A 57,179-nucleotide genomic window follows, 5' to 3' on the forward strand; every position below is an offset into this window, starting at 1 on the left:
GCCGGCGACTCATACGCCGGCCCGCCGGCCAGCTCGGCCGTCACGGCATTCAGCGACTTCACCTTATTGGCAAAGTCGCCGGCCAGCTTGCCGCGGATGATGGTCATGTGCTGCAAGACTTCCTGCAACTCGTTGGGCAGGGCGTCGGCGAGCACCGTGCGCAGGCGCTTGGCCACCGTGGGCGACTTGCCGTTGGTGGAAATGGCAATTTTCAGGTCGCCCTTCTGCACAATGGAGCCCAGGTAAAAGTCGCACTCGTCGGGCGTGTCGGCCACGTTGCAGAGCAGGCCCAGCTCGGCGGCGTGGGCCTTGATGCCGCGGTTCAGCACGGGGTTATCGGTAGCGACGAACACGATATCGTGGCCCACCAGGTCGGTATGCGTGTAGGGGTGGTAGCGCAGCTGCACCTGCGGGTGGGCCTCGGCCAGCAGCACAATGCCGGGCAGAAACGTCTCACTGACCACCGTGACGGCCGTGGCGGGGCTGTTGCCCAGAATGGCGGCCAGCTTTTCCAGACCCACGGCCCCGCCACCCACCACCAGCACCCGAAACTTTTCCAGCTTCAGGAAGATGGGAAACAGGTTATTGCCCGCCGGCTCGGCGGCACCGGGCAGAGCCAGCGGCGGCAGGGCAGCTTCGGAAGGAAGAGGCGAGGAGGTCATGAAAAGGTGATTGGCGGACGAAAGAAAGGGCAGGTAGGAACGGGGAGCGGAGCAGAAAGAACCCGGGGCTAGGCGTGGAAGTTCTGCCCGTGGGTGGTAGCGGCCACGAGGCCGCGGCGGAGTACGAAGTCGCCGAAACGCTCGGCGGGCTGACGCTCAGCGGCGTAGGCTTCGAGTAGGGGCGTGAGTTCCCGCAGGATTCCGTCTTCGTCGAGCATCTCTTTGTAGAGCTTGTTGAGCCGCTCACCAGCGTGATTGGCACCTAAGTATAAGTTATAGCGGCCAATAGCGCGGCCCACCAGCCCGATTTCGCCCAGGTAGGGCCGGGCGCAGCCGTTAGGGCAGCCCGTCATCCGAATCAGGATGCCGTCGTCGGTCAGGTCGTTGGCCCGGATGACTTGGTCAAGCCGGTCGAGCAGCTGCGGCAGGTAGCGCTCCGCCTCCGCAAATGCCAGGGAGCAAGTGTTTAACGCAACGCAGGCCAAGGAGTTAAGCCGCAAGGCGGTCTGTTTTTCGGTGCGGCTCCACACGCCGTTTTCTTCCAGAATAGCCTGCAGCCGGCTGCGGTGCCGGGGCTCGACGTTGGCGATGGTCAGGTTCTGGTTGCCGGTCAGGCGAAACTCGCCGGTGTGGAAGCCGGCAACTTCGCGCAGAGCGGTTTTGAGCAGGTAGCCCGGCTTGTCGTACACCCGGCCGCCCTCAATAAACAGCGTGACGTGGGCCTGCCCATCCTGGCCGCCGCTCCAGCCGAAGGCATCCCCGGAGGTTTCGAACCAGTAGGGCAGCGCCGGCGTCAGCTCGTAGCCCAGGCGCTGGTGCAGCTCTTGCACGAAGGCGTCGAGGCCGACTCTATCAATGGTGTACTTGAGGCGGCTGAACTTGCGGTTTTCCCGGTTGCCCCAGTCGCGCTGAATGGTGAGCACCTTCTCGCACACGTCTACCACCTGCGCAGCCGGCACAAAGCCGATGACGTCGGCCAGGCGCGGATAGGTTTCACTCATCCCGAATGTCATGCCCAGGCCGCCGCCGATGGCTACGTTGAAGCCCAGCAGCTGCCCGTTCTGCTCAATGGCAATCAGGCCAATGTCGTTGGCAAACACGTCGGCATCGTTGGTGGGCGGCACGGCCAGGGCTATTTTGAACTTGCGGGGCAGGTACGTTTTACCGTAAATCGGCTCGAAATCCTCCTGTTCGCCCTCGTTAATGGCGCTGGAGTAGGTCGATTCACCGTTCAGCCACAAGTCCCAGTAGGCCGTGGTGCGGGGCGTGAGGTGGTTGCTGATGGCCACGGAAGCCTCGTACACCTGCCGGTGCAGCTCCGATTCTTGGGGGTTGGCGCTGCACATCACGTTGCGGTTCACGTCGCCGCAGCCCGCAATGCTGTCCATGAGCACCTGGTTGAAACCCGCAATGGTCTGCTGCAAGTCGCGCTTGAGCACGCCGTGAAGCTGAAACGTCTGGCGGGTGGTGAGCTTGAGCGTGCCGTTGGCGTAGGCGTCGCTCAGGGCGTCCAGGCGCTGCCACTGGTCGGCCGAGGCCACGCCGCCGGGCACCCGCACCCGAATCATGAAGGAGTAGAGCGGTTCGAGCTTCTGGCGCTTCCGCTCACTTTCCAGGTCCCGGTCGGCTTGCTGATAGGAGCCGTGAAACTTGATCAGGTGGGTGTCATCCGGGTTCAGGGCCCCGGTCACCCGGTTTTGCAGGCTGTCGTCGATGGTGCCGCGCAGGTAGTTGCTGCCGTCCTTTACGTGCTCGACTTCGGAAAGCTTGATAGTCTCAGCCATTACGGTTGGGGAATTACGGGAGAAGTAGGAGTGGGCGCCGAAGCCACGGCGGGCCGCAAATCGAAATTGTGGAAGTAGAAAAGCCGGATGGTGTGCTGGTTGCGGTACACATTGCCGGCCGGCAGCTGCTGAAACAGGTGCATGTAGCCGCCGTGCAGCTGAGCGTGCTTATTGAGCTGAAACACGAGGCCCGCAAACAGCCGGTTCTGGTCGAAGTAGTTGAGGCGGATTTCCTTGCCGAAATTCATCATTACCTCGTTGTTGAGCAGAAACTGCACCCCGCCCGGCTCGAAGCCCCGCTTACTCAGGGGCACAAACAGGGCCGCGTTGTAGCGGGTGCGGTAGTTGAAGTCGAATTCATCGAGTTGCTCGTTGCTGCGAATCGTGCGCCGAAACCGCTCCTCCAGCCGCACCCACTGCATCAGCCGGGCCTTCGGGAACTTGCTGAACCACTGCACCTGCTGCCAGGGCCGGTGCTCGGCCTGCGAGATGGCGCGGGCTCCGTCGGGGAAGTGGTGCACGTAGGCGTAGCCGCCGGTCAGGCGCACGTCGTCGGTCAGGTAGTACGTCAGGCCCACGCGGGCCAGACCCTGGAAAGTTTCCCGCACAAACTGGTCGTGCAGGCGCAGGTGCAGATCGGTCCAGGAGCCCCAGCGCTGGGAAAAGCGCGTCTGGTTGAACACGCCCAGCCAGGTTTGCCGCTCCTGCACGTACTCTTTCTGGGCAAGTAGCGGCGAGGCGGCGAGCAGCAGGAAAAGTGGAAGGAGAAAAAGGCGTTTCATGGGAAAAAGGCAGCTAGAGCTAGAAATCCGGGGTTAAATCGTTGTCATGCTGAGCGAAGTCGACGCATTTCTGCATCGTTGAGAGCAGGCGTTAGAAATTACCATCGCGGTAGAGATGCTTCGGCTTCGCTCAGCATGACGTTCTCTCACCGTTCTGTCTCTTACCGGATTACCGTGTTGTCAAAGGTCAACGCCACATAGTAGAGGCCACCGATGGTGGGGCCGGCGGCGTACTGCACGTAGCGGTTGTTGAGCAGGTTGGTGCCACCCACTTTGATGGTAGATTTCAGGTTGGGCACACGCACGTTGACCTGGGCGTCCACGGTCTGGTAGGCCGGAATCCGGCCGTTGGCCAGCTGGCTTTCCCAGAGGAAGGCGTTCTGGCGGCGCCACACCACGTTGAAGCCCACGTTGCGCACGATTTCCCGGTTGCCGAAGCTCACGTTGGTCACCCACTTGGGCGTGTTGAAGCCGGTTACAAACACGTCGGCCTGCTCGTTGCTGGCCAGGGCGTTGTAGTTCGCGTTGCCCGACACGGTGTATTTCTGGAAGAAGTTGTAGGTGATGCCCAGGACCGAGCCGTAGCTGCGGTAGGTGTTGCGGGCGTTGGTATACACGCGGTACCGGTCCTGGCGGGCCCGCACCAGCATGTCCTGCACCGAGGCATCCGAGCCCACCGGGCCCGACTTAGGCACGGCCACTTCCACCTGGCCCAAAAAACCCGTGTACTCATTGTAGTAGGCGTCCAGGTCGAGGGCCAGGCGGTTATCGAGCAGCACGCTCTTGTAGCCCACCTCGTAGGCGTTGATTTGCTCGGGCTGCATGGTAGGCAGGTTGGCTACTTGCAGCACATTGCGGTTTTTCAGCGCGGCCCGGGCCTGCTTCTCGGCCGTGGTGCCGGTGGGGTCGGCCGCTACGTCGCGGTTGACGGCGGCCGTGAAGTTGTCGAGCGAAGCCAGGGTGTAGGAATTCTCCAGGAAGCCCAGGCCCTCGTTTACCCGGCCCAGGCCGCCCACGCGGCGCACCGAGCCGTTGTTCACGAAGCTCAGGGCCTCAAACAACGCCGGGAAGCGCCAGCCGTTCTGGTAGGAAGCGCGCAGGTTGTGCTTGTCTACCAGAGTGTACACGGCCGCTACCCGCGGGTTGAGCTTGGGGCTGAACTCGGGGTTGTAGTCCACGCGCAGGGAGGCGTTCAGCTTGAGCCGGTCGTTCAGCAGCAGCTTGGTAGCCTGCCCGAAGGCGCCGACTTTGCGGTAGTACTGATTCTCGCCGCCGGGCGTGGTGCGGTCGGAGAGCGGCTTGCTGAAGTCCACGAAGTTGTTGCCGTCGGGAATGACCTCGTACACCCGCGCGTCGGCACCCAGCAGCACGTCTACCCACTCAATGCGCTTGCCCAGGTTCCACTGCGCCTCGCTGTGGTAGGTGCGGCTGCGCTGCCACAGGGCCGCCCCGCCGGTGGCCGGGGCGCCGGGCACGTTCACGCCAATATCCCAGTTGTTGATGCCGGTAATCGTGTTTTTGAGCTGCTCGAAGGCGGCGGTGCCGGGCTCGGCGCGGCCCCGGTCGGCCACGGTGCGGGCCAGCTTCATGGCCGAAGCCAGGTCTACGCCGGCATCCACCTGCTTTTGCAGCTCCGTGCGGAACTTGCCGCCCCACACGCTGTTCGAGCCGTTGTTCAGGTCGAGGTTGGTCGCCAGCGGGTTGAGGTTGTAGGAGTCGCCGGTATTCTCGACCAGCACGTAGCCCCGGGCCACAAAGTCAGCGCCGCGCAGCTCCAGCTTGTGGCTTTGCACCGTCACGTTCTTGAGCTGAATCTTGTTGCCGCGCTGGAAAATGCCGTCCATCAGCCCGTAGCGGTAGCCGTACGACAGCTCGGCCTTGTCGGTGAGCTTGTAGTGCAGGCTGCCGTCGAACTTGAGGTTGCGCACCGTGGGGTTAATCAGGTCCTTCTCGTAGTAGCCCGTGCGGCGCACGTTGAAGGTTTCGGTCTTGCCGTTGTAGTTGATGGCTACGGGCACGTTGCCGCTCCGGTCGTCGCCGTAGCGGTTCCAGAGGTCGGCGGCGGGGTTGTTGGCGCCGCTCAGCTCGGGGAAGCGGGGGTTGGCCGCGTTCAGGTTCTGGGGGTTCTGGTCGGTCTGGGTGTCGGAAAGCCAGTCGGTACCCTGCAAATAGGAGCCGTTCACTTTGTAGGCCCACTGCTGGCGCCGGCCAAACACCTGGGCCCAGCGCACCGCCGACTCGGTCAAGAGGCTCGGGTCGTAATCCTTGCCGTCAACGTGGTTGACGCCCAGCTTCTGGTACACGCTCAGTCCCTGGTACACGAAGGGGCTCTTGGTGGTCAGGTTGGCCATGCCGTTGATGGCATTCATACCGTACAAAGCGGAGGCCGCACCGGGCGTGATTTCCACGCTGGCAATGTCCAGCTCGGTGGGCCCAATGGCGTTGCCCAGCGGCACACCCAGCGTGGCGGCCTGCATATCCACGCCGTCCACGAGCTGCATGAAGCGGAAATTGTTGGGGATGTTGAAGCCCCGGGTATTGGGCACCTTGAAGGTGAGGCTGGAAGTCGTCATCTGCACGCCTTTCACGTTTTCCAGCGCGTCGTAAAAGCTCGGAGCGGGCGTTTCCTTGATGGCCCGGATGTCGAGCTTCTCAATAGCCACCGGCGACTTCAGCCGGCTTTCCTCCACCCGCGAGGCCGACACCACCACCTCGTTTGTCAGCAGGGCCTTCGACTCCAGCGCCACCGACACGAGGTTCGTTGCATTCACGATTTCAACCTCCTTGGCGTCGTAGCCTAGCATGTTGAACACCAGCGTGAAGGGGAAGTTGAGCTTGGCCTTCAAGGCGAAGTTGCCGTTGGCGTCGCTGAGCACGCCCACCGCGCCGTTTTTGACGCTGATGCTCACGCCGGGCAGGGGCTGATTGGTGCCGTTTTCGCGCACCACGCCGCTGATGGCAATAATGGCGTCCTGGGCCCGGGCCGGGGCCACGCTGGCCACCGCCAGAATGGGGGCCAGTAAAGAAGCAGTAACAAGTTTTTTCATGATCTGGAAAGCAGGGTTGGAAAGGAAGCAGCAGGTAGACCGCGGCCGGCCGCCCACGGTGGCCCGGCCCGGTTTTCAGGCGCGGCTACAACATCGATTCAGGCAACCCAGGGCAGTCATGACAGCGGAAAGGCGGTTAGTGGAGAAGAGTGGAAGGACGTGCGGGAGCAGGAGAGGAAGTGGATTTTCGAGGAACAGAAAAGCTGTTTTCTCCGGTGTTTTTGCGCGTAGCAACGCGTATTCGCGTCTCTCCCGCTGCGCGGGGGCTAGTACACGTCTTCCAGGTAGCGGCGCTGCTTTTTGAGGGCGCGCAGGTAGTCGGCGGCATCCTCGGCCGAGCAGCCGGCTTCCTGCTGCACCACCTGCTTCAGGGCTTCCTGAATGGCCGAGCCCAGGCGGGCCTTGTCGCCGCAGACGTAGAAGTGGGCGCCGTTTTCAAGCCAGCCGTACACGTCGCGCGACTTTTCCAGCAGCCGGTGCTGCACGTAGATTTTCTGGGCCTGGTCGCGGGAAAACGCCACGTCCAAATGGCGCAGCGTGCCGCGCTTGAGGTGCTGCAGCCACTCGGTCTGGTAGAGGAAGTCGGTGGTGAAGTTGGGGTTGCCAAAAAATAGCCAGTTGCGGCCCTCAGCGCCCAGTTCCACCCGCTCCTCCACAAAGGCCCGGAATGGGGCCACGCCGGTGCCCGCGCCCACCATAATAATGTCGGTAGCCGCGTCCTGGGGCAACTTGAAATACTCGTTGCGCTCCACAAACACCCGGGCCGTGTGGTCGATGGCGAGGCGGTCGGCCAGGTGGGAGGAGCACACGCCGTGCTTGGTGCGGCCGTGGGTGGCGTAGCGCACGGCCCCCACCGTAAGGTGCACTTCCTCGGGGTGCACCAGCAGGCTGCTGGCAATGGAATAGGCCCGGGCCGGCAGAGGCCGCAGCACCGCCGCCAGCTGCTCGGCCGACAACTCAGCCGGGAATTCGCGCAGCAAATCGGCCACGTCGCGGCCGTACACATACTGCTGCAGCTGGGGAATATCGGTCACGATGTCGGCCAGTGGCTTGTGCTGCGGGGCGGCGGCGGCGTAGCGTTCCAGCACGTCGCGGGTCAGCACCGACAGCTCCAGCTTCTGGGTCAAAGCCGTGCCCAGCTCGAATTCTACCCCCGACAGCTGAATCGGCGCGGCCCCGTCGAGGTGGGCCGCTTGCAGCACTTCGGCTACCAGCGCCTCGCCGTTGCGCGGCACCACTGACAGCGCGTCGCCGGGTTCGTAGTGCAGGCCAGAGTCGGCCAAGGACAGCTCGATGTGGTAGGTTTCCTTGCTAGAGCCGCGGCCGTTGAGCTGAATCTTTTCCAGCACTGTGGCCTCAAACGGGTTGTGGTGCGAATAGGCTTCCTGGGCCGAAGCCACGAGCGTTTCGGTAGCCGTGAGGGGGCCGTGGCTGCTGCCCGCGTTACCGGCGTTGGCTTCGGCGGCAATAACTTCCAGAACCCGGTCGGCCCAGGTCTGCGCCGCTTCCTGGTAGTCCACGTCGCACTCCACGCGTTCCAGCAGCCGCTGGGCGCCCAGCTCGGCCAGGCGCTCATCAAACTCGCGGCCGGTCTGGCAGAACTGCAGGTAGCTTTTGTCGCCCAGGGCCAGCACCGAGTAGCGCAGGTCGGGCAGCTTGGGGGCGCGGTTGCTGAGCAGAAACTGGTGCAGCTCCTCGGCTGCTACCGGCGGCTCCCCTTCACCCTGCGTGCTCACCACCAGCAGGAGCTGCTGCTCAGTTTTGAGCGAGCGAGTGGCGTAGTCGTTCACGTCCTGCACCGTCACCTGTACACCGCGCTGCTTGGCTTTCTCGGCCGTTTGCTGGGCCACTTTCTTGCTGTTGCCGGTCTGGGAGCCGTAGAGAATCGTGAGCCTGGCCGCCGCTGCTGGTTGCGCAGCCTGGGCCTGCAGGGCACTCTGCACCTCGCCGCGGCCCGCCGCCGTGCGGCCGTAGAAGTAACCGCTCAGCCAGATCAGCTGCTGGTCATTGAGGCCCGTGGTCAGGCGCTGCAACGTGTTATCGTCGAGGCCGAGGGGCAGCGTCTGGTCGTGGGAAAGAAAGCTCATGGCGGATGGAAAAGGAAAGTCGGGTGCTGGAATGAACTCAGGGTGTCATGCTGAGCGCAGCCGAAGCATCTCTACCGCTTCGTTGCGCAGGCATCAGATTTTACCATGGCGGCAGAGATGCTTCAACTCCGCATTGCTCCGCTCAGCATGACGATTAAGCGACCTTGGCGTAGGAAAGCAGCTCGGAAAACACAGTTGGTACGGCGGCATCGGCCTTGGCCAAACGCGCCACTTCGCCGATGATGATGATGGCCGGGGCGCCAATGCCCGCCGCGGCGGCCCGGGCCGGCAACTGGCTCACCGGGCCCGTCACGAGTTGCGCCGTGGGCAACGTCCCGTTCTGGATAATAGCGGCCGGCGTCTGGCTTTGCCCGTGCTGGCCGAAGATTTCCACGATGCGCGTCAGTTGGCTTAGGCCCATCAGAATCACCGTCGTAGTGCGGGAGCGGGCCGCCTCGGTCACCGCCGCCGACAATTCGCCAGTGGCCGTGGTGGCCGTAACGACCTGAAACCCCTCACTGCTGCCGCGGTGCGTCACGGGGATGCCCACGCTGCCGGCTGCCGCCACGGCGCTGCTGATGCCCGGTACGTAGTCGGTCAGCAGACCGTGCTGCTCGGCGTAGAGCATTTCCTCCCGCCCCCGGCCGAATACGAACGGGTCACCGCCTTTCAGGCGCACCACGTGGCCGTGCTGCCGGGCGCTGGCCACGATGAGGGCGTTGATTTCGTCCTGCCCGTAGCTGCGCATGCCGCGGCGCTTGCCCACAAAAAGCTGCGGGGCACCGGGCCGCACGTAACTCAGCAGGTCGTTGTTGGCCAGCGCGTCGTAGAGCACCACGTCGGCCTCGCCCAGCACCCGCACGCCTTTCAGCGTGAAGAGTTCCGGGTCGCCGGGGCCCGCCCCGAGCACGGTTAGGCGGGGTGCGGAAGGTTGGCAGTTGGACATGGCGTGGGAGCTGTAGAGATGCCTATTCGCGTCTCAATCGTTGCGGATGTTGTTTGCACTGGCGCGGTTCCGGTCGTTCTGATGGGAGACACAAGTATGCGTCTCTGCATCGTCCGGCTAAATCGTGAAGCCCAGCGGCTCGGGTACGAAGCTGTTTTGCATAGTCTCGACCATGCCGGCGGCCAGCGTGTCGCCGCTGAGCTCGTCGACCAGGATAAAGGCTCCGGTGGCGCGGTTCTGCTGGTAAGAATCCACAACCAGCGGGGCGGCCGTTTTCAGGCGGATGCCCACGATGTCGTTGAGCTGGGCCGACTCGGTGGCGGCGCGACCGTAGGTGCGCACGTTCACCTTATAAGTAATAGCCGACACGACGGCCTTCACCACCGCCGAGTGGTGCTGTACCAGCAGCTTGCGGCCGGGCCACAGGGGCCGCTCGTCCATCCAGCAAATGGTAGCTTCCAGCTCCTTGGCCACGTGAATCTGGCTGCCGACGGGCACAATGGAGTCGCCGCGGCTGATGTCCACGTCGTCGGTGAGGCGCAGCACCACGGCCTGGGGCGCGGCGGCGCTTTCCACTTCCTGCTGATTGACCTCAATGGCCTCAATCACCGATTCCTGGCCGCTGGGCAGAATATGGACCCGGTCGCCGCGGCGGTAGGTGCCGCTCTGGATGCGGCCGGCGTAGCCGCGGTAGTCGGGGTAGTCGTCGGTCTGGGGCCGAATGACGTATTGCACCTGAAAGCGGGCGTCGGCAATAGTAGCTTCCTCGAAGGCCGGCACGCTTTCCAGATGCTCCAGCAGGCTCGGCCCGGTGTACCAGGACAGGTTTTTGGAGTGGGCCACGATGTTGTCGCCGAGCAGGGCGCTGAGCGGAATGGCCGTGACGTGGGGCAGCTTGAGCTGGTCGGCTACGGCGGCGTAGTCGGCCACAATCTGGTCGAACACCGCCTGGTCGTTATTCACCAAATCCATCTTGTTCACGGCCAGCACAAAGTGCCGGATGCCCACCAGGGAGGCAATCAGCGAGTGGCGGCGGGTCTGCTCCACCACACCCTGCCGGGCGTCGACCAGCACAATGGCCAGGTCGGCGGTGGAGGCGCCGGTTACCATGTTGCGAGTGTATTGCACGTGGCCAGGCGCATCAGTGATGATGAACTTGCGGCGCGGCGTGGTGAAGTACTTATAGGCCACGTCGATGGTAATGCCCTGTTCGCGCTCGGCCCGCAGGCCGTCGGTCAGCAAGGCCAAATCCACGGTGCCGTGTACGGTGGGGCGGTTTTCCAGTGCTGCCAGCACGTCCAAAGACACGGAGTCAGAATCGTAGAGCAACCGGCCGATGAGGGTGCTTTTGCCATCGTCGACGCTACCGCAGGTGATAAATCGGAGAAGGTCCATGTGTGATTTAGTGAGGTAGTGAATTAGTGAGTTGATTGGCGATTTGGGAGTTGTTAGTCGTCCGCGCAGGCTGAACGACAACTCGCTAAATCGCTGCCTCACTAAATCACCATTTAGAAATAGCCGTTGCGCTTGCGGTCTTCCATGCCGGCCTCGGAGATGTTGTCGTCGAGGCGGGTAGCGCCCCGCTCGCTCACTTTGGCCAGCAGCAGGTCTTCGATGATGTCGTCGATGGTGGCCGCGTCGCTTTCCACGGCGGCGGTGCAGGTCGAGTCGCCCACGGTGCGGAAGCGCACCTGGCGCTCCACGATTTCGTCGGTTTCATCGAGGCGCAGGTGCTCGTTGAGGCCCAAAAGCTGGCCGCTGGGCAGTACCACGCAGGTACGCGGGTGGCCGAAGTAGATGCTGGGCAGGGCGATGTTTTCGCGCTGGATGTAGCGCCACACGTCCAGCTCGGTCCAGTTCGAAATCGGGAACACGCGCACGTTTTCGCCCCGCTGGATGCGGCCGTTGTACACGTTCCAAAGCTCGGGCCGCTGCCGCTTGGGGTCCCACTGGCCAAACTCGTCGCGCACCGAGAAGATGCGTTCCTTGGCCCGGGCCTTCTCCTCGTCGCGCCGGGCTCCGCCGATGCAGGCGTCGAACTGGAACTCCTCAATGGTTTCGAGCAGGGTATAGGTCTGCAGCGGGTTGCGGCTCGGGAACTTGCCGCCCGGCTCGCGCAGGCGCTGCCGCTTGATGGTGTCTTCCACGCTGCGCACGATGAGCTTTTCGCCCAGCTCGGCGGCCAGCGAGTCACGGAACTGGAGCACTTCGGGGAAGTTGTGGCCGGTATCAACGTGAACGAGCGGGAAGGGGAAGCGGCCGGGACGGAAGGCTTTTTCGGCCAGGCGCGTGAGCACAATGGAGTCTTTGCCACCCGAGAACAGCAGGGCCGGGCGCTCAAACTGGCCCGCTACTTCCCGCAGAATGTGAATGGCTTCGGCTTCCAGTCGGTCGAGGTAATCGAAATGAGGAGTACTCATAGAGCTATGATGTCGGTTTTTCAACTTCTGTCATCCTGAGCTTGCGAAGGACCTTATCACAGTAGAACGAGTTGTGGTAACGCCTGTCGTTCGTAGCCTATAAGGTCTTTCGCAAGCTCAGGGTGGCAGGTGATTTTAATTAGCCAAAACCGGCTCTACCACCGGATCTGGCCCATTGTGAGTGCTGTGCAGGCCGCACTCCTTGGCCGATTGATCTTCCCACCACCAGCGCCCGGCGCGGAAGTCCTCACCGGCCTTGATGGCCCGGGTGCAGGGCGCGCACCCGATGCTCACGAAGCCCTGCTGGTGCAGTGGGTTGAAAGGAATGCTGTGGGCGTGCACAAAGTCCCAGCACTGCTCGAAGGTCCAGTCGAACAAGGGGTGAAACTTGATGAGCTGGTGGCCGGCGTCCCACTCCACCGCGTGCATGTCGTGGCGGTTGGCCGACTGCTCGGCCCGGATGCCGGTAAACCAAGCCTGCTGGCCCGCCAACGCGCGGCGCAGCGGCTCCACTTTGCGAATGCCGCAGCACTCCTTGCGGTTGTCCACGTTCTCGTAGAAGCTGTTGGGGCCTTTTTCGAGCAGCAATTGCTCCACGCTGGCTTGCTGCGGGAAGTAAGGCGCAATGGCTTGGCCGTAGCGCAGCAGGGTCTTGTTCCAGGTGGAATAGGTTTCCTGGAAGTTGCGGGCCGTGTCAAGCGTGAAGACCTTAATCGGTAAGTTGTGCTCGAAAATCAGATGGGTGATGATCTGGTCTTCGAGGCCGAAGGAAGTCGAGAAAACGGCGGTACCGGGGAATTGCGTAGCTACCGCGGCCAGCAACTCGACGGCGGAAAGCCCGGCGAGCTGCTGACGCAGGTCGGGGACCAGCGACACAGAGGCTGCTTGCATAATGCTAAGAGAATGTGGCTTTTCCTGGGGAAATAGCCGAAGATGGGAAGGCCCACGGCCCACAGAACCTGTGCGAGCCTAGGCCGACTAGCCTGCGGTAGTCGAAAACGGGGTTGTGCGCAACAGGCTCAGTTAACGGAGCTTAGGACACGGCAGGAAAAAGGCGGGAGCGTGGCTTGCTAGCAACACCGGCAGCGCAGCATCATACCACAACATCCATGCTGTAGGGCAAGGAAAGCGGGAGGAGTAGTGCGGGCGTTGGACAAGGTTTTCACGACGTTGTTGTTTTTATATGGTCAGGACTTGGCACCGTTCCGCGTTTGCGGTGGTTGCCGGCGCTTCGTCGAGCCTGTCTCTCCACGCCTCTGTATAAAAACAATCCTTTGATGGGGAAAGAATTGGTGTTGCAAAGGTAATAGCAGGAATTTCATAATTCCAAGTTATACCAGTGGCAAGTAGTAATAATTTGACTTAAAGCGTGCTAATAATCTGTAAAACAAACGGTTGTTTGTGTTTTTAGGAGTGAAATGAGGCAGGTCGATGCTATAACTATAAGTAATAATGGGAATGCCTTAGGGCTATCTTTTTAGAATAGTTTTCTGAGTTTTAAATTAGCCAGACGCATATTCTAACCTGCCGGCTGTCTAGAGCATAGTTGCAAAACGTAGATAAAGGCGCTTAACGCAGCCCCAATTTATGGTGTAGGGGCACGCTAGAAATAACCTGGCGGCTGCCTTTACATTTCATTCACCACAATCCGAATATCGGTGTTGCGGCCGTGGTCGTCGGCGCAGGAAATCTTGAGCGTACCGGGTGCGGGACGGAAAAAGACCCGCTCGGTGGCCGCGGCCGTGCGCAGAAACTGGTCGTTCACGTACCACGACACCTGCCGCACTTCGTTATCGGTGGCGCAGCTGAGCAAGAGTTGCTGCTGCTCGCCTTTGTTGAGTACGTATTCGGTGTTGGCCAGCGGCGAGGTGATGCTGGGGGCCTTTTCACGGCCACCCCGCACGAGCTGGCAGCCGGGGTTATGGGGCGGCAGCCGGCGGTACGGGATGCCCTGGGTTTCCTTAAAAGCGGCTACTTCGGGCAGCAGATTGGGATACAGCTCGCGCCGGTAGCCGGCCGCCGGAGCGCAGGCCCGGCAAAACGCATACTGTGCATCAGCCGAGAGCAGCACTTCCTTCTGGTGCTGGCAGCGCACTCCCGACGACACGCCGGGCAGGAAATAGTCGATCAGCTGGTTGGGGCAATTCTCGCCCGGCGGGCGGCCGGTTTCGGCGCATACCAGCCGGAAATCCAGGGAGGCCGGGGGCTGAAACCAGTTGTTGGGCGAGTTGTAGGCCAGCGTATTAAACAGGTCGAACAGCAGGGGCGTGGCTACGTCGGAACCGGTGAGGGCCGGGCTGCCCTGCCCGCTGAAGTTGCCCACCCACACCCCGATGGTGTACTCTTTGTTGTAGCCGATGCTCCAGGCGTCGCGGCGGCCGTAACTGGTGCCGGTTTTCCAGGCAATCTTGGGCAGCCGGATACTGGTTTCGTAGCCCACCGGCAAATCGGGGCGGGTGAGCTGGGCCAGGATGTCGGTGACAAGAAAGGCGGCGCCGTCGGAGAAAAGCGGCGTGCCGGGGGGCGTAGTGAGCTTTCGGCCGGGCTGAGTTGCCCAGTGCAGTGGGGCGTACCGGCCGCCGTTGGCCAGGGCCACATAGAGGTTGGTCAGCTCTTCGAGCGTGGCGCCGCAGCCGCCCAGAATTGTACTCAGGCCTAAGTGTGGGGCGTTCTTGGCCACGGTCCGGAAGCCGGCGGCGCGCAACTTGGCCGTGAAGGTGGGCACGCCCATCTCGGACAGCACCCGCACGGCCGGAATGTTGAGCGAATAGGCCAGGGCGCGGTCCAGAGGCACTTCGCCGCTGCAGCGCTTGTCAAAATTCTCGGGCTGGTAGCCGCTGAAGTTGGTGGGCACGTCGGGGAGCAGCAGTTTGGGCGTCACCAGGCCGCGGTCCAGGGCTAGGGCGTAGAGAAAGGGCTTGAGCGTGCTGCCCGGCGAGCGGACGGCCTGCACCCCGTCGTTCTGGCCTTTGCCGGCCGCATCCAGAAAATCGGCGGAGCCCACGTAGGCTTCCACGGCCCGGGTGCGGTTGTTGATGAGCAGCACGGCGGCGTTGGTAATACCCAGCTCCCGGAGGCGACGCACGTAGTTGCGGGTCAGGTCTTCGGCCTTGGCCTGCTTGCCGCGCTGCAGGGACGAGGCTATGATGGGCCGACCCGGAAACTGCCGCACCAGCCGCCGCGCCAGGTGGGGCGCCAGGGCCGGGGCAGCGTGGCGCTGCACGTCCAGGGGCTCCAGCAGGGCGTCGGCAATGTCCTGCTGTGGAAACAACCCTTCTTGAGCAAAGCGCCGTAGCCACCGGTTGCGCTCTTGTAGGATGGCCGCGTTGTGGCGGCCCAGCACCAGGCCCCGGGGCCGGTTGGGAATGATGGCCAGCGTCACGGTCTGGGCCAGGGAAAGGTAATCGGGGGGCTGCTGGAAGTAAAGCAAAGCCGCCGACTTCACGCCCTCGATGTTGCCGCCGTAGGGCACTAGGTTCAGGTAGAGCTGCAGAATTTCGGCCTTGCTGTAGTGGGCCTCCAGCTGCACGGCGCGCAGCATCTCCAGCAGCTTGTTGCCCACGGTGCGCTCCTTGGGCTCCAGCAGGCGGGCCACCTGCATGGAAATGGTGCTGGCCCCGGTGGTGCGGCCTTGCCCGAACATATTCCGCCCCGCGGCCTGCACCAACGCCAGGGGGTTCACGCCGAAATGATAGTAGAAATACCGGTCTTCCTTCTCGATAATGGTGCTGCGCAAAGCCGGCGTGATTTCGCGCAGCTCGGTTTTCATGCGCCACTTCTGGGTCGGGTTCAAAAAGGCGTGCAGCACTGAGCCGTCGGCGGCCAGCACCAGGGGCGAATACTGGGGCGGGGGCGGCACGGGAAACAGCCAATCGAGCCCCCAGCCGAGGAAGCCGAGCAGCAGCAGCGTAAGCAGAATCTTAAGGGGGCGTTTCATGCACCGGTCAGCCGCTAGCCGGGACAAAAGGCGCCCGGAAGAGCCGGCAAGATACGCGGTGGCGGGCGGTATTATCGCCTTATCTGGGCGGCTCGGGCACCGTCACGTCCAGCTCAAAGTCGCGGGAGGGCGGCGCGTCGTTGTTGGTCGTGCTGCGGTAGAGAAACCGCACCGTGGCTTTGCCCGGGTTCAGGGCCTGAAACTGGAACGGCACTTCCTGGGCGCTGCCGGGCTTGGATTTTTTCCTGCTTTTCTCCGGGTCGGTAGCCGGTTGCTGGCTGGCCAATTGCAGCACGTTGCCTTCGATGGGCATCACCTCCCAGGCGTGGTCGGAGCCGACGGTAGTGCCCAGCTTAATCAGCAGCAGGTCGCCCTTGTTTACTGTTACCTGGCTGTGGTTGCCATACTCGGTGATGTTTACGTTTTTGGCCACGCCCGGCTGGTTTATTGTGACGTAGGTGTGGAAAAAGTTGCCCAGCGGCGCGTAGCCCGAGCCCGGCACGGCCGACACAAAAGCCAGGTCAAACCCACCGGCTCCGATGGCCTGCAAGTGGATTTCGTGGGTGGCTGGCGCCCCCGCCACGCCGCTGCTGATGCCCGGCAGCGTGACGCTGCTTACCACCGTGAGCATGCCCGGGTAGCTCTGGGCCAAGCGCCAGCCGTAGCGGGAGCTGGCCGTGGGCAGGCGCACAATCAGCCGGTCGCCCACGCTGAGCTGGATTTGCTTGCCGTTGTCGGCCGCAGTGAGGGTCGTAATGCCCTGGGCCCGCAAGGACGTCCAGGCCAGAACGCCAATTAGCAAGAGCACCAGGCGGAGTAAGATGTGGTGGAGCCGGGCCCCAACATAGCGGCGGATACGCATGATATACCGGAAGTAAAGTAGCTGAACGATAACGGCATTGTCACAAACGCCACAGCCGGCCACGGGAGCGGCCGGCTGGGAGAAAGTGTCGCTTAAGGTGTACGGCGCTACGGCAAAAAAGCTACGGCCGCGCTTCCCACAAGGTTCCGTAGCCTAAGGCACCGACTGCTGGCGGGAGCGGCGTATCCGGAGCGTGTCGAAACGCTGGGCCAGGTCGTCGGTGCTGATAAACATGGCCGGATTGGCATCGGCGTCGCGTAGGGAATCTAGCAGGACTTTGGCCTTATCGTAGTCCTGCTGGTCTGTCAGGGCGTCGGCGCGGGCCAGTAGCTGCTGGCCACGGGCGGCCGCTTCGGGGCTTTCGGCCTCGCGTAGCACGTTGCCGCGGCCGTCGGTGCGGAAGTAGAAGAAGTAGCCCATCCATAGGATCAGGCCCAGCAACATGGCAACAGAGGCGATTAAGACTACACGTAGGTTGACCATAGAAATGAAGAGTATGCGGTAAGGCTTAGTAGCGCGAACTGTGTAGTTGGCGTGCCGGAACGACAATCGTTACAACGGCGCGGGCTACGCGAGCTACACAGTTCGCGCTACTGCTAAACGGCTACTTTACCCGTACCACACCGGCGCCGTTGTAGCTGTGGTACTCGGCGTTGTACATGGCATCGGCGCTGACCGGGCCCAGGCGGAAGGTGCCCTTCGACACGGCCCGGGCCACGTAGTAGAATGACTTGGGCGAAGTTGAAACAGTGGTAAACAGGTTGATCCGGTCGTCGCGCATGTCGAGGTAGTCGGGGGTGGCCGCGTCCTTGGCCCAGTCGATGTCGCGCACGGCCCCAATGCGCGGATTCTCGATTTCCAGCCCGGCGGGCAGCAAATCGGTAATGGCCACGTTGGGCACTTCCCCGGCCGCGTCGGCCGACTGAATCGTGATGCGCACCACCACCAGGTCGTTCTGGCGGAAGTTGGGTGAGCCCACGGCCTTGCCGGTGCGGTCCAGGAACTCGCGGCGCACTTTCAGGAAGGAATCCTCCTCGCGCACCGTGTTCAGCGGCGACACGCCCTCGGTTTCCCAGAAGTAGTACAGGCTGCCGGTGCCGGTGGTGCGCAGGGCTACTTTGCGGTTAGCCACGTTGTTTACCGTCAGATCTTTGCCCGAGAACTTGCCGATTTCCTTGGCGTCGGCCAGCAAGGACGCCGTAACGGTAGCACTGGCATTCTGCCGGGCTACTTTGCCCAACGCCAACAGCGAAAACGCTCGTTCCTGAGTGTTCAGCCAGGAAGCCTGCTTCACCTGCCGGCTGAGCTGACGGGTGAGCTTGGGCACCAGGGCGTTGCCGGGGTCAGCTTCGAGCAGGGAATTGAGCACCAGGGCCATGTCACGGATGGGGGAGTAGAACGAGCCGTCGAAGGCGCGGTGGGCGGCGGTTTCGGTGAAGGTGGTGGGCAGCAGGTCGCGGTAGGCTTTCTGGTTGCCGCCCACGGCCTGGGCCGCCGCCAGCAGGAAGCGGGAGTCCTGGGCCAGCAGCTGCCGGTTCGATTTGTAGTAGTTGAACGCTACGGCATCCTGGCGGCCGGCCAACGCCAGCACGTAGATGCTGTAGGGAATTTCCTTTTTGGCAATGACCTTGCGGCGGGCAATGGTGCTTACGTCGAAGTAGTCGTACTCCTCAGTTTCGCGCTTGCGGGTGCGGGCCTGCAGGTATTGCAGCACCTTGTCGAGGTGGTTCTTGTTCACTTCAAAGCCGGCGCGTTGGGCTTCGAGTAGGAAGTGGGCGGCGTAGGTGGTGGCCCACCAGTTGTCGTAGTCGCCGCCGGGCCAGTAGCTCAGGCTGCCGTTGTAGAGCTGCTGGGACTCGATTTTGCGGATGGCTTCCTGCACGTTGTAGTTCGGGTTGAAGCGCGTGCCCTTGGCCTGCTTGCCGGTTTTCTGGCCCAGCGTGGCGGTCAGGTCGCCGTAGTACAGCTGGGGGAAAGCCGCCGACACGGTTTGCTCAAGGCAGCCGTAGGGATACTGCAGTAGGTAGCGCAAATCCTTGGCAAACTCCGTCATCGGCGAGCGGCTCACCACCAGCTGGCTGCGTAGCGTGGCGGGCAGGAAGTTGGTGGCCAGGTTCAGCGCCTGCGTGCTGCCGCCCTTCACCACGCCCGAGCCGGACACCTTTTCCAGCGGAGAAGCCGGCCGAACAGGTATTTCTATTTTTTCAGAAAAACTCTCACCGTCGAGGATTTTTGCAGAAATCAATATTTCACTGTTTCCAATACCACTAGCTATCAGCGGGTATTTTAGGGTGAAACGCTTTTCTGAATTAGGCGCAATAGTTTGATAGCCCCAACCTTGGCTCTTTCCCTGAAGTACCTTTCCTACGTCGGCAGTCATAACTCCTGGTATTGGGAAAGCCAAAGCTCCCTTTACCTCTGATGAAGTAGCTACTTTAATAGCCTTCCCCGTCGTATTCGTCAGCGTGACGGGCACGTCAATCGTGTCGCCGGGGCTGAGGAAGCGGGGGAGGCTGGTGCTGATAACCACCGGGTCGGCGATGCGCATGGTTTGCTCGGCCGAGCCGAAGGCGTCGCCCTTGTAGGCCACGGCCATGACGCGCACGGCCCCGCTAAACTGCGGGATACGCACTTTGTAGCGCACTTTGCCGTTGGCATCAGCCCGCAATACGCCGCTCCACTTGGCCAGCAGCTTCACCCGGCGCGAGGGCACGGGCGTGGTGCGACGGGAGAGGTCGGCCCCGTCGCCGCCGGAGGAGCTGGTGCCCAGCTCGGGCAGCAGGAAGGGGTACACGTCGTAGGCATTTACCTCCAGGGCGCGCTTCTGGTAGAAGTAGCTGTAGGGGTCGGGCGTGCGGTAGTCCTTCATCTGCAGAATGCCCTCATCCACCACGGCAAAGGTGACCGAGGCACCCGGCGCGGTGCTGGCCTCAATGGTCTGCCAGGTCTGGGAGCGGCTCTGGGCGGCGACTTTCAAAGCTACGGGCAGCTTGGTACCGGGCTTTTCCACCGTCAGCGGTACGAAGCCCCGGGCCACGGTGAGCGGCAGGCGATTGTCGGTAATTTCGCGGATGGCGGTGGCCGTCACGTAGATGTTGGGCACGTGGTTGCCCCGAATCGGGATGCTTACCCGCGCCGACTTCTCATCGGTATCGACGTAGAAATGGTCGAGCACCTTGTCGCGCTCCACGGTGATGAGGACGCGGCCGGCAAAGGGCGTTTTGAGCAGGAGCTTGGCCGTTTCGCCGGGCTGGTATTTCTCTTTGTCGGCTTCAATCGTGACTTCGCCCTCGTTATTCACCTCGAAGGAATTGCTCTGGGTGTCGCCGTAGCCGTAAGCATAGAAGCGGCTGACCACATAGGTAGCCGCGCCCGGCCGGGCCACGCGCACCTCGTACTCGCCCGACGAAGCCGGGGTAAAGTCCAGCGTCGATTCGGAGCTAATCGTGCGGTTTTGGGTCAGAATGGCCTGTTCGCGCTTCTGGGACGTGTAGCGGTAGCGCCCACCCTGCCGCTCAATGACGGTTTCCCACAGCAGCCGCACTACCTTGATCTGGGCGTCGGCGCGGGTGGGCTGGGCGGTTTTGGGCGTGAGGGCCACGAAGCGCATGGTCAGCGGCTGCTGGGTGCTCACCAGCTCGGGCACCTGCTGCACCCCGAACATCACGCTCTGGGTTTGCACCTCGAAAGTCGCGAGGCGGTTCACGGGCCGGCCACTCTCGTCGAACACCGTGGCGAAGGCCGAGCCTTCCAGGGTGCCCAGGTCTTCGTAGCCGGGAATTTCGTAGCTGGCCGTGCCTTGGCCGCTGGCGTCGGTGGTGCCTTCGCGGGTGGTTTTCTCGAACCGGTCGGCCAGGGAGCTGGTTTCTTCCCCCGAGTCGTAGCTACGAGTACGGTTCTCGCCCGAGCTGATATAGAAGTTGTAGCCGGGGTAGTTCTTGGGCTGGAAGGGCTTCTCCTTGAGCGAGAATTCCACCTCAAACTTGCGGTCGGAGGCTGGCGGGCCATACAGGTTCAGGGCCGTGATGCTGGCATTCACCGTCTGGCCCGGGCCTACCACGGCCGGTGCGGCTTTCACCGTCACCTTGAGGCGGTCGGGAATGAATTCTTCCACCGAAATCTGGCGGGAGGCCAGCAGTACGTCGTTGCCGGTCAGCACTTCCAGCGTATAGAGGCCGGTCATGATGCCGGCGGGCAGAATGAAGCGCGACTCGAATGAGCCGTCGGCGGAGAGCTTCTTGCGCAGGCTGGCGTATTCCTTGCCCGTGGGCAGCAGCAGCCTGATTTTTACCGGCAGATTGGCCGGCGGGGCCTGCCAGCCCTCGGTGCGAATGACAGTGTTGGTTTGGATGGTGTCGCCGGGGCGGTACAGGTCCCGGTCGCCGTAGAGGAAGGCCTGGTAGCGGGCCGCGTTGCTTTGCAGGCCGCCCACCTCGAAGCGGGAGGTTTCGACCCTACTCGTGGGCAGGTTCAGGAAGGTGAAGTCCGACTCGCGCTGGGCCGTGACCATCGTCAGGCGGAAGCGGCTGGTGGCGGCGGTGCTGTCGAACACGGCCACGCCCGCGCTGTTGGTAGTGGCGCTGCTGATAACCTGGTTGTTGGAGCTCACGAAGCGCACGTTCACCCCGCCCAGGGCCTTGGCATTGCGAATCGAGTTGGCGAATACCAGCGTGCGGCCGGCCTTACCCTGCTTCACAATCAGGCCGATATCCGACACCGACACGAGCTTGCTCACCTGCAGCCACTGCCGCTCGGTGTCCTGAATTTTCACCACGTACAGACCCTTCATCGGGCCGGTAAACTCCAGGTCCTTGAAGCTCAGATTGAGCAGGCGCAGGCCGTTTTCCTTGGGCAGACCGGCCACCGAGTAGGTCCGCTCGGTCAGCACGTTGCCGAGCTGCTCCACGTCGTAGTAGTTGTAGGACTTGTCCTCGTACTCACCCCCGTCGTCTTCCCCGCCGCCTTCCTCGTCGTAGTCGTAGCCGTACTGCTTACCGCCGCGCAGCAGCTGCTGAATGTTGTTGGCGTAGACCTTGGCAATGGTGACCTGCACCTTCTCGATTTCGGCGATGCGCACGCCTAGGTTGCGGGTGCCCAGCGCGTCGAGGTACATGGCTTTGTCACCGTTGGCAAAGCTCAGACTGGGCCGCTCATCCACGAAGGCGGCCGTTTGGGTGAAGGGCTCGGCCAGCTGCCCACCCAAGGCCCCGCGCAACCCGCTCCGCAAGCTGATCTGATAGGTTTTGTCCACATCGAAGCCGCCTTTGAGCGTAAAGCCGCTTTCCAGGGCTTCCACCGAGTAATCCACGGCCGGCTCCACGGTCAGCAGGGCCGGTATTTCCGTGGCCGATACGGGCTGGTTGGTGAGCACCGTAATAACCGGGTCGCCCTCCACGATGGAGGCCACCACTTCGCGCACGAGCAGGGTTTGCTGGTCGGGCACGGCTACCTGAGCGGTCAGGGCTTTGGTCGTGGCCCGGTCCGAGCCCACGGGGTGCAGGCCGGGCGCCAGCTCCAGCGTAACGGGGGAGCCGGGGCGCACGTCCTGGGTCAGGGCCACGCCCACGATGCTGTCGGCCTCGGCCGATACCACCTCGAAAGCTACTGGCTGGCCGTCCTGGGTAATCTTGAGCAGGGGCTGAATGTCACTAGGCTTCACGGCGTAGTTGAACAGCAGGTTGGCGCGCATCTCGGCCGTGCCCGCCACCCGCCGGCTCTGGCTCCAGAACAGCTGGGGCTCGTGCATCGTCAGGCCCGGGGTGTGAAACTTGGTTTTGCTCAGCGGCGGCTCTTTCTTGAGCTTCAGCGCTTCCAGGGCCACCGGCCGCCACTGCGCTTGAAACGCCGTGGCGGGCCGGAAGGGCTCGGAAGGGGAGAAGGTCAGCTCCCGGTCACTGGTCCACTTGAATTTGCCGCGCACGGCGGGCTCAAACTCGACGTACTGCAGGGTGTCCCAGCGGCTGACGCGGCCTTCGCCCAGAGGCTCGTCGAACGTAAATACGATGTTCTGGTAGGGGCTGATTTCCTCGCCCTCGGGGCTGGAATCGTTGTTGGAGCCCAACTTGGAGCAGGCACATAGCAATAGCAGCAACACCAGCAAAGGCAGGCGAGATACACGTTGGGTAAGCATAAGAATAAAGGGAAGAAAATGGACGCGGGAAGGTATAGAAAAAGGGTGATATACGGTTGAGGTGGGTGGCGTTTTAAGACTAAAAGAAGCCAGTAAATGTATATTTCAGCCAAAAAGCTCAATAGCTCCGGTTTCAATCTGTATGAACATTGTCAAGACGCTTACACCTGTACTCCTTGGGCCTGGGTTGGTATTCACTTGCTTCAATTCCCCTATCCGTGGCAACCCGTTTAAGCAGCTTGCCAACCCAGTTTATAGCCAAGCGCTGGACTCCATCACGAGGCAGTACCTAAACTCAGCGCACCCAAACAATAGCGTGTGGAAACTACACCAAGCGCTGGTTAAGCAGCTTCGCAAAGCCCGGATTGACACGATTCTGTACTACCAGGCCGGTTGCGTGGGCTGTGAGGATCTGCCTGAGCGGAGTGAGTTGGGCAAACCTGCCGGGCGCTGTACTTGTGCTGAGGATGAGCAGACCGTGTATCTGTTCTGGCAGGATGCGGGGAAGGTATTCGGGAAACGTCTGCACTGTTGTCGGAGCTTCCCGGTGGCCAAAGCCAACCCTGCCGTCATCAGTTTCTATTTTCAGAACAAACAGCACTTTCAACGTGGCGAGCAGTTCTACCGCGACTTCGAGGCGTACAATCGTAGTCACCCCCAAGCGGTGAAGTTCCTGCCGCCTTTCGCAGTGCACGACGACGTGGAACAGGTTTTCTTCTACCTGAGAAAGGATACGCTGCACTTTCAGGTCAGGAAGTACGACTTCACCAGCGTCGGCAAACCGAAGTATCTGCCCTACCAATGGAAGTAAAAACAGTGGCAGTGGGCTAGACTAATTGCAAAAGCAGTGCAGGTGCCGTGAGCGTTTGGCTTCCCTGCCCACATCCTGAAAACAAAAAAGGCGGAGCCTGCGCCCCACCTTCACTACCAAGACCCACCCGTGCCGGAATAGTTGGAATGATATCTTCACTATACGCAGCTTACTCCACTTGCCGCATAATTAGCTCCCGGCCGGGGCTTACAACCTCTATCTGGAGCAGGCGGCGGGTAGAAGGGTCGAGCCAGTAGGTGACGGTGGTTTTGTCCGAGCCGAAGGTTTGCACCACCCAGGCCGGGCGGCTGGTTTTGCCGTCGGGGGCGGGCAGGGGCTGGGCCCCCACGATGCGGCCCCGCACCCAGTCCGGCCCGCCCTTCTCGTACACGTACTGCGCAAACTTAAAGGCCTGCCCGGCCCGCAGCGGCAGCGCCAGCACCACCAGGTCGGCCGAAAAGGAGTCGAACAGGGCTGCCGAAGTAGTCAGGTCGACGGCGGTGCGCTGTGAGCCCACCTGGTTGAAGCCCGTAACGCGGGGCCCGGCAAAGTTTAGAGCCAGGGTGCGGCCGTTGGGCTGGTGGGAGCGGTGCGCCAGGGGGTAGAGCGTGCGCCGGTCCACGGTGCCACTGTCGACGATAGCGCCGGTGGGAAAGGTGATGACGGACCGCTTGAGCCCAAGTTTCGGCCCCGGCAGATATTCATACGAAGTAGCCACGCTGCCGACGGGCTTTTCCTGGCCCTCGCGGCGCATAAGCATGGTGTAGCGGGCCGAGAAGGGCCGGATGAGTTGCCCCTCCACGCTGCGGCGCGGGCTGAGCAGCAGCGTATCGGTGGGCGGCGCGGATTGGGCGTGCGCAGAACCCGCCAGGGTCAGGGCCAGCAGTAAGCCGGTAAGTTTCATAGCGTACAGAGTAAGGTGAGGGAAAAGACAGCCGCCAAGTACGCCCAACGCCCGCGGCTTCCTCGCGCTACTCGACCGTTGCGGCGGCTTATTCGGCTGTTGCCGGGCTTTGCTCAACCACTGTCCTGCTGCTGAACTAGCGGCTACTGCCGGCCCAAGGGTCGAGGAAAACCGGGCAACGGTCGAAAATTGGGCGGGAAGTGGAGTGCGGCCGCGGTGCAGCGGGTATCTTGGGGGCCTATCTGCTCTTTACCGCCATGCTCGGGCTTCTTCGCCGCCACCGGGTGCTGCTACTGCACCTCTCGTTCTGGGGCGTCTACTTTTCGTTTTACTTCTACCAGATCAGTCGGGAAGTGGGCTGGCGGCTGGCTTTGGCCAACTCGCTGGTACCGCTGGTGAGCAACCTGCTCATCGGCTACCTCAATTTCTTCTACCTGCTGCCCCGGGGGCTACGGCGGCAGCGGCTGGGGCGCTATTTGCTGGAGCTGGCCGCGCCCTTTACTCTGGTAGTCGCACTGCGGGTGGCGGTGCAGCGGCAGCTGGCGCCAGGGCAGCTGCCGCAGAGCTACCTGGAGTCGCCGGCCTTCGTGCTGTCGGTAGTGGTGGGCACCTTGTCTATCGTGGCCTTTCTGAGCATGCTGCACTTCGTGGTGGGCTGGTTTGCCCTCGACGCCCGCACCAAGGCTCTGGAAAACGAACAGCTCACGGCCGAGCTCAAGCTGCTCAAGGCCCAGATCAACCCGCACTTTCTCTTCAACACGCTCAACAACCTCTACTACCTGGCCTACACCCAGTCGCCCAACACGCCGGAGGTGGTGGCCAAGCTGGCCCAGATGATGCGCTACATGATTTACGAGTCGAACCACGCCACCGTGGCCCTCAGCCAGGAAATCGAGTACATGCAGAACTACATCAGCCTGGAAAAGCTGCGCCTCAACACCCCCGTTCCGGTGCAGTTCGTGGTAGAGGGCCCCGCCGAGGGCGTGCGCATTGCTCCGCTGCTGCTGATCACCTTTCTGGAAAATGCCTTCAAGCACGGCGTGAGTACCACCGACCCCCAGGCCTGGGTCACGGTGCTGATCCGGCTGCACGGCCCCGAGTGCGTCTGCACGGTGGCCAACGGCCGGCTGCCGCACCCCGCTCCTGTACCGGCTGCCGCCGGCACCGGCCTGCAAAATCTGCGCCGCCGCTTGGCCCTGCACTACCCGGGCCGGCACGTGCTGCAGGTAGAAGACGGCCCCGCCGAATACCGCGTCCACCTCACCTTGACCCTGACCTGATGCTGCGCTGCCTGATTGTGGATGATGAGCCGATGGCCCGGCAGCTGCTCACTGATTACGTGGGAAAAGTGCCGTTTCTGACCCTGCACGCGGCCTGTGCCAGTCCCCTGGCCGCCCTACAAGAGCTCAGCGCCCACCCCATTGATCTGCTGCTGCTCGACGTGCAGATGCCCGAAATTACCGGCCTGGCTCTGCTCAAGATTCTGCCCCGCCAGCCCCTGGTAATCCTGACTACGGCCTACTCCGAGTACGCCCTGGAAAGCTACGACCTCGACGTGGTCGACTACCTGCTCAAACCCATCACGCTGGAGCGCTTCCTGCGGGCCGTGCACAAGGCCCAGGCCCGGCTGCTGCCCGGCGCCGCCCCGGTGCCGGCGGGCCCGGCGCTGCCCCCGCCCGGGCCGACGCCGGCCGAGCCGTCGCCGTTTCTGTTCGTGAAGGATGGCACCCGCCTGGTCAAGATCCGGCAGGCCGACATCCTGTTCGTGGAAGGCCTGAAGGACTACGTGGCCATCCACACCCCGCAGCAGCGCATCGTGAGCCTGCAGCGGCTCAAAACCCTGGAGCAGCAGCTGCCCGCCACGCACTTTGTCCGCATTCACCACTCCTACATTGTGAGCCTGGAGGGCATCGACGCCGTGTTCAAGGACAAAGTGCAGATTGGCAGCCGGTTTTTGCCCGTGAGTGAGTCGTACCGCAAAGCCTTCCGCGACTTCATCGACCCGCGCTTGCAGTAGCCGCCGAACACGGGCAGTAGCTATTCAAGACATATTAATACTGACCCGAGCAGCCGAGAAGAGGGCCACACAAGCACTGTTCAACTGCTGTTGATTCTCCATTGTCTCCTTATTCTCGTACAGAGCTACTAAGGAGACAATGGCTTTGTCTCCTTAGTATTAAAATTCAAAATTTAGGAGACAAGTTCAATTATGCCCCGTCCGCTGCGCACCACCACCGTTCCGCACTACCTCGCGCTTATCCGGGCCGGGCTGGGGCTTACCCAGGAACAATTGGCCGGGGCCCTGGGCGTGTCGCGCCACCTGGTCACGAAGATAGAAGCCGGGCAGCGAGTATTGCCAGCGTCGGCCGGCATAATTTTGTCGTGGCTGACCCAGGCCCTGCCCACACTGGGCCCCCCGGCGGCCCCAGGGCCGCTCTTATCAGCCGAAGCGGAGCCCCTCCACAAGCGGGCCGCGGCCGTGGCCTCCGAACTGCAGCAGCTCACGCGGCGGCTGGAACGCGGGCAGGCCCGGGCCCGCCGCGCCCTCGACTGGCTACAGGCGGCCCCGAAGCTGCTGGCTACCCTGCCCCCGGAAGCCGAGCGGCAGCGGCAGTGGGTAGCGGCTACCACGGCTGAGGCCCAGGGCGCTTTGGAAGGGGAGGGCAGCCCGGTGCTGCACCGGCTGCTGATGGCCCGCTTGGCCGGACTGCGGGCCGAGGCGGCGGCGCTGGCCGGCTACCTGGCGGAATAGCGCGGACTGGTACGCTAGGCAGTCCTTAGGGGCGGCGCTATGCGCGGGCCGCCGCAGGGCTTTTTCAGGCTGGGTGCAGGAATGGGTTTCAGGCTCGGGAGAAGTGCGTTGCATAACTGCTGCTGTCGGCCTGCGTATAGAAACGGTGGGCTGCCTGGTGATTCAGCAGCCCACTTTTATCCTGTTCTCAACCCGCTGCCCCGGCAGCTTACTTCCCGCAAACCATGGCCAACACCGCAAAAAACAACGATAAGAACCAGAAAGCCGCCGATACCAAAGGTGCCATCGGCGCTTCGGCCGCCAACCCGATTGACCCCGCTACCACTTCGCCCACCATCGACACCGAAGCCGGCGTGACGATGGGCGACGGTATCCGCCACCTGCATAGCCTGGCCAAAGGCGACGAGGACTTCATCAACGGCACCGACGACCACGCCGACCGCCGCAACCAGCCCGATGCCGAGCAGGAGCAGCGCCAGAAAAAGTAAGTTGCCCACCGCTGGCAAAGAAAAGCCCCGACCTGCAACAGGTCGGGGCTTTTTTGTGGGTGAAGCGGCCGGGTTACTTTACCATCAGCGTCCGGACGGCCCCGGACTTTTTGTCGACCTCAAAGGCGGCTTTGTTGGGCATGCGGCCGGCCCAGTCGGTGCGGGGCACCAGCACCTGCCAGTGGTCGTCGATTTCAAGGGCCGTGGCCGAGTCGAGCACGAACAGGCTGGCGTTGGGCAGCGCCTGCACGTGGCGGCGCACGGCGCTGCGGGCTCCGTCGGCGGTGGCGGCGCCCAGGTCGGGCGAGGCCGTAGTTTCGGCCGAGGCGGGCAGCATGGAGGTATCATTGCCAGGCGTCTGCTGGCAGCTGGCAGCGCCCAGGGCACCGAGCAGCAGGAAGGGAAGGGCTTTGAGCATGAGGCAAAGTACGGCAGCAAATACTAACCGCCCGGCTTACGGTAGCCGCCGGGCCGTGGTTTACTCATGTAATGATACGGCCGCCCCCGGCAGCCGCAGTCCTGGAGAACTCCGGTTCAGGACTTTTCAGAGCCTTCCGAAGCTATTGGCCAAGGCGTTACTTTGCCGGTAGGGGTGCAAACCGAACCTGTATATCCCCGGTTTGCTTATCGACTTCAAAGGTTGCCGTGTTGGGTTTGCGTCCGTCGCCGGGGAGGCTGGGCACCAGCACCAGCCAGTGCGCATCGGCTTCCCGGGCCGTGGCCGCGTCAAAATCGTACTCCCCGCCTTCGGGCATCTCCTGCAGGTAGAAATTTACGGCGCCGAGCGCCTGGGCTGCCGTGGTAACCTGGCCACTGGTAGCGTCAGGCGCGGTGGTGGCCGCCGGAGCGGGGGCAGTGGTTTCGGCCGCGGCCGGCGCGTTGGTCTGGTCGGCCGTCGGTTGGCAGCCGGCCGCACCCACCGCCGCCAGCAGTATTAGGGAAAGGGCTATTCTCATGCGGCAAAGTAAAGCAGCAAATTGCCAGCGGCCGGATCAGGGCTGTTGCAGGTCGCGGGCCTGAAACTGATAGAGGCGGAAGGAGCGCCGCACGTAAAAAGCCGGAAAGGTAATTTCGCCCTCCGCCCCGTCGGCAAAGTAAGTTTTGCGGGTTTTGGCCGCAATAGAATCGTAGCGGAAGGTGACGCCCAGCACGTTGCGGCCCGTCGTGTTGATAATCGTGTCGAGGCGGGTGCGCTGCTGCCGCGACTCGGCTACCACCCGGTGCGGGCCGGGCGGCAGGCGCAGGTAGCGGCTGAGCCGGTCGTCGGTGGTTTTGTACTGCGCCACCAGGGTATCAAACACCGTTTCGCCGTCGCAGCGCACGGTCAGGTCCACCACTTTCTCCTGGCTGTCGTTCACGACCTGCAGCCGCACCAGCTCGGTAGGGGAGCAGCCCGCCGCCAGCAGGAAGAAAAGCAGGGAAAGCCACGTACGCACGCCGAAAGCTACGCAAACGGCGGGTTCAACGGTGGCGCTTGGTACCCCACTAAAAAAGCCCCGACGGCCAACGGGCCATCAGGGCTTTTTCGGTAAGTCGGGGCTGACTATGAGTCCCGACGCTTGCGCTTCTGGCGGCGGCGCTCCTGGGCCTGCTTTACGCGGCGGTAGAGGGCCTGCTGCGCGGTTTCGGTTGTGGCCGTAGCGCCGGTCTGGTCCTGCTGGGTATTTTGGGTGTTGTCAGTTGCCATGATGAGAATGTTAGGCTGAAACATGAAGGTATGTGGCCTATACTTGGGCTGGCTCCGAAGAGTTTTACCCGCGGCACGAGTTTTCGCGCGAAATTGGCTACCCGCGCAAGGTACGCTTAATAACCCATACGCTTGTCGGCACTACGCACCCATTTGCGGGGCCGGGCCGAGCCGCGGCCGGGCCCACGAGCGGCCGAAAACCGCCTCTGGCCCGGCCGGACGCCGTTTTTAGCGTGCCTCAAGGATTCATCAGCTGGCCGATGAAAAGAATGGCGTTGGTTGATTTTTCCCGAATCATGAACAGGCAGGCGCGGTCCACGGACACCGTGGGAGGCACCGACGTATTGATTATGCCCACCGAGGTAACGGCGGCGGCTTCGGTGCCTTCCTCATTTACTTCCACGTAGGTCTTGTGCAGCACGTCGCTGATGGCCAGCCCCGAGGTCCGGCCCACCAGCATCCGGCTGAAATTGGCCTGGCCGGAAAAGGCTTCACCCATGCCCAGCGTTATGAGCATCTCGTTGAGCGAGTTCTTGTACTCCATCTTAAACTTGGGCAGGCGCAACACCAGCGTCGTGGGCTTGGCGCTGCTCAGCCAGCTGCTGAGCTGGGTGCTGCTGATGGTGCGCGCCAGGTCGTTGACGGTGGTCTGGCCCTGGGGTACTACCAGCGTCATGCTGAACTGCTGGTTGCCGTAGGGCAGGTCGATAACCTGCTGGGCGGCATCCTGGTAGTAGTGGTAGCTGCCCTTTTGCAGGGTCATAAAGTCGACGCTGGCCGAGCTGCCATCGGCGCGCTTAAAGGGTGCTTTCTGGGTCAGCTTCGCGTCGAACGGGTAGGTCCAGGTGCCTTTAAAGTACAGGGCGTTAACCAGCACCATCACCTGGTCGGGCGGCAGCGACTCGATGATGCCGTCAATCTTGCCCTTGGTTTTGTCGCGCACCCAGCCGTTTATGACGTCCTTGGCTTTAGCTGAGCTGAAGTCCAGCGGCTGCACGGCGGCCTCGAAGTAGGTGGTGTTTTTCTGCACGAAAGGTGCCTGCAGCTCATACTGCGGGGCGTACCAGATGGAGTTGGCCGCCGTGAAAGTTACGCGCTTGTCCATGCCGCGCAGCAGTTCGGTCAGGGTCTGGTAGGCCTGGCTGATCTGCTCGTCGGTCTGGGGCTGAAAACCCAGGGTTTGGCGCATGGCCTCCTTTGTGGTGCCATCGGCCCCGTTGTAGGCCATGGTGAGGGCGGCCGAAATGCTCAGGGGCGAAATAAACACGTTGCCGTTGGCCGCCTTAGCCTGCAGGGCCGCAAACGAGCGGAAGGCAAAGTCGTTGGCGCTGCTCACGTTCCGGGTTTCCTGGGTGGTGAGGGGCCGCACGACGGGCGTGTTGTCCTCGGCCGGCGTGACTGGTGCGGCCGTTTCCTTCTGGCAGGCCCCGAGCAGGGCGCTACCAGCCAGGGCCAGCACCGCGAATGTTGCTTTGGTAAGGTTCATAGCATGGAGTTTTGGGTTGGGTAATCAGGCGGAACAGCGCCCACTACAGCGGGCTATAGGGAAGAGGAGCCTCGGGCTGAAATGGTTGCAACGGCAGCGGCGGCCCGGTGGGAAAGCTAACTGTTCCGGCTGCCAGGCACCCTGGCTGCCCGGCCGTCCGGCTGCAATACCGTATTATTGGCCCACTTACTCAGTTTATTTTGCCGTGGCCGTCAGGACCTGGCTTCTCAACTATGCTTCGGATGAAACCCAGCCTTTTTCGTTTTTGCTTCCGGGTGCTGGTGCTGGTGTTGCTGACCGGCTTCGGGGCCAGCGCCCAGCGCATCACGGAGCGCGACTATCAGTCGTATTTTGCCGCCTACGGGCTGCAGGGCTCCTTTCTGGTGCTGGAGGCTGGGGCCAATACGTACACGGCCTACAACCTGCCACGGTGCCGCCAGGGCTTTTTGCCGGCTTCCACCTTCAAGATTCCCAACACGCTCATCGGGCTGGAAACCGGCGCGGTGAAGGATACGACCGAGGTCTTCCGCTGGGACGGAGTGAGCCGCAAGTTTGCCCAGTGGAACCAGGACATGACCCTGGCCCGGGCCCTGCGCGTGTCGTGCGTGCCGTGCTACCAGCAGCTGGCCCGGCGCATCGGGGCGACGCGCTACCAGCAGTGGCTGCCCCGGCTGCAGTTTGGCCGCATGGCCGTCACGGCGGCCACCGTCGATACTTTCTGGCTGGCCGGTACCTCGCGCATCACCCAGTTCGAGCAAATCGACTTTCTGCAACGCTTGCAGCGCGGGCAGCTGCCGGTATCGGCCCGCAGCATGGCCCTTACCAAGGCTCTGCTGGTGCTGAGCCGCGGGCCGGGCTGGGTGCTGCGCGGCAAATCCGGCTGGACTATGCAGAGCGGCCACGACAACGGCTGGTTTGTGGGCTGGGTGGAGCAGGGCAGTAAAACCTACTTCTTCGCCCTGAATGCCGAGCCGGCCAACGGCGGCCCCGCCACCGAAAAATTCGTGCTGGGCCGCCGCGCCGTCACCGAGCAGATTCTGCAGCGTGAGTTCGGCTTGCTGAAAGCCGAAGCCAAGTAGCAGTGGGCTGATTCCGAAAAGCCAGCCGAAGTCACGCCCCATGCCCGAGCAAACCGGGAATGAGCTGGTCCGTTCGGCGGCGGTGAAGGTCGGCGCCGGTTTACTTCTGCGGGGCAGCTTCCGGCGCTTCCGCTGAGAAGTCGGCCGGCATACCCGGCGAGGTATCGAAGGCGGAATCGGGGGTGAATCGGTCTTTGAAGCGTGCATACAGGGCATTCATGCCTAGCAGCAGCATACCCATCAGAATGAAAACCACCGCCCGGGTGATGGTGCCGCTCTGGCTCAGGTCGAAAAACACCAGCCGAACCAGGCAGATGGCCACGCCGGCCAACGACGCGTACCGGAAATCTTGGCGGCGCAGCAGCAGGCTGCTCACAAACAAGGCCACCACTTCCAGCATCAGCAGTACCGTCAGCACCGACCGGTCGAAGGACTGCACCAGCAGCACGGTCAGGGCCACGAAGGCCGGGTAGAGCAGCGCGGCTACCAACTGCCGGGGCCGGAAATGCCCCAACCGGCCCAGACCCGCCAAGCCGGCTGGCCAGTACACGGGCGCTGCCGGCGCCGCATACGCCTGCAAAGCCACGGCCGCGTAGCCAAACTGCAGGGCCACCGCGCCGGCCGTCGTCAGCCACCGGATGCTGAGCAGCTGCCCCGGCGCCAGATACCGCAGGGCCACGTAGCTTGTCCAGAGTGGCACCAGCCAGAAAAACAGCAGCCCGTAGAGCCGCAGGCGCCGTAGCCGCTCGGGTAAGCGGGAGCCTCCCAAGGTGAGGGCAAAGGCCAGAGTTAGCCACAGCAGAGCCTGCCAGGTCAGCGCTACTTCCCGCCACAGAGTAAAGCTCAGGAACAGCAGCGTCAGCTCGGGCAAATAGGGGTGTAGCAGCTGCCAGCTGCGGTAGCGCGGGCCACTGGTGGGTTCTGCGCGCCAGGCCAGGCCCGCCAGCACCAGCGTCAGCGCCGCGGCTGTGAGGCGGCGGGCCGGCAGGCGCCACAGGGTTTCGGTGCCAAAAACCAGGTAGGTGAAGTGCCAAAACAACGCCAGGGCCAGCACGCCGTAGGCCACGTGCAGCAAAAACCGGTCGGGACTACCCTGGCTGCTCAATACTTCGGCGGTGGCAAAGCGCGTGCGTACCCACTGGGCCAACCCGGCCGCACCGGCCGCCAGCCCAATCCAGAGCAGCACGGCCAGGGCCTCCGAATGCGGGGCAGCCACGGCCCAGGCCCCAATTGTGAGGTGCAGGCCCAGCAGGTAGAGCCAGGGCCAGCGCACCTGCCGGTCCCGGTCGGCCCACTTAGAATAAGCTACCCCGACCCCCGCAAGCAGCACCAGCGGCAGCAGGTAGGCCAGCACCCGGCCCGTGCCGAGCGGTGCTTTTTTCAACAGCACATAGTGCCACTGCAGGCCGTGGTAGCCCGCAGTGGCCAGTACCAGACCGGTCCAGAGGCCGGGCACGGCAACGTAGCGGCGCAGCACCAGCAGACCACCCCCGATGCCCACGGCGGCCCAGCCGGCCCAGGTGTGCTCATAGAGCAGCCCGGCGGCGGCCAGCAGCAGCAGGCCCGGCATGGCCCCCAGCAGGCGCAGGCGGTAGGTAGGGTCGTAGGAGAAGGGTAGGGCATCGTAGGGCGAAGCGGCCAGGCGCACAGCGGTGGCCTGCGCGGCTGCCGTGGCCAGGGCCGCCACCGTGAGCAGTAGGGCCCGCAACTCCGAACTCAGGCTGCCCGTGCCGTATACCAGCGCGGGCAGGACCACGGCCAGCAGCAGCGTGCCGTAGAGCAGCACCCGATACACCCACCACTCGCGGCGCCAGGCCAGCACCAGCGTCATGAGCAGCATTTCGAGGTAGAGCAGTACCGTGGTCAGCGGCCAGCTCAGCCCGGCTTCGTGCAGTCCCAGAATGGCCACGCTCAGGAATATCTGGCCCGCCAGCAGGTGCAGGATTCGAAACCATTCGGCCCCGTTTTGCAGCCACTGGCTCAAGCCAAAAAGCACGGCCGCCGCCACTACCAAGCCCGCAATCAGTCCGGCTACGGGTGGGTTTGGGGGGCCAAACAGCGCCAGCAGCAGCAGACCCGCCGTGCCCAGGTAGAGCAGCCCAGTGAGGCCCCCGACGCCGTGGTGCAGGCTGTGGTCGGGCGAAGCGCCTGTTTGGGCGCTCAGCCACAGCTGCCGGGCCAGCAGCTGAAAGAAAACGGCGCTGCTCAGCCCGGCCAACAGCAGCAGGGCTGCGTTGCGGTGCAGGCTGGACGCCGGCAGTTGGTGCCAGGCAGCACTGCTGAGCAGCAGCCAGCCGCCGGCCAGCAGCGCGCCACCGCACACCAGGCGGAAGGCCGCCACTTCGGTAGCCCGCCCCAGGAGCCAGGCCAGCAGCAAGGTTTCGAGGTAGAGCATGGCCGCCGTAGCGGGCCACACCAGCCCGAGTTTGTGCAGGCCCAGAATGGCAACGGTCAGCAGTACTTGGCCGGCAGCCAGGTGCAGGGTGCGAAACCAGGCCGGCTCACCGCGCAGCCAATACGCCAGGGCAAAGATGCCCCCGGCTGCGGCTGCCGCGCCACCCACCAGCAGACCCGCGGGCGGCGAGATGATACCGAACAACGCCTTGAGCAGCAAGGCCGCCACGCCCAGATACAACGCGCCGATAAGCCCGCCCAGGCCGTGGTGCAGGGCCCGGTTGGTGGTAGTAGCATCGTTTTCCGGCGCAAACAGGGGTTGGGAATAAGTCAGCCGGAAATAGCCCGCGCCCATACTGCCCGCTAGGAACAGCAGGAAGGCATTGCGGTGCAGCTCGGCGGGCGAGTAGCTGCCGAGGTGGGCCAGCACCATGAGCAGCAGGCCCGCTCCGGCCAGCAAGGCCCCGGTAGCGGCCACCCGGAACACCAGGATTTCCCCCTCCCGGGCCATGATAAAGGCAATCAACAGGGATTCGAGCAGCATGAACAGCCCCACGACCGGCCCCGTGGCGTGCCAGCCCAGCAGGGAAAAGGCCGTAGCCAGAGCCAGGATCAGGGAGATGATGGTGTCGGTCTGGAACAGCCACTGGATGCCCAGCTGCCGCGCCCGCCGGGCCACGTAGAACGTCAGGACCGCCCCCAGGCCCAGCGGAATCGTTTTCCAGGGCGAGCCGGTGCTGTACTGATAGAGGTTGAAGCCCAGTGTCGTCCAGTTCAGCACGTGGGCCGCAAACAGCAGCGCATCAAACGCCGTGCGGGCATACACGCGGCGGTACTGCACCACCGCGGCTGCCACGCCCACCAGCACCACCAGGGCCATAGCCACCAGCCGGGCGCCGTTGCCCAGCGGGGCCGCCAAGTGGAAGTGCCAGTACTGGTGAAACACAAAGAAGCTGACGATGCTCAGCAGCAGCTGGTATTTCCAGCGCTGCCGGTAAGTAATGGCAATGCAGAAAGCCGTAACCGCCGCCGCCGTACCCAGCGTCAGCAAGTCGGACGGAATAACGGCCAGGGCCACCAGGCTCAGCACCCCGTGCAGCGTGGCCACCGATTCGCGGCTGCTGGTCCAGGCCAGCCAGAGGTTGGCGGCCACGCCGGCCAGCAGCAGCAGGTAGCTCAGCGGCGGCGCGGCCCACTGCAGGCCCGGCACGCTGCTGGCGCCCACGCAGGCAAACAGAAAAATGGCCGCCGCGCTGCTGTGCAGCCACACGTGCAGGCGCTCGGCAAACGGCTTGGTGCGCAGGTAATAATCGAGGCCGAGCAGGGCGGCGGCAAACCCGGTAATCATGGCGAAGCGCACGGGCGGCGTCACCTGCAAGGCGGTGTACACGCCCAGGAACCCCACGCCAATGACCAACACCACGGCCCCCAGAATACCGGTCCAGTTGTCGAGCAGCACCTGTTCGGTCCGGTCCCACCACGTGGGCTCGGCCGGCACTGGCGGCGGGGGCGGAGCCACGGGCCGGGGTGGCGCGGGCGGGGGGACAAAGGCAGGCTGAGGCTGGGGCTTGGGGGCGGCTACTGGTGGAGCTGGGGGGATAGGTGCCGAAACCGGCGGCGCAGGGGCCGGAGCCGGTGGTGTTGCAACCGGCGGAGCCGGAGCTACGGGAGTAGTAACGGGAGGCACTACAGGCTGCGAAGGCGCGGCCGGCGTTGGTGGCAGGACGACCGGTAGGGGCGGTACTACTGGCGGCAGAGGCGCTACCGGAGCTGTTGCCGCCGGCGCTCCGGTAGCTGCTGCCATGAGCGGCCCGGTGGCCTGTACCGGCGGCGCGACGGGCGCGGCAGGCGGAGCCGTGCGCAGCTGCTGTACCTCACTGCGCAGCTGCTCCACCAACTGCTGCAGCGCCTTGTGTTCCTCTTCGCGCTGGCGTGTGCGCTGCTCCAGGCCCTTGAGGCGCTCCTTAAAACCCTGGTAGACCACGGCCAGAACAGCCGTGACCAGAACCACTACCCAAGTGTCCATAAACTGCTTTTGCTGGAAAAATTCGGCGGCGTACCGGCCGGCGGCAGCTGGCAACGCCAGCCAGATAGCAGGAAAGCTGGCCGCCCGGGCCCGGACCTTTGGAGCGGAAACATACTGATTTATTTGCGTGCGCAGGCAGTATGCCGCTTCTGATTGCGTAGAAATACAGCGGAGCTTGTACCACCGCGGCGCGGGCCGAGGGCCGGGAAGGCGCGGCTGCTTCTTTATTGCCGTATCCGATTGTCGTATTTTTAGCGCCTTATGCTCTCCTACAAGCACGAAATCTTCCTGGAAGTGGCCCGCCTGCTGAGCTTCACCAAGGCCAGCCAAAACCTGTTCGTGAGCCAGTCGGCCGTGAGCAAGCACGTAAAAGCCCTGGAGGAAGAATACAAAATCGGGCTGTTCGAGCGCCTGGGCAATACCGTCAAGCTCACGCCCGCCGGCCGGCTGCTCTACCAGAAGCTGCTGGTGGCCAAACAGCTGCAGCACGAGCTGCACCAGGAATTCACGGCCCTCAGCGCCGACTACTCCCCGCGCTTCCGCATGATGATTGGCGCCAGCACCACCATTTCGCTCTACGTGCTGCCTCCGGTGCTGTCGGCCTACCTCAACAAGAACCCCAACATTCAGCTCACGCTCAAAAACCGCAACAGCGAGAATATCCTTAAGGCCCTGCTCGACCACGAAATTGACCTGGGCATTATCGAGGGCATCAATAAGGTCAGCAACGTGACCTACACGCCGTTTCTGACCGACGACGTCATTGCCGTATGCTCGGCCAAAAACCCGCTCAACACCCAGAATCTCACGGTGCACGACCTGCACCAGGTGCCCCTGGCCGTGCGCGAAGTGGGTTCGGGCACCCTGGCCGTGCTGGAAGAGGCCCTGGCCGAACATCACCTGAAGCTGCCCGACCTACCCGTAAAAGTGCGCCTGGGCGGCACCGAAGCCCTGAAGAACTTTGTGCGCGTGGATACCTGCCTGGCGTTTCTGCCCCGGCAGGCGGTGGTGAAGGAGCTGGAAACGGGGGAATTGCTCGAAGTTCCAATTCAGGGCCTGAGGATGCGGCGGCAGTTCAACTTCATTCAGCGCCGGGGCACCGAAAACAACCTGCCCTACAAGGATTTCGTGCAGTTCATGAAGCGGCACTATTCGAAATTGGAATAGCCTATTCCGAATCACTATTTTGTTTCCGCATACCGGCGGGGGTATTTGCCGTTCCATAGCTCAACCCTACTTGCCCCGCCCCATGGAAACCTGCCCCACCCTCACCTCCCGGATTCAGCAGCTGGAATGCTCGGCCTGCGGCAAGCCGCACTCGGCCTTTGCCCTGCAGCGCGTATCGGAGTGCTGCCAGATGCCGCTGCTGGCTACCTACGACCTACAGGAGCCGCTGAGCAAGGCCAGCATCTGCCAGACCGACGGCTCGATGTGGCGCTACCGCGAGCTGCTGCCCCTGCTCCACGATGAAAACAAGGTGACGCTGGGCGAGGGTTTTACGCCTATTCTCGACCTGCAGCGCCTGGCCAGCCGCTACAATCTGCACTCGGTGGTGCTCAAGGATGAGGGCAAAAACCCGACGGGCTCGTTCAAGGCCCGGGGCCTGAGCATGGCTATTTCCAAGGCCAAGGAGCTGGGCATTCAGGGCTGCATCGTGCCTACGGCCGGCAACGCGGGCGTGGCCATGGCCGCCTACTGCGCCAAGGCCGGCATGCGGGCCGTGGTAGCCATGCCGCGCCACACGCCCAAGGCGTTTCGCGAAGAGTGCTACTGGTACGGGGCCGAAGTGCAGCTCATCGACGGCCTGATCAACGACTGCGCGGCCTGGGTGCGCCAAACCAATGCCAACGGCGAGCTGCTCGACGTCTCGACGCTCAAGGAGCCCTACCGCATCGAGGGCAAGAAAACCATGGGCTACGAAATTGCCGAGCAGCTGAACTGGCAGCTGCCCGACGTGATACTGTACCCCGCCGGCGGCGGCACTGGCCTGATTGGCATCTGGAAAGCTTTCCAGGAAATGAAAGCCCTGGGCTGGCTGGGCCACAGCGTGAAGCTGCCCCGCATGGTAGCCGTGCAGGCCGCCAACTGCTGCCCGCTAATTGAAACCTATACGGGCCGGCAGGCCAACTCCCACCACTACGTTGGCAAGCCCACCATTGCCAACGGACTGGCCGTGCCGCGCCCCTTGGGTGAACCCCTCATGCTGGAAGTGCTGCGCGAATCGCAGGGCACGGCCGTCAGCATCACCGACGCCGAGATGGTAGAAGGCATGCGGGAGCTGGGCCGCCTCGAAGGAATGTTCGTGGCCCCGGAAGGCGCCGCCGTCTGGATGGCCGCCCGCCACCTGCTCAGCACCGGCTGGCTGCGCCCCGACGAGCAGATTCTGCTGCTCAACACCGGCTCGGCTCAGAAGTACCTGGAAAACGTGGAAGGCCAGTACTAAGAAGTTCAGCAGCAAAATGTCGGCTTTCTAGTAGCTTGCAGCCGTACTCTAAGTGGCAGCATGGACGTAATCTGGGGCTGGCAGCACGTGGATTTCTACCCCGACGAGCGGCGGGAGCAAGGCCCGATTACCGAAGCCGCAGCTCTGGTTGCCTACGCCGACTTTCCCTGGACCGAGCAGCTCACGCAGCTGACCGCGCGCTACCGGGCGGGCCTTACCAGCGTGCGGCCCGGTATCTGGTTTCGGCGCGGCCCCGAAACCCTGACGCTCACTGCCACTGACGAATGGGCCGTGCTGGCCGAGTATCAGGTAGGCAAGCAAGCGTATTTTTACCAGCTTTCCCTGAGCTGGTGGGCCCACAACCTCGATCCGGAAGACCTGATTCAGATGCTTTTCGCCGGCACGCTAAGTCAGTGGCCCGGCTGGCAACACCCCGACCCCTACCTCGACCGGGCCACGGCCGCCGCGCCGGCACCCGTGCGTTTCGCGTCGCAAAGTCGCCCGGCGTGGCAATGGTGGTGGAAGCCAGTGGGCGTAGAAGCTCTGCTCATTTTGGGATTCTTGTTTACTCAGTTGCCTTGGAGTGCCTTGCTGCTAGGCGGGCTGTTGGCTTTGGTGACGGTGGTGCCCGAAGCCTGGCTGGCTTGGCAGTATGCCCGCGTAAGCCGGGGGCAGCAGGTAGAAATAGACCCGGTACGGCGCTGGTTGCGGGTGCAGGACCAATGGGGCGTACTGGAATTTGGCCGGGAGCAGGTGCGCGAATGCGTGGTGGTGCAAAGTGTGCCAGGCCGCTTTTCCCGGCAGCAGTATAGCTACGTGACCTTTGTGCTGAAAAACCAGCAGGTGTGCGTCATTCCCCGCGAAACTGGGCCGCCCACCGAAATTGCCGAGCTGCTGGGCGTGCATTACCGGCTGGAGAAAACCGGATTTGCCTCCATCGGGCACCGGCGCTTATCGGCCCGGGAGCTGACGGTGGCCCAACGGAAGCATCAGCAGCGCATTGCTGAATTCCGGGAGCGGTTTGCCGCTTATAGCGCGGCGCAGCTGGAAGAAGTAGTGCAGAATTCGCAGTCGTATGCGAGCCACGCCGTAGCGGCAGCGGAGGAGCTGCTGCAAAGCCGGACCATAACTAACCGCTGATTTTGGGGTATAAGAACCTTATGCCAAAATTCTTGGTCATCGTGGCTGCTGCGCTGTTCGTTGGGGGCCTGCTGTTTGCTGGCTGGAAGAGAACCAGCCGGAAAGTGTTGTCGACCTTACCGCAGGGGAATGCCATGAAAGCCGATCAAAGCCGCTTGTACGCCGATGTGGAATTTCTGACTTCGCTGCGGCCGGCGCGCAGCTACCGCCACCCGGCTTCGCTGAACAAGGCCGCGGATTATATTCGGGCCGAGTTTGAGAAGCTGGATTGCCGGGTCGAGGAGCAGCCGTTCCGCGTCGATGGGCAGTCTTACCGCAACATCATTGCCTCCTTCGGGCCCGCCGAGGCCGAGCGCATCATCGTGGGAGCCCACTACGATGTATGCGGCGAGCAGCCCGGCGCCGACGATAATGCCAGCGCCGTAGCCGGCCTGCTCGAAACCGCCCGCCTGCTGTACGTTCAGCAGCCCACGCTCACCCGCCGCATCGATCTGGTGGCCTATTCGCTGGAAGAACCCCCGTTTTTTGGCACCGACGACATGGGCAGCGCCGTGCACGCCAAGTCGCTGCACGACCAGCAAGTGCCGGTGCGGGCCATGATTTGCTACGAGATGATCGGCTACTTCAGCGATGCGCCCGGCTCCCAACGCTTCCCCAGCGAGCAGCTGGCTCGGCTTTACCCCAGCACCGGCAACTTCATTACGGTAGTAGGCAAGCAGGGCCAGGAAACTATTGTGGAGCAGGTGAAAAAGCTCATGCAGGCCCACGCCGACATCGACGTGCAAAGCATTAATCTGCCCAGCGCCGTGGGCCTGGCCGGGCTGTCGGACCACCGCAACTACTGGCGCTACGGCTACCAGGCCCTGATGATAAACGACACCTCGTTTCTGCGCAACGCCAACTACCACCAGCCCACCGACACCATCGACACGCTGGACTTCCGGCGCATGGCCGAGGTCGTGAATGGCGTATTCAGCGCCATTCTGGGCTTATAATGAAATGGCCTTAACTGCTGCGCAGACCCATAATCCAGACATAGGCCAGGGTGCCCAGCAGAAAGCCGCCGAAAAGCATATTTTCACCGGGCAGAGAAAATGCCTGGGCCAGCACCGCCAGGGCGCCCACCGCCGCCAGGCCCAGTCCAAACCACCGCGACTGTTGCTTGCGCTTGGGTAGCCACTGGCGCTGGGTGCCCACCAGCGGAAACAGCAAGGCCAGCAGCACGATGCCCGCCGTGGTGCCAACCTCAACCCCAGCAAAGTAGCCCACACCCAACAGGGCCAACCCACTGAGCAGCACGGCCAGAAACTGGTTGGAATCGGTGGTGTCTTCCTTACTCAGGGCAAAGCGGCCGTAGCGGTTCAGGCGCAGCAGGGAGTTGAACAAGGGCTCGGCAAACCAGCTCATGTACACAAACACTAGGTAGAGCGGCAGCAGTACGGGCAGTACCCGCGAAAGCAGAAACATGCCGATAAATAGTCCCTGCCGGGCTCCGCTACTCAGTGTCTGGGCCCAGACGGTGAAGCGGTAGAAGCCATTGTAGATCCAGAAGCGGGCTTTCAGGGAAGCTACCAGTCCTTCGCGGGCGTAGTCGGAAGTGGGGTTGAGGCGCAGCGCATCCTGGAAGTGGCGGGCGGCATCCTTGGCCCGGCCCCGCTCCAGGGCCACCCAGCCCAGGTCGGCGTGGGTGCCGGCATCGGTGGGGCTGTGGCGCAAGGCTTCGTCGAGGTCGGCGGAGGCTTCGTCGCGGCGGCCCAGGCGGGCTAGGCAGCGCGCCCGCAGCCCCAGGCAGTCGACGTGGGTAGGATCGGCCTGCAGGCCGGCTTCGGAGGCGCGCAGGGCCGCGTGCAGCTGGCCCTGCTGGAAGCGGATTTGCCCGAGCACGTGCTGGTAGTCGGCATCCTCGGGGTTGAGCGCCAGGGCTTCCTCTATAGCCTCGAGGGCGGCCGGCAGCTCGTGCTGGCGCTGCAGGGCAGCACTGAGCACGTAGAAGGCAAAGGCGTTTTCCGGGTCGGCATGAATGGCCTGCTCAGCGGTGGTCTGGGCTTCGGGCAGGCGCCCCAGCTCCAGCAGCGCCAGGGCCAGCAGGCACTGCAGGTAGCTGTTGTCGGGGTCGTCGCGCAGCAGGCGGCGGGCCTCCTGCTCGGCATCCTGGGGGCGTTTGTGCTGCAGCAGAAGCTGGACGCGGCTGAGAGACTGGTAAGATTCCATAAGAGGAAAAGGAATAGAAAGGCCACTTACTTACGAACCGAAGGCTGGCGCAACGCTAAAGTACGCCAAGCCCCCGCGCTGATATCAACCATCATTATTTTATTTGGCTTGGTCCTGCTGCTGGGCCAAGGCGGCGCGCAACGCTCATTCCGGGGCCTTGCGCTGCAAAGTTCCGCTCCAGATACCATGCATGCACAGAAAGGCGGGCAGCAGTACCAGCCGCAGCAGTTCTACCGCGTACGTCTTGTGCCAGCCGGCCAGACTGTACCAAGCCAGGAAGGCCAGCCCAGCGGTACCGAGCAGCAGCGCAGCCAGTTGCCAGGGCCGTAGAAACCCTTTGTGATAATAGCCGCCCGCTACCAAAGTCCCCACGGCCCCCACCAAACCGCAGTAGCCCGCAAAATACGGCACCGACTGCGCAGAAGCCTGTAGGGGCGGTCCGCCAGTCAACAGAATCAGTCCCAGAAAAGCCAGCCAGCCCCACCACGGCAACGGGTTGATAACGGGCGCTTTCCCGGCCGGGTCGGGAGCCTCGGCAAGTTCCCGCTTGGCTTCCCTGTAGGCCGCCCGCAACTCCGGCAACAACTCATACTGGCTGTTTTTAGCCACCACGAGCAGCTGCTCAGCGCCTGAATCGAGCGGGTCGAGGCGCAGGGCTTCCTGAATATGGGCCTGGGTTTCGGCATACTGTCGTTGACGCAGGGCTTCCTGGCCGAGCAAAAGGTGGGTAGCGGCCAGGTTGGGATGCGCGGCCCGCAGGCGGTACAGGGCCTCTTCCAACGCAGCCCACAGTTTCTGCTGGCACAAAGCCTCCACCCACACGACCAGACAATCGGCATGCACGGGGTTGTGGGCCAGGCCCCGCTCGGCCGCCGCCTGGGCTTGGGCCCACTGCTTCTGGTGCAGCAGGAACTGGGCCTGCACCGCCAGATACTTGGGGTTGCGGGGCTGCAGGCGCAGGGCCTCAGTCAGGGCGGCGCGGCTGGCCGTCGGCTGGCCCAGCTGATTCTCAAGTAGGCTCAGCAGGTAAAACGCCTCACTGGCGGCCGGGTCGAGGGCCAGGGCCGCATGCGCGGCGGCGCGGGCCTCGGGCAGGCGGCTTTGTTTGTAGAGCGCCAGCGCCAGCAGAATATGAGCAAACACTTCCCGCGGATGCCAAACCAGGTGCCGGCGCAGCACTTGCTCGGCCTGCTGGGGCCGCCGCACGGCCAGCAGATCCTGCACCGCGTCCTGCCACCGCGCTTCCGTGGGGTAAGGCATCATGTAAGAAGGGGAGGCTACTTTTTGATGCCCAGATACGCCAGGATGTCGTCGTAGTTACCGCCCTCGTTGGAGTACAGCGCATAGTTTTTGGCCGTAGCAAACCACTCCTTGGTGCTGGGCCGCACCTGTTTGGCCGCGGCCAACAGGTGGCTTTGCTGCACTGGCAGCGGCTTGCCCGCCTTCATCGACTCGCGCAGGCAGCCTTCCACGGCCACATCCACCACGGCCTGCAGGTCGGCCCCGGAGAGGCCGGCGGTTTGGGCGGCCAACGCAGCCAGGTTGATGCCAGCGGCTACGGGCTTGCCACGCAGCAGCACTTCCAGAATGGCTACGCGGGCGGGCTCATCGGGCGGGGTTACCAGCACAATCCGGTCGAAGCGGCCAGGGCGACGGAAGGCCGGGTCGAGGTGCCAGGGCGCGTTGGTAGCAGCCAGAATCAGGACGCCGTCGTTGGAGTGGCGCGCCCCGTCCAGCTCTTCCAGAAACTGGTTGATGAGGGTGCGGCCTGCACTCTGGCGCAGGTCGTGGCGGTTGGCAGCCAGGGCGTCTACTTCGTCGAAAAACAGCACGCAGGGCGCCTGCACGCGGGCCAGCTCAAACAAGTCGTGAAGCTTCTTCTCACTCTGGCCCATCCACATGTCCAGAATGTCGTTGATGCCCACGTGAATAAAGGAGGCCTTCACTTCTCCGGCCGTGGCGCGGGCCAGGTGGGTTTTGCCGCAGCCGGGCGGGCCGTACAGCAGCAAGCCACCCCCGGCGGCTTTGCCATAAGCCTTATATAAATCCGGGAACTGCAGCGGATGAATGATTTTGAGGCGGATTTCTTCTTTCACGGCTTCCATGCCGCCCACGTCGCCGAAGGTAATCTTGGGCTTCTCCAGGCCCGCAAACAAAGCCCGTTCATCGAGGCCCTGGTCGGCGGAAATACTGGCGGTGTAGTCGGCCGGGGCCCCACCGCCGGCGGGCTGGGCGGCGGGGCGCAAACCCAGTTGCTCATCAAGCGCCGCGTCGCGCAGCCGGTTATCCAGCTGCAGGGCCTGCTGGTAGGCGGCACGGGCTTCGTCGGGCGGACCACCGGCGCGGGCCAGCACGCGGGCGTGCAGCAAGTGGGCCCGGGCGTGGTCGGGGTGGGCACGTAGCAGCTCTTCCAGCACCACCAGCGCGGCCGAGGTTTTCTGCAGGGCCGCGTAGGTTTCGGCCAGGCCCAGCTGCAGCTCCTCGTCGTCGGGAGCCTGACGCAAGCCGGTGCGGTAGTGGTCTTCGGCTTCGGCCAGGCGCCCGGCCTGCAGCAGCAGAGCGGCTACGTGGCGGCGCAGCGGCACATTTTCCGGCGAAAAAGCCAGAGCATCCAATAAGGGTTGTAAGTCGGAAGGATTGGGAAAAGCAGCCATAGCAGACACCTGGGGATTGGTGCGCAAGCTACGCGTTTTGCCCCCAAGCAGCCAGCAGCGGCCGGCGGTGGCCGGCATTTTTTGCGTTGCCACGGGAAGATGCTTCCGGCCGACTTTGCTGAAAGGGAAATGAGAAAATAATTTGGTAAGGCCTTTGTTGAGAGGGTGGGAAGCTATGGAATGATTAAGAAAATCGATGATAGACCTAAAATTATACAGTCAGTATGTCGAATTATGTAGGTGATAGTGTAAATTGACCCTTGAAAATAAAGTACTATACAAATTAATCAACTTATGAGTCATTCTGCCGCACTGCGTCCTAGTTATAGTCTGCTGACTTTGGCTGGGCTTATTCTTCTGAGTACCATCGCCGCTTTTGTAGAGGTGCCGCATCCGGCCGCGGCCCCAGGCAGTCTGAATGGGGCCGACATGGCCTGGATGCTCACCGCCACGGCTTTTGTGCTGATTATGACGCCCGGCCTGTCGTTTTTCTACGGCGGCATGGTGCGGCCCAAAAACGTCATTTCCACGATGCTCCAAAGCTTTGTGGCCCTAGGTGTTATTTCCCTGGTGTGGTACTTCGTCGGGTTTTCCCTGGCCTACGGCGACTCCTGGCACGGCCTGATTGGCAACCCGCTCACGTTTGTGCTGCTGCGCAACGTGGGCACGGCGCCCCACCCGGTGTTGTCGCCGAGCATTCCTTTCGTGCTATTCTTCGCCTTTCAGCTCAAGTTTGCCATTATCACGCCGGCCCTGATTACCGGCTCGTTTGCCGAGCGGGTGCGCTTCAAGGCATATTTGGCCTTTATGGTGCTGTTCTGCATCTTTATCTACTGCCCCCTGGCCCACTGGACCTGGCACCCCGAAGGCTTCCTGCGCAAGTGGGGCGTGCTCGATTTTGCCGGGGGCACCGTGGTACATATTTCGGCCGGTATTGCTTCGCTGGCCGCAGCACTGGTACTGGGCCCCCGCTCGGTGCACGGCCGCAAAACATCCTTTGTAACCCCCAACGTGCCCTACGTACTGCTGGGAACCGGCTTGCTGTGGTTTGGCTGGTTTGGCTTCAACGCCGGCTCGGCGCTGGGCGCCAATGAGCTGGCAGCCCTGTCGTTTGTGAACACCAACATGGCTTCGGCCGCGGCTCTGGTGGCCTGGTTGCTTATCGAGGTGGTGCGGGGCGGCAAGCCCACGGCCATGGGCGCCTGCATCGGGGCGGTCGTAGGTTTGGTGGCCATTACGCCTGCCGCCGGCTACGTCACCTACGGGCAGAGTGTGCTTATCGGGGTGCTGGCTTCGCTCATCAGCCAGGCGGCGGTGCACTGGCAGAACAGCCGCACATCCATCGACGACACGCTGGATGTGTTTCCCTGCCACGGCCTGGGCGGTATCGTGGGCATGCTGCTCACGGGTGTGTTTGCCGATAAAGTCGGCCTGATTCACGGTTCGGCCACCACGTTTGGCTACCACGTGCTGGGGCTGGCCATCGTTATTGTCTTCACCTTCGCCGGCGCCTGGGTACTGCTGAAAGTCACGGACCTGTTCTTCGGTCTGCGCGTGAAGCCGGCGCAGGAGGAGCTGGGCCTCGACCTGAGCCAGCACGAGGAGTCCACCTACCACATCGACGAAGAATTTGAGCAGACCTACCGCAAGGAGCAGGTGGGCGAGCGAATCTAGCGCTAGCCGCTGGGGTTTGCCACCGCCCGGCTTTTACGCAGTTATTAACTACATATTGGTAAGCAAAAGGGCCGTTGGGTAAAACCAACGGCCCTTTTGCTTCTACCTCCGTGTTCGGGCAAACTGCCGGAACAGTGGTTCAGCCCAGCTTGCTCAGGAAAAAGGCGGCCAGAAAGCCCAGCACCGTGATAAGGCCGGTGAAGTTGTGGGCCACCGCAAATGCCTCCGGAATCATCGTGTCGGCTATCATGGCCAGCACCGCGCCGGCGGCTACGGCCGTGGTGGCGGCTACTACCTCCTGGGAAAAGTGGCTGAAGATGGTGTAGCCCGCCAGGGAAGACAGGCCCGAAATAAGCGTAATGCCGCCCCAAAGCAGAAACACGTAGCGCGCCGGCCGACCGGCTTTGCGCATGCCGGCCGCGCTGGAAAGTCCCTCGGGCAGGTTCGAGAGGAAAATAGCCACCACGGCCACCACACTCACGACGCCGCCGGCCAATAAGCTCAGGCCGATGACAATGCTTTCCGGGATGCCGTCGAGCAAAGCTCCGATGGCCAGGGCCAGGCCGTTGTCGTCGCCGGGTTCGGTGTCTTCCTTGGCCCCGGCCTGTACCTTCTGGCGCTCCTCTTTCTGGTGCTCGCCCGAGCGTTTGCGGTGCTTGGCGCCCCGGCGGGCCAGCAGCCAGTTGGCCAGCGTGTAAACGGCCGCACCTCCGACAAAACCCAGTCCGGTCGAGTCGAGGCCGCCTTTTTCGTAGGCTTCCTCCATCAAATCCAGGGAAAGCGTCGAAATCAGCACGCCGCTGCCAAAGGCCATAACGGCGGCTATAATGCGCTGCGGCACGTGGGCGTAATACCCGATGGCAGCACCGAGCAGCAGTGCCGAGCCCGAAACCAGGCCCCAGAAGCCGGCAACAACCCAAGTGGGAAAATCCATGTGTGGTGAGGTAAGAAAGAGCGGTACTTAAGGCCTGGCCACGGCCAGAACCGTAGTGCATACTTGTTCCGGCGCGGCATGGTTGAGCTGTCGGCCGGGGAAGTCAGCAGCGGTTACTCCCGGTACCGGGCCAGCACCTGTTGCAGGGCGGCTTCCTCCAAACCCCGCACCTGCACCTTTTTGAACGGCGCCGTGTGGCCCGTGAGCAGCTCCACGCTGGATTTGCTGACGTTGAATACTTCCGCCAGATAAGCCAGCAGGCAGGCATTGGCTTTGCCGTCGTGGGCCGGTGCTCTCAGGCGCACCGTGAGGCTGCCATCGGGCGCCACTACCAGCCGGTTTTCCCGACTGTTGGGCTTGGCTTTCAGGTGCAGCGTAACGGACATAGCAGGGAGCAACAAGCCGCCAAGATACTACTTCCCCGGAGTGGGCTCCGCGGGCTTGCCCAGCCGCGCCTGCCCGAAAGGGCACTGGCTCAGCAGCACGCAGCGGCCACAGGCAGGCGTGTGGAAATAGCAGCATTTCTGCCCGTGAAACATGAACGCCTCGTGGTGGTCGTACACCTGCTGGGCATCCCAGTCGGGGGGGAGCAGGGCCTCGAGGAGCTTGTGAGCGGGGCCTTCGCCTACTTTGGGCCCAATGAGCCCCAGACGCTGGGCCACGCGGTGGTGGTGGCTGTCGACGGGCATGGCCGGAATGCGCAGGGAGCTGAACAGCAGGGTGGCGGCGCTGGTTTTGGGCCCCACCCCGGAAATTGACTCCAGCCAGGCGCGGGCCTCAGCCACGGGCATGTCGGCCAGAAACGTCAGGTCGCAGGGGCCGCCGCACCGCTGGCTTATTTCGCGCAGCACGGCCTGAATCCGGGGCGCTTTCTGTTCGGGCCAGGTGCAGGGATTTATAGCCGCTTCTACTTCGGCCGTAGGCGCGTCGCGCACTTCTTCCCAGGTCGGAAACCGGGCCCGCAGCTGCTGGTAGGCTTTGTGCGACTCCTGGTTGCGGGTGCGGTGCGAAAGCAAGGCGCTGATTAGCTCACTGAGGGCATCCTTGGTGCTGAAAAAGCGGAACGGCGCCCCATATTCGGCGCACAGCTGCTCGTGAGCCCACAAGGCCCGGGCCTGGCAGGAAGCAAAGTCGGTGCAGACAGAAACGGTATTTTCCACTCTTGGCCTTACGCCCGGCAGCCCGGCGGGTTGTTGAGCCGGCCGGCCGCAGCGGTTGAGGCAGTAAGCAGTAAGAGGTTGGGCGGACGGAGTCGAAGTACCGACAAAGGCCGGCTGCTTGGCAGCAGTAAAGGAAAAAGCCCCTTCGACAACCGGTACCGGCGGCCAAAGAGGCTTTTGCGGGGAAAATGGCTAATTGAAAGAGCTACTTCAGCAGCTGCTCCAGCAAACTGATGCTGTCGACCATATCGGTGCCAGTTTCAAAGTCTACGGGCTTCAGGATGTAGCCGCTGATGCCCAGGTTCTGGGCCCGCAGCCGGTCGATGTCCATGGCCGAGGTGGTGGTGATGAACACCGGAATTTCGCTGAGCTCGGGGTGGCTGCGCAACTCGACCAGAAACTCGTGGCCGTTCATTTTGGGCATGTTCAAATCCAGCAGGATTACCTCCGGCAGCGGCTGAATGGCCTCGGCGCCATTTTGGCCGAGCAGCAGGTCTAGGGCTTCCAGGCCGTTGAAGGCCGTGTAGAGCTTGTGCTGGATACTAAACTTTTCGAAGGCTTTCTGCACGGTCATCGTGTCAAAAAAGTCGTCTTCTACCAACAAAACAGAGCGCATAAGCCAGGAATACAAGAAATACAGGAGGGAGAACGACACCGGGTCCGGGCCTCAGCAAAAACGGTGCAAGCTAGCGTCTATATTGCTTTTTCGGTAACAGAAACTTTCGGCCAGGTGAAAATAAAAGCGGTGCCGTGGCCCGGCTCCGAGCTGACCCGGATGCTGCTTTTCTGCTCATCCAGGATTTTCTTCACGATGCTCAGCCCGATGCCGGTGCTTTCGGCCGTGTTCCGGTCGCGCAGGGTCTGGAAAATCAGGAAAATCTTCTCGTGGTATTCCGGCGCGATGCCCGGCCCGTCGTCGGCCACGGTGAATTCGTACTCCTTTTTGGCCTCCGTGCAGCTCACCGTGATGGTGCCCTGGCCCCGGTGGTGGTACTTCACCGCGTTGCTGAACAGGTTGGTGAATATCTGCTGCAGGCTGAGTCGGTCGGTAACCAGCAGGGGCAGAGCAGTGGCAATGTGCAGGTGAAAATCGGGGGGCACCACCATGTCGCGCACTTCTTCCACCAGCTGCTGCACCTGTACCTGCTCCAGCTTCTGCTCGGTGCGCCCAATGCGGGCGTAGGCCAGCAGGCCGTTGATGAGGTCTTCCAGGCGCGTCAGGCGGCCCTTCATCATGCCCAGGTACTGGCGCATCTGCTCCGACAGCTCATTGGTCAGCTCGTCTTCAATCCACTTCACTACCGTCATTACGCCCCGCAGCGGAGCTTTCAGGTCGTGGGAAGTCACATAGGCAAACTGGTCCAGCTCCCGGTTGCGGTTTTGCAGGGCTCCGAAGGTGTCGTCCAGAGTCTGGGTCATGCGGTTGAGCGAGGTGGCCAGGTTGCCCAGACTGTCCTTTTCCTTGTCTTTGATCTTGACCTTGTAGTCGCCCTGCACCACCTGGTTGGCCAGGTTTTCAATAATCTGAATCCGCTGGGTGGTAGCGTGGTGGATGCTTTCCAGCTCCTGCTGCAGCTTTTCGTTGGCCGCAATTTCCCGGGATATTTTCTGAAACAGCCACAGCGTAATCAGAATGGCCAGCGTGGCCGAGGTGATGATGGTAATGGGCGTGATGGTTTCAAACACGTTCTGCAGCCGGTTGCGCTCAGCCAGCAGCTTCAGCTCGTCGGCCTTCATGCGCTCAAACAGGCTGGTGATGGCGCGCATCGTCTGGCGGCCAGTGTCCAGGATGGTCTGCGTGGACGAGCTGGTCACCGACCGGTTGGGGTCCAGCAGCAGCCGCATATTGCGAAACTTCTGGTCCACCAGCTGCCGCATCGAGTCGAGGCGCACGGTTTGCCCGGCATTGTCGCCCGTCAGGCTTGCCAGGCGTTCGAAGCCGCGGCCTATTTCCTGCTGGGAAACGTCGTAGCTCTGCAGATACGACGTATCGGCCGTGAGCAGGTAGCCCCGCACCCGCGACTCAGCCTCGCGCACCCGCGAGGTGAGCTGCTCGGTTTCCTGAATCACGCGGTAGGTGTGCTCTACCTGCCGCGTCTGCACGGCCAGCTCCCGGATGCTCAGAAACGAGGCAATAGCCGTGAGCAGCAGCACGCCGGCCGCCACGGCAAAGCCCAGCAGAATTTTGGTGTTAAGATTAAGTCGCATAGGCTGCAAACCTACGGGCTTCGGCGCACTTGCCCTAGCGAAACTGCGCCCGGGGCGGGGCGTACCGCCGCGGGCTGCGTACCTTCGCGACTGTCTTTGCCCGCTTTCGCCTATGCCCGCCGCCGACCCGATTACCAGCCCCCAGAATCCGCGCATCAAAAACCTGCTGCGCCTGCAGCAAAAAGCCTCCGAGCGGCGCGAGCAGCAGCTCACCATCATCGAAGGTCACCGCGAGCTGACCATTGCCCACCAAGCCGGCATCGAGATTCGCAGCTTGTTTATCTGCCCCGAGCTGGCCGGTGAGGGGCGGCAGCGCGACCTGCTGGCCGCGCTGGGCCCGCAGCTGGAGTGGTTCGAGGTATCGAAAGCCGTGTTTGAGCGGGTGGCCTACCGCGAAGGCTCCGACGGCGTGCTGGCCCTGGCCCGGCCCCCGCAGCGCCAGCTACGCACCCTGGAGCTGCCCGCCAACCCGCTACTGCTGATTCTGGAGGCCGTCGAGAAGCCCGGCAACCTGGGCGCAGTGCTGCGCACGGCCGACGCCGCCCAGGTCGACGCCGTCATCGTCTGCGACCCGCGCACCGACCTTTACAACCCCAACGCTATCCGCTCCAGCATCGGCTGCATCTTCACCGTGCCCACGGTGGCCTCCACCCGCGAGGAAGTGCTGGCTTGGTGCCAGGAAAAAGGCATCCGGACCTACGCCGCGGCCCTCACGCCCGATGCGCTGCCCTACACCGACTACGATTTCCGGGGCCCCACCGCCTTCGTGATGGGCACTGAAGCCGACGGCCTCACCCCCGAGCTGCGCCAAGCCTGTTCCCACACCATCATCATTCCCATGCGCGGCTACATCGACTCGCTCAACGTGAGTACCGCCACCGCCGTGCTCACCTTCGAAGCCGTGCGCCAGCGCCAGTAGCCGTTTTGTTTCTGTTAGGCCCATGACCGAACACCGCATTCTTCACATTCACGGCCGGGTACAGGGCGTGTTTTTCCGCCAGAGCACCCGCGCCGAAGCCCAACGCCTGAGCCTGACCGGCTACGCCCGCAACAACGCCGACGGCTCGGTCACCATCGAAGCCGAAGGGCCCACCGCCGCCCTGGATGCGCTGGAAGCGTGGTGCCACCACGGCCCGCCCGCCGCGCGGGTCGATAGGGTGGAGGCCGGGGCGGGCGCCCTGGAAGGCTACACCGTCTTCGACATCCGGCGCTAGACCGACGGTTACAAGGAGCAGACCAAGCCAGGCCGGGGCCTTATAATTTGGTCACGCGCTGGGTGAAAGTGCCCGCCGCAGTTTCTATCCGGATTACATACATGCCGGCCGCCAGCGCCGAGAGGTCGAGCTGGTGCCGGGTGCCAGTGAAGGACGAGGCCAGGTGCGGCTTGCCCAAGGCGTCGTACACGGTCAGGTGGCCCGTTGTGGCAGCGGGGGCCTGCAGCATCAGGTAGTCGGCAGCCGGTACGGGGTAAATCTGCCAGCCCGCCTGGGTGGCTTTTTGTTGGCCCAGAACAACATTCGACAGGCTGAAGTCCTTGACCGTGATGGTGAGCTGCTCGGTGGTGACGGCGCTGACCTGCACGCGCACCCACCCCATGCGGTCAACCGTAAGGCTCATCAAGCGAATGGCCACGTAACCGTCCTCAGTGGTCAGCCAGTTGCCGAAGCGGTTGCTGCCTGCCGGGTTGGAGCCCAGCCGCGTTAGCCAAGAAAAGCCGTAGGGGTAAATCGTGCTGCGGTTGGCCCACATCCGCGACGGTACCAGCGGGTTGGGCTGCCGTATGTTGTGCTGTATTGTGTCGCCGGGGACAAACCGCGCAATCATGGGCGTTTGAATGTCGGTGTACAGACGGATGTCATCGTGCAGCGGCATCAGGCGGGCTTCGGCATCCGTTGGGAAAGAGCTGCTGCTGGCATAAGCCGTAAATTCCAAGTCGTTGCGCCCGTCCTGGTTCAGGTCCAGTAAGCCCGATACAATGTTGGGCCCTGCCCGCCGGGCCGTCAGCACCTGGTCGGGCACCAAGTCGGTGTAGCGGGAGGGCATAATGTCGCCGGTTAGCACATATTGGGCCTGGAGCGGCCGGCTAACACCGCCCAGGGCCAGCAACAGGCCGCAGCGCAGCAGAAGAGAAGAGTAGAGGTTAGCGGCCATAGAGCGTTGATAATGTTTCCTGAATATAGACAGGTTTCGGCTTACGCAGCCACAAAAAAGGAGGTCGGCCCTTTTTGGGGAATACACCTCCGGGCCATTTTCTTGTTCGACGCCGCCGCATTTTCATACGCGGGCCGGTAGCGTACCGGGAAGCCAAGTTGAAGGCTAGAGCCACGGCTCGTACGGGGCCGGCTGGCTTCACACCCGCCGAATCTTCTGAACCCACACGTCCAAATCGTCGGCGGCGTACAGCAGCGGGGCCCCAGCCGGGGTGGGCAGGCCATGGCTCTCCACAACCGTCGATTCCCAGGAGTGCAACGTAGCGGTGCGCAGGGCCCAGGGGGCGTGGTACAGGTCGCCGCGCCACAGGTGAGGGCCGCTGATGCCGCTGAGCAGGTCAGGTCCGGCCGTGTAGAGATGGTAGCGTTCCGTGAGAAAATGCTGCAACGTGCCGGGCACTGAAACCGGTAATTGGCGGCCGGGCGTCCAGGAGGCGGAAAAAGTAGCGGCGGCGGCACCCGGGTGCCGCCGCTCGGCCTCGGCCCGTAGCGTGGGCCCGGTTTGGGTCAGGCGCATGCGGGCGTGCAGGTAGGGCAGGTGAAACAGGGTGCGGGCCGCCCACACGCCCAGCGGCTGGGTGGCATCCAGCGACAGAAACCACACGCCGGGTACGCCATCCAGCCGGGCGTAGGTGCGCACGTTCAGCTCGTGCAGGCGGTTCAGGCCGGGCACGGCCGGCAGCCCCAGTGGCCGGATGCCGCTCATCGTAAACGGCACTACGCCCAGCCATGCCTGCCCGTCGAACAAGTCCAGTTCCAGCCGGGCCGGTAGGTACGGCCGCAGCACTGCCGGGGCCACGGGCCAGTGGGCAAACAGCAGCTGGCTCCAGCGCTGCCGCATCAGGGGCAGGCGGGGCCGGGAAGAAAGTGGGGCGGGACTCATACGGGCGGATAACAAGCTAAGCCCGGAAAAAGCTGAACCGGGGCCGTCCTAAAGCAACAAGGGGTGCAGCCACCGGCTGCACCCCTTATTGAAATTCCTGATCAACTGAACAGTTAGTCGATTTTCTTGGCCGAGCGCAGACGCTCGTTTTCGTCGAGCAGGATCTTACGCATCCGCACCGACTTAGGCGTTACTTCCAGGTACTCATCCTTCTGGATGTATTCCATGGCTTCTTCCAGCGAGAACTGGCGCTTGGGCACAATCTTGGCGTTTTCATCCGAGCCCGAGGCGCGCATGTTCGTCAGCTTTTTGCCTTTCTGGATATTGATGGTCAAGTCGTTGGGGCGGGTGTGCTCCCCGATAACCTGGCCAGCGTACACCTCTTCGCCTGGATCCACGAAGAACTCACCACGGTCCTGCATCTTGTCGATGGTGTAAGCGGTGCCGGCACCGGTGTCCATCGAAATCAGCGAGCCGGAGATACGGCCGGGAATTACGCCTTTGTAGGGCTCGTAGGCCGAGAAGCGGTGGTTCATGATGGCCTCACCAGCGGTGGCGGTCAGCACGTTGTTCCGCAGGCCAATCAGGCCGCGGGCCGGGATGTTGAACTCCAGGTGCTGCAGGTCGCCCTTGGGCTCCATGATGGTCAGCTCACCTTTGCGCATCGTCACCAGCTCAATAACCTTACCGGCGGTTTCCTCCGGTACGTCGACCACCAGGTGCTCGATGGGCTCCAGACGGTTGCCGTTGTCGTCCTCGCGGAACAGAACCTGGGGCTGACCAACCTGCAGCTCGAAGCCTTCGCGACGCATGGTTTCGATCAGGACCGACAAGTGCAGAATACCGCGGCCATACACGAGGAACGTGTCTTCCTTATCGGTTTCCTTTACGCGCAGGGCCAGGTTTTTCTCGGTTTCCTTGAACAGACGGTCACGCAGGTGACGCGAGGTCACAAACTTGCCTTCTTTACCAAAGAAGGGCGAGTTGTTGATGGTGAACAGCATGTTCATCGTCGGCTCGTCGATGCTGATAACGGCCAGACCCTCGGGGTTCTCGGCGTCGGCCAGCGTATCGCCAATGTCGAAGCCTTCGATGCCGGTTACGGCGCAGATTTCGCCGGAGCTAACCTCGGTAACTTTGTTTTTGCCCAAGCCTTCGAACACCTGCAGCTCTTTGATCTTCACTTTCTTGATCGTGCCGTCACGCTTCACCAGGCTCATGGTAGCGCCTTCACGCAGCGTGCCGCGGTGTACGCGGCCGATGGCGATACGGCCCACGAACGACGAGTAGTCGAGCGAGGTAACCTGCATCTGGGGCGTGCCCTCCAGGGTAGGAGCGGGCGGGATGGAAGCCACAACGGCGTCGAGCAGCGGGATGATGCTGTCGGTTTTGGTTTTCCAGTCGGTGCTCATCCAGCCCTGCTTCGAGGAGCCGTACAGCGTCACGAAGTCCAGCTGGTCTTCGTTGGCGCCGAGGTTGAACATCAGGTCGAATACCTGCTCGTGCACCTCGTCGGGGCGGCAGTTTTCCTTATCGACTTTATTTACCACCACGATGGGCTTCAAACCCAGGTCAATGGCTTTGCCCAGTACGAAACGGGTCTGGGGCATGGCACCTTCGAAGGCATCGACGAGCAGCAATACGCCGTCGGCCATCTTCAGTACGCGCTCCACCTCGCCGCCGAAGTCGGCGTGACCGGGGGTGTCGATGATGTTGATTTTAACGTCCTTATAACGGACGGATACGTTCTTGGAAACGATGGTAATGCCCCGCTCGCGCTCCAGATCGTTGTTATCGAGGATCAGGTCGTCGAACTGCTGGTGTTCGTCGAACAGCTTCGAGGCGTGGATAATCTTGTCCACGAGCGTAGTCTTGCCGTGGTCAACGTGCGCAATGATTGCGATATTCCGAATGTTCTGCATACAGATGGTTTTGCGGGTGCAAAGGTACGCATTTCTGTTGGCAAAAGCCCGAGTTATCAAAATGTTAGCTGATTCAGGCTGAAAGGCACGGCCTTACCTAAACCGAACCGAAGCCCTGCCGCGTATGTTTCCTGCCTGCAGCGGGGCTCTTGCTTGCGTTGCGGTACTCCTAATTTTTTCAGCTGTCTTCGTATGCGCACCTCCTTTCTGGTTCTATTGCTCTCCTCATTGACCCTAAGCTCGGCCTGCTCCCAAAAGCGTCAGAATCTGGCCGCGGAGAAGCCCCAGGCTGCTACTCAGCCCACGGCGGCGGGCAAACAATATCCCAAGGCCCAGCCCGTAACGCACCGGCCCGACGAGTTTCCGATTCGCAAAACCGACGCCCAGTGGAAGGCCCAGCTCACCCCGGCCCAGTACTTTATTCTGCGCCAGCAGGGCACTGAGCAGGCCTTCAATAATAAATACTTCGACAACCACGAAAAAGGTTCGTACTACTGCGCCGCCGACCACAACCTGCTCTTCACCTCCGAGGCCAAGTTTGAGAGTGGCACGGGCTGGCCGAGCTTCTGGGCCCCGGCTACCGACAGCAGCCTGAAAGTAACCACCGACAACACCCACGGCATGAGCCGCGACGAACTGGTGTGCGCCAAGTGCGGCGGCCACCTGGGCCATGTCTTCGACGACGGCCCCAAGCCCACCGGCCTGCGCTACTGTATGGACTCGGACGGGATGGTTTTTGAGAAGGCCAAATAAAAGTGCCCGATATTTGTTGGGCCCAGTAACAGCCCGCCGAGCACTTCGGCGGGCTGTTATGTTGTAGGGCCAGTCAAGACAAGATTCTGTGACTGTGTCGTTTTCTTTGCTTCCGCATCTCTTTTGCTATGATTTCCACCGACCCAATCCGCACGCTCCAGCAGCAGCTGGCCCCCAGCCGGGAGCAGCTGGTAGCCCACAACGTGTACCAGGGCATTCAGTCCTTGGAGCATCTGCGCCAGTTTATGCAGTACCACGTCTTTGCCGTCTGGGACTTTATGTCGCTGCTCAAGTGCCTGCAGCGCGACCTGACCTGCGTGACCGTGCCGTGGGTGCCCCGCGGTAATCCGGCCACGCGCCGCCTCATCAACGAAATCGTGCTGGAAGAGGAAACCGACGTAGACCAGCACGGGCAGCCGGCCAGCCACTTCGAGCTGTATCTGCGGGCCATGGAAGAGTGCGGGGCCGATACCCAGCCGATTCGCCGCCTGCTTGATGCGCTGTCGGTGGGCGAAACCGTGGAAATGGCCTTGCTGAAGGCCAAGGTGCCGTACGCCGTACAGCAGTTCGTGCTCAGTACGTTCAACGTCATCAATACCGGCAAGTCGCACGCGGTAGCGGCGGCCTTCACCTTTGGCCGGGAAGACGTTATTCCGGATATGTTCCGCCACCTGGTGACCGACCTGAACCAGCATTTCCCCGG

Annotated in this window: 46 protein-coding genes and 1 riboswitch (1 of these 47 running past the window's edge); of the genes, 15 read left to right on the plus strand and 31 right to left on the minus strand. The window is 62.7% G+C overall.

The window, feature by feature from the left end; translation table 11 throughout:
* The 13 genes from LGH70_RS18545 to LGH70_RS18605 all read right to left on the minus strand — a co-directional run.
* Positions 1-662 (minus strand): precorrin-2 dehydrogenase/sirohydrochlorin ferrochelatase family protein (locus tag LGH70_RS18545; protein WP_226188718.1); only part of this gene is annotated, 662 nt, incomplete at its 3' end.
* 68 nt (positions 663-730) lie between these two features.
* Complete coding sequence (gene cysI / locus LGH70_RS18550) at positions 731-2,446, minus strand: assimilatory sulfite reductase (NADPH) hemoprotein subunit (RefSeq protein ID WP_226188720.1); 1,716 nt, start codon at positions 2,444-2,446, stop codon at positions 731-733.
* Positions 2,446-3,228 carry a DUF2490 domain-containing protein gene (locus LGH70_RS18555; RefSeq protein WP_226188722.1) on the minus strand — a complete coding sequence of 261 codons (783 nt, stop codon included), beginning with the start codon at positions 3,226-3,228 and terminating at the stop codon, positions 2,446-2,448. Before LGH70_RS18555 ends, cysI begins: the two co-directional genes overlap by 1 nt.
* 161 nt (positions 3,229-3,389) lie before the next feature.
* Entirely contained in the window at positions 3,390-6,275 is a 2,886-nt protein-coding gene (locus tag LGH70_RS18560; protein WP_226188724.1) for a TonB-dependent receptor, read from the minus strand.
* A 266-nt stretch (positions 6,276-6,541) separates the two neighbouring features.
* On the minus strand, positions 6,542-8,362 hold the full coding sequence (locus tag LGH70_RS18565; RefSeq protein ID WP_226188726.1) for an assimilatory sulfite reductase (NADPH) flavoprotein subunit: 1,821 nt from the start codon (positions 8,360-8,362) through the stop codon (positions 6,542-6,544).
* Between the two features lie 154 nt (positions 8,363-8,516).
* A complete protein-coding gene (gene cobA / locus LGH70_RS18570) occupies positions 8,517-9,308 on the minus strand; it encodes a uroporphyrinogen-III C-methyltransferase (protein WP_226188728.1) in 792 nt (263 codons plus the stop codon).
* Positions 9,309-9,425: 117 nt separating this feature from the next.
* Positions 9,426-10,703 (minus strand): sulfate adenylyltransferase subunit 1, encoded by a 1,278-nt coding sequence (locus LGH70_RS18575; RefSeq protein WP_226188730.1) that lies wholly within the window; start codon positions 10,701-10,703, stop codon positions 9,426-9,428.
* A gap of 113 nt (positions 10,704-10,816) precedes the next feature.
* Positions 10,817-11,728: a sulfate adenylyltransferase subunit CysD gene (gene cysD / locus LGH70_RS18580; protein ID WP_226188733.1), complete on the minus strand. Its 912-nt coding sequence runs from the start codon at positions 11,726-11,728 to the stop codon at positions 10,817-10,819.
* A gap of 135 nt (positions 11,729-11,863) precedes the next feature.
* On the minus strand, positions 11,864-12,619 hold the full coding sequence (locus tag LGH70_RS18585) for a phosphoadenylyl-sulfate reductase (protein WP_226188735.1): 756 nt from the start codon (positions 12,617-12,619) through the stop codon (positions 11,864-11,866).
* Positions 12,620-12,904: 285 nt separating this feature from the next.
* Positions 12,905-12,995, minus strand: a riboswitch (SAM riboswitch).
* 360 nt (positions 12,996-13,355) lie between these two features.
* On the minus strand, positions 13,356-15,665 hold the full coding sequence (gene pbpC / locus LGH70_RS18590; RefSeq protein ID WP_226188738.1) for a penicillin-binding protein 1C: 2,310 nt from the start codon (positions 15,663-15,665) through the stop codon (positions 13,356-13,358).
* Positions 15,666-15,744: 79 nt separating this feature from the next.
* A complete protein-coding gene (locus LGH70_RS18595; RefSeq protein ID WP_226188741.1) occupies positions 15,745-16,527 on the minus strand; it encodes a protease inhibitor I42 family protein in 783 nt (260 codons plus the stop codon).
* Positions 16,528-16,680: 153 nt separating this feature from the next.
* Positions 16,681-17,010: a hypothetical protein gene (locus LGH70_RS18600; RefSeq protein WP_226188744.1), complete on the minus strand. Its 330-nt coding sequence runs from the start codon at positions 17,008-17,010 to the stop codon at positions 16,681-16,683.
* A 121-nt stretch (positions 17,011-17,131) separates the two neighbouring features.
* Positions 17,132-22,657 (minus strand): alpha-2-macroglobulin, encoded by a 5,526-nt coding sequence (locus LGH70_RS18605; RefSeq protein WP_226188748.1) that lies wholly within the window; start codon positions 22,655-22,657, stop codon positions 17,132-17,134.
* 142 nt (positions 22,658-22,799) lie between these two features.
* Between LGH70_RS18605 and LGH70_RS18610 the strand changes: the two genes are divergently transcribed.
* Complete coding sequence (locus LGH70_RS18610; protein ID WP_226188751.1) at positions 22,800-23,468, plus strand: hypothetical protein; 669 nt, start codon at positions 22,800-22,802, stop codon at positions 23,466-23,468.
* Positions 23,469-23,637: 169 nt separating this feature from the next.
* On the opposite strand, the gene LGH70_RS18615 is transcribed toward LGH70_RS18610, so the two are convergent.
* Positions 23,638-24,372: a DUF3108 domain-containing protein gene (locus LGH70_RS18615; RefSeq protein ID WP_226188753.1), complete on the minus strand. Its 735-nt coding sequence runs from the start codon at positions 24,370-24,372 to the stop codon at positions 23,638-23,640.
* A 257-nt stretch (positions 24,373-24,629) separates the two neighbouring features.
* Between LGH70_RS18615 and LGH70_RS18620 the strand changes: the two genes are divergently transcribed.
* The 4 genes from LGH70_RS18620 to LGH70_RS18635 all read left to right on the plus strand — a co-directional run bounded on the left by LGH70_RS18620 (position 24,630) and on the right by LGH70_RS18635 (position 27,612).
* The gene (locus tag LGH70_RS18620) at positions 24,630-25,652 is read left to right on the plus strand and encodes a sensor histidine kinase (protein ID WP_226188756.1); all 1,023 of its coding nucleotides are present in this window, start codon (positions 24,630-24,632) and stop codon (positions 25,650-25,652) included.
* Positions 25,652-26,389: a LytR/AlgR family response regulator transcription factor gene (locus tag LGH70_RS18625; protein ID WP_226188758.1), complete on the plus strand. Its 738-nt coding sequence runs from the start codon at positions 25,652-25,654 to the stop codon at positions 26,387-26,389. Before LGH70_RS18620 ends, LGH70_RS18625 begins: the two co-directional genes overlap by 1 nt.
* 192 nt (positions 26,390-26,581) lie before the next feature.
* Positions 26,582-27,124, plus strand: a complete 543-nt coding sequence (locus LGH70_RS18630) for a helix-turn-helix transcriptional regulator (RefSeq protein WP_226188760.1) — start codon at positions 26,582-26,584, stop codon at positions 27,122-27,124.
* Between the two features lie 224 nt (positions 27,125-27,348).
* Entirely contained in the window at positions 27,349-27,612 is a 264-nt protein-coding gene (locus tag LGH70_RS18635; protein ID WP_226188762.1) for a hypothetical protein, read from the plus strand.
* A 73-nt stretch (positions 27,613-27,685) separates the two neighbouring features.
* On the opposite strand, the gene LGH70_RS18640 is transcribed toward LGH70_RS18635, so the two are convergent.
* From LGH70_RS18640 to LGH70_RS18660, 5 genes are all read right to left on the minus strand, one after another.
* Positions 27,686-28,030, minus strand: a complete 345-nt coding sequence (locus tag LGH70_RS18640) for a hypothetical protein (RefSeq protein WP_226188764.1) — start codon at positions 28,028-28,030, stop codon at positions 27,686-27,688.
* 157 nt (positions 28,031-28,187) lie between these two features.
* Positions 28,188-28,568, minus strand: coding sequence for a hypothetical protein (locus LGH70_RS18645; protein WP_226188766.1), 381 nt, complete (start codon positions 28,566-28,568; stop codon positions 28,188-28,190).
* A gap of 36 nt (positions 28,569-28,604) precedes the next feature.
* Complete coding sequence (locus tag LGH70_RS18650; protein ID WP_226188769.1) at positions 28,605-29,048, minus strand: hypothetical protein; 444 nt, start codon at positions 29,046-29,048, stop codon at positions 28,605-28,607.
* A gap of 107 nt (positions 29,049-29,155) precedes the next feature.
* Positions 29,156-29,299, minus strand: coding sequence for a hypothetical protein (locus tag LGH70_RS18655; RefSeq protein WP_226188772.1), 144 nt, complete (start codon positions 29,297-29,299; stop codon positions 29,156-29,158).
* 238 nt (positions 29,300-29,537) lie between these two features.
* Positions 29,538-30,785, minus strand: a complete 1,248-nt coding sequence (locus LGH70_RS18660) for a serpin family protein (protein ID WP_226188774.1) — start codon at positions 30,783-30,785, stop codon at positions 29,538-29,540.
* 242 nt (positions 30,786-31,027) lie between these two features.
* On the opposite strand from LGH70_RS18660, the gene blaOXA reads away from it, so the two are divergent.
* The gene (gene blaOXA / locus LGH70_RS18665) at positions 31,028-31,864 is read left to right on the plus strand and encodes a class D beta-lactamase (RefSeq protein ID WP_226188776.1); all 837 of its coding nucleotides are present in this window, start codon (positions 31,028-31,030) and stop codon (positions 31,862-31,864) included.
* A gap of 100 nt (positions 31,865-31,964) precedes the next feature.
* Here the strand turns inward: blaOXA and LGH70_RS18670 are convergent, their stop codons facing one another.
* Positions 31,965-36,284, minus strand: coding sequence for a hypothetical protein (locus LGH70_RS18670; protein ID WP_226188779.1), 4,320 nt, complete (start codon positions 36,282-36,284; stop codon positions 31,965-31,967).
* 261 nt (positions 36,285-36,545) lie between these two features.
* Here LGH70_RS18670 and LGH70_RS18675 point away from each other — a divergent pair, with 261 nt between their 5' ends.
* From LGH70_RS18675 to LGH70_RS18690, 4 genes are all read left to right on the plus strand, one after another.
* The gene (locus tag LGH70_RS18675; protein WP_226188782.1) at positions 36,546-37,451 is read left to right on the plus strand and encodes a LysR family transcriptional regulator; all 906 of its coding nucleotides are present in this window, start codon (positions 36,546-36,548) and stop codon (positions 37,449-37,451) included.
* Positions 37,452-37,533: 82 nt separating this feature from the next.
* A complete protein-coding gene (locus LGH70_RS18680) occupies positions 37,534-38,727 on the plus strand; it encodes a threonine synthase (RefSeq protein WP_226188784.1) in 1,194 nt (397 codons plus the stop codon).
* A 60-nt stretch (positions 38,728-38,787) separates the two neighbouring features.
* Positions 38,788-39,867, plus strand: a complete 1,080-nt coding sequence (locus LGH70_RS18685; RefSeq protein ID WP_226188787.1) for a PH domain-containing protein — start codon at positions 38,788-38,790, stop codon at positions 39,865-39,867.
* A 20-nt stretch (positions 39,868-39,887) separates the two neighbouring features.
* On the plus strand, positions 39,888-40,862 hold the full coding sequence (locus LGH70_RS18690) for a M28 family peptidase (protein ID WP_226188790.1): 975 nt from the start codon (positions 39,888-39,890) through the stop codon (positions 40,860-40,862).
* Between the two features lie 10 nt (positions 40,863-40,872).
* Here LGH70_RS18690 and LGH70_RS18695 read toward each other — a convergent pair whose 3' ends face one another.
* From LGH70_RS18695 to LGH70_RS18705, 3 genes are all read right to left on the minus strand, one after another.
* The gene (locus LGH70_RS18695; protein WP_226188793.1) at positions 40,873-42,078 is read right to left on the minus strand and encodes a tetratricopeptide repeat protein; all 1,206 of its coding nucleotides are present in this window, start codon (positions 42,076-42,078) and stop codon (positions 40,873-40,875) included.
* 144 nt (positions 42,079-42,222) lie between these two features.
* Positions 42,223-43,341, minus strand: coding sequence for a tetratricopeptide repeat protein (locus LGH70_RS18700; RefSeq protein WP_226188796.1), 1,119 nt, complete (start codon positions 43,339-43,341; stop codon positions 42,223-42,225).
* Between the two features lie 14 nt (positions 43,342-43,355).
* Positions 43,356-44,732 carry an ATP-binding protein gene (locus LGH70_RS18705; RefSeq protein WP_226188799.1) on the minus strand — a complete coding sequence of 459 codons (1,377 nt, stop codon included), beginning with the start codon at positions 44,730-44,732 and terminating at the stop codon, positions 43,356-43,358.
* A gap of 294 nt (positions 44,733-45,026) precedes the next feature.
* Between LGH70_RS18705 and LGH70_RS18710 the strand changes: the two genes are divergently transcribed.
* Positions 45,027-46,406: an ammonium transporter gene (locus LGH70_RS18710; RefSeq protein ID WP_226188801.1), complete on the plus strand. Its 1,380-nt coding sequence runs from the start codon at positions 45,027-45,029 to the stop codon at positions 46,404-46,406.
* 139 nt (positions 46,407-46,545) lie between these two features.
* Here LGH70_RS18710 and LGH70_RS18715 read toward each other — a convergent pair whose 3' ends face one another.
* The 5 genes from LGH70_RS18715 to LGH70_RS18735 form a co-directional block, all read right to left on the minus strand.
* Positions 46,546-47,340 (minus strand): ZIP family metal transporter, encoded by a 795-nt coding sequence (locus LGH70_RS18715; RefSeq protein WP_226188803.1) that lies wholly within the window; start codon positions 47,338-47,340, stop codon positions 46,546-46,548.
* A 113-nt stretch (positions 47,341-47,453) separates the two neighbouring features.
* Positions 47,454-47,726: a DUF167 domain-containing protein gene (locus LGH70_RS18720; protein WP_226188807.1), complete on the minus strand. Its 273-nt coding sequence runs from the start codon at positions 47,724-47,726 to the stop codon at positions 47,454-47,456.
* A gap of 27 nt (positions 47,727-47,753) precedes the next feature.
* Entirely contained in the window at positions 47,754-48,500 is a 747-nt protein-coding gene (locus tag LGH70_RS18725; protein WP_226188810.1) for an endonuclease III domain-containing protein, read from the minus strand.
* Between the two features lie 205 nt (positions 48,501-48,705).
* A complete protein-coding gene (locus LGH70_RS18730) occupies positions 48,706-49,116 on the minus strand; it encodes a response regulator (protein WP_226188812.1) in 411 nt (136 codons plus the stop codon).
* Between the two features lie 77 nt (positions 49,117-49,193).
* Complete coding sequence (locus tag LGH70_RS18735) at positions 49,194-50,708, minus strand: sensor histidine kinase (RefSeq protein ID WP_226188814.1); 1,515 nt, start codon at positions 50,706-50,708, stop codon at positions 49,194-49,196.
* Between the two features lie 112 nt (positions 50,709-50,820).
* On the opposite strand from LGH70_RS18735, the gene LGH70_RS18740 reads away from it, so the two are divergent.
* Together LGH70_RS18740 and LGH70_RS18745 are read left to right on the plus strand one after the other, a co-directional pair.
* The gene (locus LGH70_RS18740; RefSeq protein WP_226188817.1) at positions 50,821-51,627 is read left to right on the plus strand and encodes a TrmH family RNA methyltransferase; all 807 of its coding nucleotides are present in this window, start codon (positions 50,821-50,823) and stop codon (positions 51,625-51,627) included.
* A gap of 22 nt (positions 51,628-51,649) precedes the next feature.
* Positions 51,650-51,922, plus strand: coding sequence for an acylphosphatase (locus LGH70_RS18745; protein ID WP_226188820.1), 273 nt, complete (start codon positions 51,650-51,652; stop codon positions 51,920-51,922).
* Between the two features lie 40 nt (positions 51,923-51,962).
* On the opposite strand, the gene LGH70_RS18750 is transcribed toward LGH70_RS18745, so the two are convergent.
* The 3 genes from LGH70_RS18750 to typA all read right to left on the minus strand — a co-directional run bounded on the left by LGH70_RS18750 (position 51,963) and on the right by typA (position 55,723).
* Positions 51,963-52,859 (minus strand): T9SS type A sorting domain-containing protein, encoded by an 897-nt coding sequence (locus LGH70_RS18750; RefSeq protein ID WP_226188823.1) that lies wholly within the window; start codon positions 52,857-52,859, stop codon positions 51,963-51,965.
* Between the two features lie 198 nt (positions 52,860-53,057).
* Entirely contained in the window at positions 53,058-53,801 is a 744-nt protein-coding gene (locus LGH70_RS18755; RefSeq protein WP_226188826.1) for a YqjF family protein, read from the minus strand.
* A 113-nt stretch (positions 53,802-53,914) separates the two neighbouring features.
* Complete coding sequence (gene typA / locus LGH70_RS18760) at positions 53,915-55,723, minus strand: translational GTPase TypA (RefSeq protein ID WP_226188829.1); 1,809 nt, start codon at positions 55,721-55,723, stop codon at positions 53,915-53,917.
* Between the two features lie 192 nt (positions 55,724-55,915).
* On the opposite strand from typA, the gene msrB reads away from it, so the two are divergent.
* Together msrB and LGH70_RS18770 are read left to right on the plus strand one after the other, a co-directional pair.
* The gene (msrB, locus tag LGH70_RS18765; protein ID WP_226188832.1) at positions 55,916-56,476 is read left to right on the plus strand and encodes a peptide-methionine (R)-S-oxide reductase MsrB; all 561 of its coding nucleotides are present in this window, start codon (positions 55,916-55,918) and stop codon (positions 56,474-56,476) included.
* 128 nt (positions 56,477-56,604) lie between these two features.
* Positions 56,605-57,179, plus strand: partial view of a DUF3050 domain-containing protein gene (locus LGH70_RS18770; protein ID WP_226188835.1) — the 5' portion only. 226 nt of this gene lie beyond the right edge of the window; the window shows 575 of its 801 coding nt (coding positions 1-575); it begins with the start codon at positions 56,605-56,607; the stop codon falls past the right edge of the window.

The sequence above is a fragment of the Hymenobacter nitidus genome (assembly GCF_020447315.1).
Taxonomy (GTDB): domain Bacteria; phylum Bacteroidota; class Bacteroidia; order Cytophagales; family Hymenobacteraceae; genus Hymenobacter; species Hymenobacter nitidus.

What these genes read in the sequence shown, in the direction of transcription:
- cysI (WP_226188720.1), bottom strand. Translation starts at nt 2,446, where the DNA reads ATGGCTGAGACTATCAAGCTTTCCGAAGTCGAGCACGTAAAGGACGGC.
- LGH70_RS18555 (WP_226188722.1), bottom strand. Translation starts at nt 3,228, where the DNA reads ATGAAACGCCTTTTTCTCCTTCCACTTTTCCTGCTGCTCGCCGCCTCG.
- LGH70_RS18560 (WP_226188724.1), bottom strand. Translation starts at nt 6,275, where the DNA reads ATGAAAAAACTTGTTACTGCTTCTTTACTGGCCCCCATTCTGGCGGTG.
- LGH70_RS18565 (WP_226188726.1), bottom strand. Translation starts at nt 8,362, where the DNA reads ATGAGCTTTCTTTCCCACGACCAGACGCTGCCCCTCGGCCTCGACGAT.
- cobA (WP_226188728.1), bottom strand. Translation starts at nt 9,308, where the DNA reads ATGTCCAACTGCCAACCTTCCGCACCCCGCCTAACCGTGCTCGGGGCG.
- LGH70_RS18575 (WP_226188730.1), bottom strand. Translation starts at nt 10,703, where the DNA reads ATGGACCTTCTCCGATTTATCACCTGCGGTAGCGTCGACGATGGCAAA.
- cysD (WP_226188733.1), bottom strand. Translation starts at nt 11,728, where the DNA reads ATGAGTACTCCTCATTTCGATTACCTCGACCGACTGGAAGCCGAAGCC.
- LGH70_RS18585 (WP_226188735.1), bottom strand. Translation starts at nt 12,619, where the DNA reads ATGCAAGCAGCCTCTGTGTCGCTGGTCCCCGACCTGCGTCAGCAGCTC.
- pbpC (WP_226188738.1), bottom strand. Translation starts at nt 15,665, where the DNA reads ATGAAACGCCCCCTTAAGATTCTGCTTACGCTGCTGCTGCTCGGCTTC.
- LGH70_RS18595 (WP_226188741.1), bottom strand. Translation starts at nt 16,527, where the DNA reads ATGCGTATCCGCCGCTATGTTGGGGCCCGGCTCCACCACATCTTACTC.
- LGH70_RS18600 (WP_226188744.1), bottom strand. Translation starts at nt 17,010, where the DNA reads ATGGTCAACCTACGTGTAGTCTTAATCGCCTCTGTTGCCATGTTGCTG.
- LGH70_RS18605 (WP_226188748.1), bottom strand. Translation starts at nt 22,657, where the DNA reads ATGCTTACCCAACGTGTATCTCGCCTGCCTTTGCTGGTGTTGCTGCTA.
- LGH70_RS18610 (WP_226188751.1), top strand. Translation starts at nt 22,800, where the DNA reads ATGAACATTGTCAAGACGCTTACACCTGTACTCCTTGGGCCTGGGTTG.
- LGH70_RS18615 (WP_226188753.1), bottom strand. Translation starts at nt 24,372, where the DNA reads ATGAAACTTACCGGCTTACTGCTGGCCCTGACCCTGGCGGGTTCTGCG.
- LGH70_RS18620 (WP_226188756.1), top strand. Translation starts at nt 24,630, where the DNA reads ATGCTCGGGCTTCTTCGCCGCCACCGGGTGCTGCTACTGCACCTCTCG.
- LGH70_RS18625 (WP_226188758.1), top strand. Translation starts at nt 25,652, where the DNA reads ATGCTGCGCTGCCTGATTGTGGATGATGAGCCGATGGCCCGGCAGCTG.
- LGH70_RS18630 (WP_226188760.1), top strand. Translation starts at nt 26,582, where the DNA reads ATGCCCCGTCCGCTGCGCACCACCACCGTTCCGCACTACCTCGCGCTT.
- LGH70_RS18635 (WP_226188762.1), top strand. Translation starts at nt 27,349, where the DNA reads ATGGCCAACACCGCAAAAAACAACGATAAGAACCAGAAAGCCGCCGAT.
- LGH70_RS18640 (WP_226188764.1), bottom strand. Translation starts at nt 28,030, where the DNA reads ATGCTCAAAGCCCTTCCCTTCCTGCTGCTCGGTGCCCTGGGCGCTGCC.
- LGH70_RS18645 (WP_226188766.1), bottom strand. Translation starts at nt 28,568, where the DNA reads ATGAGAATAGCCCTTTCCCTAATACTGCTGGCGGCGGTGGGTGCGGCC.
- LGH70_RS18655 (WP_226188772.1), bottom strand. Translation starts at nt 29,299, where the DNA reads ATGGCAACTGACAACACCCAAAATACCCAGCAGGACCAGACCGGCGCT.
- LGH70_RS18660 (WP_226188774.1), bottom strand. Translation starts at nt 30,785, where the DNA reads ATGAACCTTACCAAAGCAACATTCGCGGTGCTGGCCCTGGCTGGTAGC.
- blaOXA (WP_226188776.1), top strand. Translation starts at nt 31,028, where the DNA reads ATGAAACCCAGCCTTTTTCGTTTTTGCTTCCGGGTGCTGGTGCTGGTG.
- LGH70_RS18670 (WP_226188779.1), bottom strand. Translation starts at nt 36,284, where the DNA reads ATGGACACTTGGGTAGTGGTTCTGGTCACGGCTGTTCTGGCCGTGGTC.
- LGH70_RS18675 (WP_226188782.1), top strand. Translation starts at nt 36,546, where the DNA reads ATGCTCTCCTACAAGCACGAAATCTTCCTGGAAGTGGCCCGCCTGCTG.
- LGH70_RS18680 (WP_226188784.1), top strand. Translation starts at nt 37,534, where the DNA reads ATGGAAACCTGCCCCACCCTCACCTCCCGGATTCAGCAGCTGGAATGC.
- LGH70_RS18685 (WP_226188787.1), top strand. Translation starts at nt 38,788, where the DNA reads ATGGACGTAATCTGGGGCTGGCAGCACGTGGATTTCTACCCCGACGAG.
- LGH70_RS18690 (WP_226188790.1), top strand. Translation starts at nt 39,888, where the DNA reads ATGCCAAAATTCTTGGTCATCGTGGCTGCTGCGCTGTTCGTTGGGGGC.
- LGH70_RS18695 (WP_226188793.1), bottom strand. Translation starts at nt 42,078, where the DNA reads ATGGAATCTTACCAGTCTCTCAGCCGCGTCCAGCTTCTGCTGCAGCAC.
- LGH70_RS18700 (WP_226188796.1), bottom strand. Translation starts at nt 43,341, where the DNA reads ATGATGCCTTACCCCACGGAAGCGCGGTGGCAGGACGCGGTGCAGGAT.
- LGH70_RS18705 (WP_226188799.1), bottom strand. Translation starts at nt 44,732, where the DNA reads ATGGCTGCTTTTCCCAATCCTTCCGACTTACAACCCTTATTGGATGCT.
- LGH70_RS18710 (WP_226188801.1), top strand. Translation starts at nt 45,027, where the DNA reads ATGAGTCATTCTGCCGCACTGCGTCCTAGTTATAGTCTGCTGACTTTG.
- LGH70_RS18715 (WP_226188803.1), bottom strand. Translation starts at nt 47,340, where the DNA reads ATGGATTTTCCCACTTGGGTTGTTGCCGGCTTCTGGGGCCTGGTTTCG.
- LGH70_RS18720 (WP_226188807.1), bottom strand. Translation starts at nt 47,726, where the DNA reads ATGTCCGTTACGCTGCACCTGAAAGCCAAGCCCAACAGTCGGGAAAAC.
- LGH70_RS18730 (WP_226188812.1), bottom strand. Translation starts at nt 49,116, where the DNA reads ATGCGCTCTGTTTTGTTGGTAGAAGACGACTTTTTTGACACGATGACC.
- LGH70_RS18735 (WP_226188814.1), bottom strand. Translation starts at nt 50,708, where the DNA reads ATGCGACTTAATCTTAACACCAAAATTCTGCTGGGCTTTGCCGTGGCG.
- LGH70_RS18740 (WP_226188817.1), top strand. Translation starts at nt 50,821, where the DNA reads ATGCCCGCCGCCGACCCGATTACCAGCCCCCAGAATCCGCGCATCAAA.
- LGH70_RS18745 (WP_226188820.1), top strand. Translation starts at nt 51,650, where the DNA reads ATGACCGAACACCGCATTCTTCACATTCACGGCCGGGTACAGGGCGTG.
- LGH70_RS18750 (WP_226188823.1), bottom strand. Translation starts at nt 52,859, where the DNA reads ATGGCCGCTAACCTCTACTCTTCTCTTCTGCTGCGCTGCGGCCTGTTG.
- LGH70_RS18755 (WP_226188826.1), bottom strand. Translation starts at nt 53,801, where the DNA reads ATGAGTCCCGCCCCACTTTCTTCCCGGCCCCGCCTGCCCCTGATGCGG.
- typA (WP_226188829.1), bottom strand. Translation starts at nt 55,723, where the DNA reads ATGCAGAACATTCGGAATATCGCAATCATTGCGCACGTTGACCACGGC.
- msrB (WP_226188832.1), top strand. Translation starts at nt 55,916, where the DNA reads ATGCGCACCTCCTTTCTGGTTCTATTGCTCTCCTCATTGACCCTAAGC.